Below are 57,671 nucleotides of genomic sequence, written 5' to 3' on the forward strand. Positions count from 1 at the left end.
CGGCACGATCACGGCGGGCACCTCGTCGCAGATCTCCGACGGCGCCGCCGCCGTCGTCGTCATGAGCAGGGCGAAGGCCGAGGAGCTGGGCCTGGAGTGGATCGCCGAGATCGGCGCCCACGGCAACGTGGCGGGCCCCGACAACTCGCTCCAGTCGCAGCCGTCCAACGCCATCCGGCACGCGCTGAAGAAGGAGGGCATCGGTGTCGGGGACCTCGACCTCATCGAGATCAACGAGGCCTTCGCGGCCGTCGCGGTCCAGTCGATGAAGGACCTCGGCGTCACCTCCGACAAGGTCAACGTGAACGGCGGCGCCATCGCCCTCGGCCACCCCATCGGCATGTCCGGCGCCCGTGTGGTGCTGCACCTGGCGCTGGAGCTGAAGCGGCGCGGCGGCGGCACCGGGGCGGCGGCGCTGTGCGGCGGCGGCGGCCAGGGCGACGCGTTGATCATCCGCGTACCGGGCAAGTAGTCACCGTACGAGCGAGCGAGGAGGCCGCGTGAAGGTGGACGTCCCCACCCTGGTCGAGCAGGCACGGGAGGGCAGGCCGCGTGCGGTGGCCCGGCTCATCTCCCTGGTGGAGGGTGCCTCGCCCCAGCTGCGGGAGGTGATGGCGGCCCTGGCGCCGCTCGCCGGCCACGCCTACGTCGTCGGCCTGACCGGATCGCCGGGTGTCGGCAAGTCCACCTCGACCTCGGCGCTGGTGACCGCCTACCGGAAGGCCGGCAGGCGCGTCGGGGTCCTGGCCGTCGACCCGTCGTCGCCGTTCTCCGGGGGCGCGCTCCTCGGCGACCGGGTCCGGATGTCGGATCACGCCTCCGACCCGGGCGTCTACATCCGCTCGATGGCCACCCGGGGCCACCTGGGCGGCCTCGCGTGGTCCGCGCCGCAGGCGATCCGGGTGCTGGACGCGGCCGGCTGCGACGTGATCCTGGTGGAGACGGTGGGGGTGGGCCAGTCGGAGGTGGAGATCGCCTCCCAGGCCGACACCTCCGTCGTCCTCCTCGCGCCGGGCATGGGCGACGGCATCCAGGCGGCGAAGGCCGGGATCCTGGAGATCGGCGACGTGTACGTGGTCAACAAGGCCGACCGGGACGGCGCGGACGCCACCGCCCGGGAGCTCAACCACATGCTGGGGCTCGGGGAGTCCCGGGGGCCCGGCGACTGGCGGCCGCCGATCGTGAAGACGGTCGCCGCCCGGGGCGAGGGCCTCGACGAGGTGGTCGAGGCGCTGGAGAAGCACCGGGCGTGGATGGAGGAGCACGGTGTCCTGGCCGAGCGGCGCAGGGCACGCGCGGCCCGCGAGGTCGAGACGATCGCCGTCACCGCGCTCCGCGAGCGGATCGCCGATCTGCACGGCGACCGCAGGCTGGACGCCCTCGCGGAGCGGATCGTGGCCGGAGGCCTCGACCCGTACGCCGCGGCGGACGAGCTCGTCGCGGGACTCACCGGCGGGAACTGACGGCTCCCGGGCGGCGTGCGGGCCGCCCGGGAACCGCCGGTCCCACGGGGCGTGACCCGCAGGGGCGGACGGACGGTCAGTCGTCGTCACCGTCGTCGTGTCCGTGGCCGTGTCCGTGGCCGTCGTCGTGGTGGCGGTCCTCGGTCACCTTGCCGCTCCCGGCGTCCACACGCAGTTCGTACCGCTTGCCGTCCTCACCCGTCACGTCCACCTCCCAGTGCGTGCGGCCGCCGCGGCCGTCGCCGTCGTCGTCCAGGTCCACCGAGGTCACCGTGCCGGCCCGCGCGCCGAGCGCCGCCCGTACGGCCGCGTCCAGGGAGACCGCCGCGGAACGGGGCGCGGGCCGGTCGCGGTCGTCGTTGTCGTCGTCCACGCGGTGGGAGAGCACCCTGCCGTCCGTCGCGTCCACCTTCACTTCGTGCCGGACCTGGTCGGAGCCGTGGACGTCGAGCTCCCAGACGCCGCCGGAACCGTGGTCGTCGTCGTCCCGCTCGGCCTCGGTGACGGTGCCGGGGACGGCCTTCAGCGCGGCGCCGACGGCCTGCTCGACGCCGACGCGGGCGGCCGTCCCGGTGCTCCCGGTGCCTCGGGAGCCGTCGGTGCCCTCCGCCGCGCGGTCCGCGGCGGCCGTGCGGTCGTCCTTCGCGCGGCCGTCGGAGTCGGCGAAGGCGGCGGTGGCGGCGAGGCCGCCGCCGAGGAGTACCGCCGCGGTGGCGGCGGCGATGGCGATGTTGCGCTTCATGGTGTGGTTCCTCCCCGATGGGATCTGCGGTGCGACGGGAACCACACTGGCCCGGCGATGCTGAACGCAGGCTGAAGCCACCTGAAGACGTCTTCAGGTTCGGTTTGGGAAGCTTCCCCCATGCGCCTGCTGATCGTGGAGGACGAGAAGCGCCTCGCGACGTCCCTCGCGCGGGGACTGACCGCCGAGGGCTTCGCCGTCGATGTCGTGCACGACGGGCTGGAGGGCCTGCACCTGGCCGGGCAGGGGGTCCACGACCTCCTGGTCCTGGACATCATGCTGCCCGGGATGAACGGCTACCGGATCTGCGCCGCCCTGCGCGCCGCCGGGCACGGGACGCCGATCCTGATGCTGACCGCGAAGGACGGGGAGTACGACGAGGCGGAGGGCCTCGACACGGGCGCCGACGACTACCTGACCAAGCCGTTCTCCTACGTCGTCCTCGTCGCCCGCGTCAGGGCGCTGCTGCGCCGGCGCGGCGGCTCCGCCTCACCGGTGCTGACCGCCGGTCCGCTGCGGATGGACACCGCGGCCCGGCGGGTCCACCGGGACGGGGACGAAGTCGCCCTCACCGCCAAGGAGTTCGCCGTCCTGGAGCAGCTCGTGCTGCGGGCGGGCGAAGTGGTCAGCAAGGCGGACATCCTGGAGCACGTCTGGGACTTCGCCTACGACGGCGACCCGAACATCGTCGAGGTCTACATCAGCACCCTGCGGCGCAAGCTCGGCGCCGCGTCGATCCGTACGGTCCGGGGCGCGGGCTACCGCCTGGAGGCGCTGTGAGGTCCGTGCGGGCCAGGGCCGCCCTGGGCGCCACCCTCGTGGTGGCCGTCGCCCTGGCCGCGGCGGGGCTGGCCGTCCTGCTGGTGCTGCGCGCCAACCTGACGGACCGGGCGGGCCTGGAGGCCGAGGTGGCGGCGCGTGAGGTGGCCGGGGAGCTGGCGCTGGGCGCGGCCTACGCGGAGCTGGACCTGGGCGACGAGGAGACCCGCCCCGTCCAGGTCACCGACGAGGACGGCCGGGTGGTGGCCGTCTCCAAGGACCTGGAGGCGATCTCGGGAACGGGCACGGCACAGGTCGTCCCGGTCCCGCCGGCGGCGTCGCCCGCCCCGGGGGACGACGACGGGGACGACGGGGACGACCGGGAACGCGACGACGACCACGGGAGCGGCCCGGCCCGCGGCGAGGTCTCCTCCGACGCGCCGGACTTCGCGAACGGCACCGCCACCGTCGACGGCGCGACGGCGGACTTCCGCTTCGCCTCCGTCGAGCTGACCACCGACGAGGACGTCACCCTCACCGTCCACGCGGGCGCACCGCTCGCGGCGGAGCAGGAGGCCGTGGACACCGTACGGACCTCCATGCTGACCGGGCTGCCGCTCATGCTGCTCGTCGTCGCCGGGGTGACCTGGCTGGTCACCCGGCGCGCGCTGCGCCCGGTGGAGGGCATCCGGCGGGAGCTGGCCGCGATCACGGCCTCCGAGGACCTGGGCCGCCGTGTGCCGGAGCCGGACTCGCGGGACGAGATCGCGCGGCTGGCCCGCACGACCAACGAGACCCTGGCCGTGCTGGAGGCGTCGGTCGGCAGGCAGCGGCGCTTCGTCGCCGACGCCTCGCACGAACTGCGCAGCCCGATCGCCTCGCTCCGCACCCAGCTGGAGGTGGGGGCGGCCCATCCGGGGCTGCTGGACGTGCCCGGCGCGGTCGCCGACACCGTACGGCTCCAGGTGCTGGCCGCCGATCTGCTGCTGCTGGCCCGGCTGGACGCGGGGGAGCGGCCGGGGCGGGCGGTGGTCGACCTGGGGGCGCTGGTCCGCGAGGAGGTCTCCCAGCGCACGGCGGACCGGATCCCGCCGGAGGTGTCCGTGGAGGACGGCGCGCCGCTCGAAGTCACCGGTTCACGGAGCCAGTTGGCCCGGGTGGCCGGCAATCTGCTGGACAACGCCGAGCGCCACGCGGACCGCGCGGTGGCGGTCTCGGTGCGGGCGGAGCGGGGTGATGTGCTCGTCGAGGTCACCGACGACGGCGCGGGCGTGCCCGAGGCCCAGCGGGAGCGGATCTTCGAGCGTTTCGTACGCCTGGACGAGGCCCGCGGCCGGGACGAGGGCGGGGCCGGGCTGGGCCTGGCCATCGCGCGTGACGTGGCCGCCCGGCACGGGGGCACCCTCACGGTGGACGCCGCGCCGGGCGGCGGCGCGCGGTTCACCCTGAGGCTCCCGGCGCCGTCCGGGGCCGGACCGCGACGGACGGCCGCCGACAGCTGAGAGCGGCCGGCCCGCGCCCGGCGGGAACGGCGAAGGACCCGCCCGCGCGGCCGGAACGCCGGGGCGTCCCGGCCGGAACGCTACGGCTTGCCGCGCCGGCCGCGCAGGTGTTCCGCGATCGGCGTCAGTGCCTCGTGCAGTGCGTTGAGCTCGTCGGGGGTGAGCAGGTCCATGAAGTGCCTGCGGACCGACTGGACATGGTGCGGCGCGACCTTCCGCATCGTCTCGTCGCCGAGCTCGGTGAGGACCGCGAACAGCCCGCGCCGGTCCGACTCGCAGTGCTCGCGGCGCACCAGGCCGGCGTTCTCCATGCGGGTGATCTGGTGCGACAGCCTGCTCTTGGACTGGAGGGTCGCCGCGGCGAGATCGCTCATCCGCATGCGCTGGTCCTCCGACTCCGAGAGGTTCACCAGGATCTCGTAGTCGTTCATGGTCAGGCCGAACGGCTGGAGGTCCTTCTCCAGCTGATGGGTCAGCAGCCTGCTGACGTCCAGGTGGGTGCGCCAGGCGCACTGCTCCGCGTCGGTCAGCCAGCGAGTGGCCGTCTCGGTCATCTCCATGTATGGATTCTACCTAAGATGTTGAAAGCCGGACGAATTCAGTGAGTGTGACCCCGCGCACCTGCCCCCCGGACATCACACTCCGCAGACTACCGCTCACAGCCCGAAGCGACGCTGGAGGTCCCCGAGCTGACCCGACGTGCGCGGCGTGGTGCCGTGTTGACCGCCGCCCGGCACGCCGGGCTCGGGCGGGACGGCCCCGGTCGCCTGCTCCGGCATCAGCACCTCGGTCGACTGGAGCAGCACCGTGCCCGCGCCGACGAACTCGAACTGGTGCTCCTCGCCCGAGGTGCCGCCGATCCCGGTCAGCGAACGCAGCCCGCCCAGGACGCCCGTCATGTAGCCGTGGTCGTAGTGGTGGCACGGCGAGGGGCAGTCCGCCCACCCCACCAGTGCCTGCGGGTCCACCCGCAGCGGCGGCTCCATGAAGACCACCGGGCCGTTGGAGGCGGCGACGAACTTCCCCGTCCCGATCAGGGTCAGGAAGCCGGGGACGATCGACTGCTTCAGGGCGAGGGTCGGCTGGTAGGCCAGCAGGTTGCCGGCCCGGATCGTCAGGTTGCCGTCCTCCAGGTCGAAGGAGTTCACGTCGAAGGCCCGGTCCGCCAGCAGCATCTTGCCGCTGCCCTCGGCCACCACCCAGTCGCTCGCGTGCAGCGGGGAGTGGAAGCTCGTACGGACCAGCCGCTCGAAGCGGCCGTGCCCGATCCCGTCGAACTCGATCTGCCCGTAGTAGGCGATCATCCGGCCCTTCTGCAGGAACCACCGGCTCCCCTTGAGCTCCACGCAGAAGGTGTAGGCGTTGACGTTGTCGTCCGACGGCAGCGTCATGGGGTCGAAGACCACGGGCGCGCTCACAGCTTCTCCTCCGACGCCTGGACGTACACCGCTCCGTCGCCGCTGAGCTCCAGCTGGAACGCCTCGCCGGAGCCGCGCCCCACCATGTCGCGCCAGCCGAGCGCCGTGGACAGCCTGTTGGTCACGTTCCCGTGGTGGGCGACGTAGGCCTGCGGGTCCACGTGCACCGGTCCGCCCGGCGTGATCAGCAGCTCGATCACCCCGCCGTGCGCCATCACGGCGACCGCGCCGTGGCCCTTGAGCGTCGTGGTGAACAGGCCCTGCCCGGTCACCTGGCCGCGCACCATGCCCATCACCCCGCCCTGCGAGCCCATGAACATGGTGCCCTGCTGGAGCGTCCCGTCGAAGGCGAGCAGCCGGTCGGCCTCCACGTGCAGGGTGTCGCCGGCCAGGTTGATCACCTGGATGTGGTGGCCCCCGTGGCCGAACATCACCGTGCCGCTGCCCTCGACCGTCATCAGCGGCGTCGACTCGTTGGCGACCCGCCGCCCGATCATCGACCCCAGGCCGCCCTGCCCGCCCTGGATGTTCGGGGTGAACGAGACGTCGCCCCGGTACGCGAGCATCGCGCCGCGCTGGCTGTACATCTTCTGGCCGGGCGCCACCACGGCCTCGACCATCTTCGAGTTGATCTCACGGAACGGCATCAGACATCGCCCCCGACGGTGTTGCGCTCGCTGGGCTGCACGTAGACCAGCCCGTCGCCCTCGAAGCGGATCTGGAAGGACTCGCCGGAGCCCTCACCCATGAGCGTCCGGAAGTTCACCCCGGACTGGAAGTGCTGCCGGAGCCTGCCCTGGTGGGCGATGTAGGCGCCCGGGTCGACGTTCAGCGGGTACTGGGCCGTCACCCGCAGCGCCACCGCCGAGCCGTCCGACATGATCGCCGCCTGCCCGGTTCCCTCGACGGTCGTGGTGAACAGGCCGTTGCCGCTCGCCCCGCCGCGCAGGCCCGTGAAGGACGTGCCGGTGCGCAGCCCCGCGTCGGCGGCCAGCAGGTTGCTGGACTCGACGTACAGGGTCTCGCCGTGCAGCGAGACGAGGTTGATCTCGCTCGCCCGGTCGGCGAAATAGCAGGTGCCCTGCCCCTTCACCTCCATCATCTCCATCTGCTCGCCGGTCAGCCGGCGGGTCACCATGCCGCGGAGGCCGTCACCGCCGCCCGTCATCTTCTTGAAGGTCATCCGGCCGTCGTACGCGACCATCGAGCCGTTCTTCGCCTTGACGGCATCGCCTGTCAGGTCGACGGCGAGCGTCTTGCTGCCTTGGAGTCGGAACATCGCCACGGTGCGACGTTAGCCCCAGGAGGAGTCCGGCGGACAGGGCCCGGCGGCTGACGCCGTCCCCGGCAAGGCCCTGATATGCGCCGATACGTGCCACGGGGGCCGGACGAGGACCCCCCGCCCGGGAGGGCCGGGCGCGATGCCACAATGGCTGTGCTTGTGCCTGCGTTCACAAGCCGACACGCCCCTCCCACCGAAGGTGCCCTCGTGGACATCAAGACCGCTTCCGCCCTGCACCGGCTGCGCCTCATCTCGCTTCCCGAGGCGCTCTCCTTCCCGGCGCTGATCCTCTTCGGCTCGGTGCTCAGCCGGGTCTCGGACATCGACTTCCTGATGATGCCGCTCGGCATGCTGCACGGCATCCTCTTCACGATCTACCTGGTGTTCCTGCTGGACGTGTGGTCCAAGGCGAAGTGGCCGTTCAAGCGGGTCGCCCTGTTCTTCCTCCTCGCGGTCCTGCCGTTCGGCGGGCTCTACGGCGAGAAGCTGCTCAAGAAGTACGAGGCCGACGGCGTCATCGCCGCCCGCGCCCGCGCCGAGGGGACGGTCAGCGCGTGATCGTCGCCTTCTCCGTCAGCCCGCTGGGAGTCGGCGAGGACGTCGGCGAGTACGTCGCCGACGCCGTCCGCGTCGTCCGGGAGTCCGGGCTGCCCAACCGCACGGACGCGATGTTCACCTCGGTCGAGGGCGAGTGGGACGAGGTCATGGACGTCGTCAAGCGCGCCGTCGCCGCCGTCGAGGCCCGCGCGGGCCGGGTCTCCCTCGTGCTGAAGGCCGACATCCGGCCCGGCGTCACCGACGGTCTGACCTCCAAGGTCGAGACCGTGGAGCGGCACCTCGCGGGCTGACGCCCCGCCCGCACCCCCGCCCACGCGAAGAACCGCGCACGAAGAGCCCCCGGAGCCGGGGGCTCTTCCCGTTCGGGCGAAGAATTCCCCTCTCCCGGACCTGTCGGGTCGACACGTCGTGGTATCTCCCCTTCTGTTGGGATACCGGCATGTTCGACCATGGGAGGCGTGATGCCGTCGGAGGGCCACGATCACGACAACCGCGGGCGTCCCGCGGGTCCGCTCGCCGAGCCGTCCACGGCGGGCTACCGGGTGCGCCGCCGCGGCCTCCCGCGCACCCGGAGGCACCGGATACGCGCCGTCCTGCTGACGGCGTCCGCCCCCGCGCTCGCCGGACTCCTCCTCCTGCACGTGCTGTGGCCCACGCACTGGACGGGGGGCGGGGACGGCCGGAGATGGATGGTGCTCGCCGACTCCGTGACCCTGGTCTCCGTCGGTCTGGCCGAGCTGTTCGCGCTGGCCTGCGCCGCCGCCGTCGCGTACGCGGCGCGGGTGGCCGGGGACCCGGTCCCCGTGACGCCCGGGCCCGGTACCCGGCTCGCCCTCCTCACCACGTACGCGCCGGGCCAGGAGCCCCTGGCCGCGGTGCGGGCCGCGCTGGAGGGTGCCGTGCGTGTGCGGCACCCCGGGCCGCTGGACGTCTGGCTGCTCGACGAGGGCGACGACCCCGAGGCCCGGATGCTCTGCGCCGAGCTGGGCGTGCACCACTTCACCCGCCTCGGGGTCCCCGAGTGGAACCGGGAGGCGGGGCCGCACCGGGCCGGGACGCGGCACGGCAACGTCAACGCCTGGCTCGCCAAGCACGGTGACGCCTACGACTTCGTGGCCACCGCGGCCCCCGGCCACCTCCCGCGCCCGGGTCCGACGGAGCGGATGACCGGCTACTTCCGTGACCCGGACGTCGCCTTCGTCGTCGGCCCGCGGGCGCGCGGACAGCAGGCGTCCGGGTCGCCGCGCGGCCTCCTCCACGCGCTGGTCCAGACGTCCGGCAACCGCTTCGGCGCGCCCCTGCTCGACGGCGCCGACATGGTCGTGCGCGTCGGGGCGCTGCGCCAGGCGGGCGGCCTCGGCGCCGACGCGGCGGCCACCGGTTTCGAGATCCACCGCCTGCGCAACCCGCTCACCGGGCGGTACTGGCGCTCCGTCCACACCGCCGACGTCCGGGCCGCAGCCGAGGCGCCCCGCTCCCCGGCGGACGCGTCCACCCGGCGTCCGGGCCGGTCCAGGGCGGAGTACGCGGCGCTGCTGCGGCTGTACGGGAAGGCGCTGTTCCGGGTGCCGCCCGGCCGGCTCCTCGGCTACACGCTGACGCTCGCCCGCCGCCCGGTGGAGGCCGTCACCTGCCTGTTCGCCGTGCTCAGCGGCGTACTGGTCCTCACCCACCCGCAGGCGCGGGCCTGGGCCGTGCTCGCCCTGGCGGCCTCGCTCGCACCCCTCGTGCCGTGGTCCCTCGCGCGGCTGCGCGGGCGCGGCGGCCGCCCGGCCCCCGGCCCGGCCGGTCCGCCGCTCCCCGCCCGGGAGACGGAGCCCGCACTGGCCGCCGCGAGCACCCCCGGCCCGGGGGACTGACGCGCGGGGCGGCCACCCGGTCCCGGTGGCCGCCCGGCCCTCACAGCTCCTGCGCCGCCAGGGTGATGCCCAGCGGGGTGCGCTCGTACAGCACCTGGTGCCCGTAGCGCCGTGAGGTGAGCAGGCCCGCCGCGCGCAGCACCGACAGGTGCGCGGACACGGAGGAGGGGGCGAGGGACAGGCGGTGCGCCAGCGCGCTCGTCCCGGCCGGTTCGGTGAGCGCGCAGAGCACGTCGGCGCGGGCCCTCCCCAGCAGCCGGGCCAGCGTGTCCGGCGTACGGTCGGCGGACTCCGTCCACAGCCCGCCGATGCCGCGCGCGGGGTAGATCACGGCGGGCTGCCAGGGCGGCTCGTACCCGCCGACGACATCCGGCCACACGAACACGCTGGGCATCAGGACCAGGCCCTGCCCGCCCAGGACCCGGCTGTGGTCCCCCCGGGTGCCGACGACCGTCAGGGTCGAGTCCGCCCAGCGCAGCTGCGGGCTGACCTCGCCCAGCAGTCCCTCGAAGCCGACCTCGGCCAGACGGCGCGAGTGGTAGGCCACGTCCGCCTCCAGCAGCGCGCGCAGCCGGGGCCAGTGCGGCTCGACCATCACCTGCCACGCCCGCTCCAGCAGGTCCGCCAGCTCCTGGACCGCCCGCGCGGGGTCGGCCAGCATCCGGCGCCCGGCGGGGGAGCCGAGGCCGCCGGCGGTGTCGGCCAGTGCGAGCGCCATGTCGTTCCTGGCCGTCTCGGGATCCGTCGCGCGCACGGCGGCCACCTCCTCGGCGAAGGTGGCGAGCGGCCCGAGCGGCGGCGGACAGATGAAGTCCGGGTTGTGCCCCCACTCCGGCATCAGCAGCCACAGCGGCGTGAGGTCCAGCTTCGCCGCGTCCTCCCTCACCCGGCGGAGCCACGGCAGGTGGTAGCCGTGCCGGGAGCGGCGGTGCAGGGTGCGCACGGCCTCCTGCGTCTCCCACAGGGGGGAGAGCGCGAAGCGGCAGCGGAGCAGGTCCCTCTCGTCGAAGTGCAGATGGAACGGCACGGCACCCACCCAACTTTCGGAGTCAGCCGAAAGTCTACGGAGCGCCCGGCCCGTTCCCCCAAGCTGCGTCCATGCCGAACGACACCACCACCCCGGCGGGCACACCCCGCGACGAGCCCGGCGGCGAGGCGCTGTCCCCGGCCCTGCCCCCGGAGCGGGCCTCCTCCCACGACCCGGGCCCCGCTCCGGAGGCAGACCCCGCGGGGGGCTACCGGTCCGTGTTCGCGGTGCGCGAGTTCCGGGCGGTCTTCGCCGCGCACCTGCTCTCCCTCCTCGGCGTGGTCGTCAGCGAGCTGGCGCTCACCGTGCTCGTCTACGACCTCACCGGCTCGCCCCTGCTGTCCGCCCTCACCTTCGCGCTGGGCTTCCTCCCGTACGTCGTCGGCGGCACCCTCTTCGCCGGGGTCGCCGACCGCTACCCCGCGCGCCGGGTCCTCGTCACCTGCGACCTGGTCTGCGCCGGCTGCGTCGCCCTGATGGTGCTTCCCGCCACCCCCGTCCTCGCGCTGCTGGCCCTGCGCTGCGCCGTCGCGGCGGTGGCCCCCGTCTTCACCGGGACGCGGACGGCGGCGCTCACCGACATCCTCGGCGAGGGCGACCTCTACGTCCTCGGCCGCTCCCTGCTGCGCCTGGTCTCCCAGAGCGCCATGCTCGTCGGCTTCGGCGCCGGCGGGGTGCTGCTCACCGTGCTCTCCCCGCGCGGGGCCATCTCGGTCACCGTGGTGACGTTCCTCTGCTCGGCGGCGCTGCTGCGGTTCGGCACCCGGGACCGCCCGGCCCGCGCGGGAGGCGACGCCGGCGGGGCGCTGCTCACCCAGTCGCTGGCCGGGGCCCGGGCCGTCCTCGGCGACCGGCGTATCCGGGGGCTCCTCCTCCTCTTCTGGGTCCCGGCCTTCTTCGTGGTCGCACCGGAGGCCCTCGCGGCCCCGTACGTGGACGCGCTCGGCGCCGGCCCGGCCGCCCTGGGGCTGCTGATGTGCGCGATGGCCGTCGGCCACATCGGTACCGAGCTGTACGTGGGGACCGCCCTCGGCCCCCGCGCCCGCTCCCGGATCGTGCTGCCCGCCGCCGCCCTCGGCCTGCTGCCGCTGGTGCTCTACGCGTTCCGCCCCGGGATGGTGCTGACCGTGGCCGCCCTCGTACTGGCCGGGGCCGGTGCGGCGTACATCATCGGCCTCGACCAGTGGTTCGTCGAGGCGGTCCCCGAGCATCTGCGGGGCCGGGCCATGACCCTTCTCACCGCCGGTCTGATGACGGTCCAGGGGCTCGGCATGGCCCTGGCGGGACTGGCCGCGGAGTTCTTCCCCGTGCACCAGGTGGTCGCGTGCTCGGGGGCGGTGGGCACGGTCTGCACGCTGCTGCTGATCGTGGAGGTGCGTAGAACGCGCGTCCGGTACCGAAGTGCGAGACAGGGCTGACCGCCAAGTGACCAGTGGGTAAGGTCGTGGCGTGCCGAAGCCGCTCAGCCTCCCGTTCGACCCCATCGCCCGCGCCGAGGAACTCTGGCACCGGCGCTGGGGCCCGGTGCCCTCCATGGGCGCGATCACCTCGATCATGCGCGCGCAGCAGATCCTGCTCGCCGAGGTGGACGCGGTGGTCAAACCGTACGGGCTGACCTTCGCCCGGTACGAGGCGCTCGTCCTGCTCACCTTCTCCCAGGCCGGCGAGCTGCCGATGTCCAAGATCGGCGAGCGGCTGATGGTGCACCCCACCTCGGTGACGAACACCGTGGACCGGCTGGTGCGCTCGGGGCTGGTCGCCAAGCGGCCCAACCCCAACGACGGGCGCGGAACCCTGGCCTCCATCACGGACAAGGGCCGCGAGGTCGTCGAGGCGGCCAGCCAGGACCTGATGGCGATGGACTTCGGGCTGGGCGCGTACGACGACGAGGAGTGCGCCGAGATCTTCGCGATGCTCCGGCCGCTGCGCGTGGCCGCCCAGGACTTCGACGACCAGCGCTGACGGGCGCCGCGCGGGGGCGGCGGCGAGGGCCGGGGCGCCGCAAGATCGCCCCGGACCGCCGGTTACGCTCGATGCCATGAAACGCAGTGTGCTGACCCGCTACCGGGTGATGGCCTACGTCACCGCCGTCATGCTGTTGATCCTGTGCGTCTGCATGATCTTCAAGTACGGCTTCGACACCGGTGAGGGTCTGACGCTCGTCGTCTCGCAGGTCCACGGTGTCCTCTACATCATCTACCTGGTCTTCGCCTTCGACCTCGGCTCCAAGGCGAAGTGGCCGATCGGCAAGCTGCTCTGGGTGCTGGTCTCCGGCACGATCCCGACCGCCGCGTTCTTCGTCGAGCGCAAGGTGGTCCAGGAGGTCGAGCCGCTGATCGCCGACGGATCCGCGCAGGCCGTCAAGGCCTGATCCGGGGGACCCGCGAGCCCGCAAACCGCCCCGCGCGAAAGCGTGGGGCGGTTTGCCGTCGACATTTACTAGGACGTCCTAGTAAATTTGATCCATGGACGCTCACGCGATCGAGGAGGGCCGCCGCCGCTGGCAGGCCCGTTACGACAAGGCCCGCAAGCGCGACGCGGACTTCACCACGCTCTCCGGCGACCCCGTGGAGCCCGTGTACGGGCCGCGCCCCGGCGACACCTACGAGGGGTTCGAACGGATCGGCTGGCCCGGTGAGTACCCCTTCACCCGGGGACTCCACCCGACCGGCTACCGGGGCCGCACCTGGACCATCCGCCAGTTCGCCGGCTTCGGCAACGCCGAGCAGACCAACGAGCGGTACAAGTCCATCCTGGCCAACGGCGGCGGCGGCCTCAGCGTCGCCTTCGACATGCCGACCCTGATGGGCCGCGACTCCGACGACGCCCGCGCGCTCGGCGAGGTCGGCCACTGCGGCGTCGCCATCGACTCCGCCGCCGACATGGAGGTCCTGTTCCAGGACATCCCGCTCGGCGACGTCACCACCTCGATGACGATCAGCGGGCCCGCCGTCCCCGTCTTCTGCATGTACCTGGTCGCGGCGGAGCGCCAGGGCGTCGACCCGGCCGTGCTCAACGGCACGCTCCAGACCGACATCTTCAAGGAGTACATCGCGCAGAAGGAGTGGCTCTTCCAGCCCGAGCCGCACCTGCGCCTCATCGGCGACCTGATGGAGCACTGCGCCCGCGACATCCCCGCCTACAAGCCGCTCTCGGTCTCCGGCTACCACATCCGCGAGGCCGGGGCGACGGCCGCGCAGGAGCTCGCGTACACCCTCGCCGACGGCTTCGGCTACGTGGAGCTCGGCCTCTCGCGCGGGCTGGACGTGGACGTCTTCGCCCCCGGGCTCTCCTTCTTCTTCGACGCGCACCTCGACTTCTTCGAGGAGATCGCCAAGTTCCGCGCCGCCCGCCGCATCTGGGCCCGCTGGATGAAGGAGACCTACGGCGCGCGGACCGACAAGGCGCAGTGGCTCCGCTTCCACACCCAGACGGCCGGTGTCTCGCTCACCGCCCAGCAGCCGTACAACAACGTCGTACGCACCGCGGTGGAGGCCCTGTCCGCCGTCCTCGGCGGCACGAACTCGCTGCACACCAACGCCCTGGACGAGACGCTCGCCCTGCCCTCCGCGCAGGCCGCCGAGATCGCCCTGCGCACCCAGCAGGTGCTGATGGAGGAGACCGGCGTCGCCAACGTCGCCGACCCGCTGGGCGGTTCGTGGTACGTCGAGCAGCTCACCGACCGCATCGAGGCCGACGCCGAGAAGATCTTCGAGCAGATCAGGGAACGCGGCACCCGGGCGCATCCGGACGGCAGGCACCCCATCGGACCGATGACCTCAGGCATCCTGCGGGGCATCGAGGACGGCTGGTTCACCGGCGAGACCGCCGAATCCGCCTTCCGCTACCAGCAGTCGCTGGAGAAGGGCGAGAAGCGCGTCGTCGGCGTCAACGTCCACCACGGGTCCGTCACCGGCGACCTGGAGATCCTGAGGGTCAGCCACGAGGTCGAGCGCGAGCAGGTGCGCGCGCTCGCCGCGCGCAAGGAGGCTCGTGAGGACGCGAAGGTCCGCGGCGCGCTGGACGCCATGCTGGCCGCGGCGCGCGACGGCTCGAACATGATCGGGCCGATGCTGGAGGCCGTACGGGCGGAGGCGACCCTCGGCGAGATCTGCGGGGTGCTGCGCGACGAGTGGGGCGTCTACACGGAGCCGCCGGGCTTCTGAGCGGCTGCCCCGGCCCCCCGGGGCCCGTGGCTCCGCTGCGGAGCGGCCGCGCCGAGCCCCGAGAGCAGCAGCACGGTGAAGCGCCGGGCCCAGTCGGTGTCGACGGGCTCGGCGCTCACCAGCGTCCGGTGCACCACGGCGCCGGCGATGACGTCGAAGATCAGGTCGGCGGTCCGGGCCGCCACCGCGGCGTCCGGCTCGGCGGGCAGTTCGCCGCGCCGCTGCGCACGCTCCCGTCCCAGCAGCACGAGGCGCTTCTGCCGGGTCACGATCGAATCGCGTATACGATCCCGCAGCGCCTCGTCCCGCGTGGACTCGGCGACCACCGCCATCAGCGCCGTCTTGGTCTCCGGCCGCTCCAGCAGGGCGGCGAACTGGAGCACGACGGCCTCCACGTCGGCCGGGAGGCTGCCGAGGTCGGGCAGTTCCAGCTCGTCGAAGAGGACGGCGACCGCGTCCACCACCAGTTCGTTCTTGCCGGCCCACCGGCGGTACAGGGTGGTCTTGGCGACCCCCGCCCGGGTCGCCACGTCGCCCATCGTCAGTTTCGACCAGCCGAGGTCCACCAGCGACGCACGGGTCGCCTCCAGGATCGCGGCATCGGCCTCGGGGCTGCGGGGACGTCCGGACCGGGTGGGTCCGGTGGGGCTGCGGCTCAGCATGCGGCGACCATACCGGCCGGTAAGTAGCGTTGACCGGCCCCGGAACCCGTGAGACAGATCACCGTGCGCTCTTGCCCCGCAGGGGGGACCGGCAGTTACGCTACGGGTCGTAGCGTAAGGAGCGGCGGTCCGTCCGTCGCAGCGCCACGAACGATCGACAGCCACAGGCGCCGGGTGGGGACCCGGCACCGAACACGGGGTTTTTCAGGGCCCCGGGACCGTTTCCGTCCGCGCGCCGCGTACACCGGCGTGGCCGTGGACGGGAGCGGTTCACGGATCGCTTTCCGGAACGGTGCGCACAGGGGGGAGGATGTACGTATGCAGCCTAGGAACATGTCCATGAGCGGCGTCGTCGACCTCGCCGCTGTGAAGGCGGCCAACGACGCCAAGGCGAAGGCCGAGCAGGCCCGCGCCGAGTCCGCCCGGCAGGGGGGCGGCGGTGCCGTGGCACCCGCCTCCCTGGTGATCGACGTCGACGAGGCGGGTTTCGAGACCGACGTCCTCCAGCGCTCCACCGAAGTACCCGTCGTCATCGACTTCTGGGCCGAGTGGTGCGAGCCGTGCAAGCAGCTCGGCCCGCTCCTCGAGCGTCTGGCCGCCGAGTACAACGGCCGGTTCGTGCTGGCCAAGGTCGACGTCGACGCCAACCAGATGCTGATGCAGCAGTTCGGGATCCAGGGCATCCCGGCGGTCTTCGCCGTGGTGGCCGGGCAGGCGCTCCCGCTCTTCCAGGGCGCCGCCCCCGAGAGCCAGATCCGGCAGACGCTCGACCAGCTGATCCAGGTCGGCGAGGAGCGTTTCGGTCTCACCGGGATCGTCGTCGACCCGGACGCCGGAGCGGGCGACGCCGAGAGCGCCCCGGCCGAGGTGCCCGCCGGACCGTACGACGCGCAACTGGAGGCCGCCGCCCAGGCGCTGGACGCCAACGACTTCGACGCCGCGGTCCAGGCGTACCGCGGTGTCCTGTCCGACGACCCGGTCAACACCGAGGCGAAGCTGGGCCTCGCCCAGGCCGAACTCCTGGGGCGTGTCGCCGGCATGGACCCGCAGGAGGTCCGCAAGGAGGCCGCGGAGAACCCGGCCGCCCCGGCGGCGCAGATGGCCGCCGCCGATCTGGACCTGGTGGGCGGTCACGTCGAGGACGCCTTCGGACGGCTCGTCGAGACGGTCCGCCGCAACTTCGGTGACGACCGCGACGCCGTACGGGTGCGGCTGCTGGAACTCTTCGAGGTGATCGGCCCCGACGACCCCCGGGTCACCGCCGCCCGGACCGCCCTGGCGCGCGTCTTGTTCTGATGTGACAACACGGCCGTGGAGCCCTCGGGGCGCCACGGCCGTTTTCGCCGTCGGACGACAAGTAACGCATTCGCTTTACCAAAACTTGATAAAAGTACGTGCTGTTACTCGCAGTAAATCGCCTCCACGGGTCTGTCCGGTTTGAGGCTGTAATCCCGTCATTCGTACGTCCCTTCGGTGCCACCCTGTGTGGCCGGACGGTACCCCGCTGTCGTGTCCTGGTTATCGGGTCGTTACTAGCCAGTAACGACCCCCCTTGTGTCAGCGCCGTGAATGCACCACGATCGGCCACGCTCGGTCCAATGCCCGCCGGCCCGGCCACCAGTCGGCGCGGGTGGGTCTGTTGGGTCCCCACCGGGTGGTCGGCGGCAGTGGCGCCGATCGCGGACAGGGGGGTTCCTGCCCTGGGCAGGGCCTGTCCGGACCGGTCGCGCAGACGCGTGGCCAGTGGTTGTCGCTCGGGGGTGATCGCCGGTGATTCGGATGCGGTACGCGCCTCCGGTCAGGGCGCTCTCCTTCCCGAGGACGTAGCACTTCTCCCATCCCAGGGCGGGCGCGATGCCCGTACCGGAGATGTACGTCCGAGAAGGAGGAAATATATGAGTTCGCAGGTTCGCGGTGGTACCAGATGGAAGCGTTTCGCTCTGGTCATGGTGCCGAGTGTCGTCGCGACCGCCGCGGTCGGCGTCGGCCTGGCGCAGGGCGCGCTCGCCGCGTCGTTCAGTGTCTCCGGCCAGGAGTTCAAGGTCAGCGCCGCTGAACTCGAGGGCTACGACTTCGTCCAGTACGGCAGCGTGGCGACGGGCAAGACCCTGAAGGGCAAGGACATGGCCGCCCCGGTGGCGGTGTCCGGCTTCAGCAAGGCCTACATCACCAACATGTGCCAGTCGGTCGTCACGCCTGACCTGCCGTTCGGTCTGGGCAACGTCACCCTCCAGCTCAAGGCGGGCGGCGCTGGGCACGACCGTGTCTACGCCAAGGACCTCTACCTCGATGTCTCGCAGCTCGACGCCGACGCGTCGTTCACGAACATCGACATCGGTGTCGCGGCCGGTTCCCTCAAGGACCCGAACAACCCGGATTCCATCGGCATCCAGCCCGGAACCCAGGCGAACCCGTACGGCTTCTCGCAGCGTGCCGAGAAGGCCGTGCTGAAGGGCGTCAAGCAGAAGGCGTGGGCCACGACGGCAGGCACCTTCAACCTCAGCGGTCTGCAGCTGAAGCTCCACAATGGCGTCAAGGAGTGCTACTAAGCACCCGCCGGGGTGGCCGGGGCCCGTGCAGCGGACCCCGGCCGCCCACCCTTCTTCTTCTCACAGCAGTACCGGTTCCAGGGAGCTGTTTTCCATGAGCCCCGAGTCCACAGGGCAGAACGAGCACTACCTCACCGTCTACCGGCGGGGATTCCGCGCCTGGCGGGGTAACCGGCCTTTCTGGGCGGGCCTGTTCACCATCCTGGGTGGCCTACCCATCGCGTACTTCCCCTACGCGAACATGCACCTCGGCAACATGACGATCGCGATGTCCACCACCGCCGGCGCCGGGTCCCTGATCATCGGGGTCCTCCTCGTCACGCTGGGTCTCACGATGTGGTTCCACCACATCGTGCGGGTGTTCGCCGGTGTCGCCGCGATCCTGCTCGCCCTGATATCCATACCGGTCGCCAACATCGGCGGTTTCGTCGTCGGCTTCCTGTTCGCCCTCATCGGTGGAGCTCTCTCCATCTCCTGGGCCCCGGGCGACCCGGAGGCAGCACAGGCCCCCGACGGTCCGGAGGCACGGACGGTCCGGGACGACGTCCGTGCGGCGCCGGAGTACGACCGGGCATCCCACGACACGGCCGAGGAGCCGCGGGGGCCGATGCTGTTCAAGGCGGTGGCCGAGGCCGACGGCGGGAGGCACCGTGCGGGGTGACGACAGCCGGACGGACGACCTCGGGCCGCAGGACCTTCCGGAGCGAAGAGGGCCCCGCCACGCGGCGCCCAGGAAGTCGCTCCTGACGAAGCTCCACATGCCGGCGGGCAAGAAGGCGTTCGCGCTCGCGGCGATGCCGACGGCGGTCTTCGTGGGCATGGGGCTCACCCCCAGGCTGGCGATGGCCGACGACAGCTCGGACATCCCCTTCGCACCCGGGCCGTGTGTGACCCGCTCCGACGAGCCGTCCGAGTCCCAGGAGCCGACCCCGAGCGCCACGCCGTCCGACGACGTGGGCAAGGACGACGCGGGCAAGGACGACGCCGGCAAGGACGACGCCGGCGAGGACGACGGGCCCGCGACACCGGAGCCCTCCGCGAGCTCGACCGCGGGCGCGTCCGACGAGGACAAGCCCGCGGAGACCTCCGGTGGCAAGGCCGCCACATCGGCCACCCCCGCACCCACCGAGTCGAAGAACCCCCTCGACCCGCTGGGCGTGGGTGACGCGCTCAAGGACCTCTTCGGCGGACAGGACAAGGAGACGGCCGCGCCGTCCCCCAGCGCCACCGCGACGACGACCCCCGGGCCGTCGAAGAGCGCCGCCGCCCCCGAGCCGGTGGAGAAGGCGAAGGACACGGCGAAGGAGACGGTCGACAAGACCACCGACGCCATCCGTGGAGCGGCCGAGAAGGCGGGCAAGGACGTCGAGGAGCTCGACGACGACGTCAAGGGCCTCGACCCCGTGAAGGACGAGGACATCCCGGACGGCGCCAAGGAGCGCTTCCCCTGCCCGACCGCCGACCCCGACGCGCTCGCCGCGGCCGAACTGGAGCCCGGCATCCCGCTGCTCCCCAACGACCCCTGGATCCTGGAGTCGTCGAAGCTCACGCTCACCGGGCTCGACTACGCGGGCATCGTCGAGGTGCGCAAGGGGGACGGCAGCACCAAGAAGGCGCTGAAGTTCACCGCGAGCTCCATCGACATCAAGGACCTGCACCAGCTGACCAAGGGTCCGGCCGGAACCACCGGTCACGTCAAGGCGAGTGAGGGCTCCACGTCCACCATCCGCAACGGCACGGTGACGATGTACACGGAGGAACTGAAGGGCAACCTCTTCGGCCTCATCCCGATCACCTTCAGCCCGGAGAGCCCGCCGCCGCTGAACGTCCCCTTCGCCTTCTTCACCGACGTGAAGGTGACCCAGGCCGGCCAGTTCGGCGGCACGCTCACCGTCCCCGGCCTGCAGAACTACTTCACCGGCGGCAACAGCTAGACCCCGCAGACCCGTTCGGGAGCCGCACAGGACTGCGGGCCGTACCCCTCACCGAGGGGTACGGCCCGCAGTCGTCTCCGGGTGCGCCGCCGTGGGCCGGCCTGCCGCAGCCGGGGCAGCGGCCCCCGCGTGTACGGGTCCGGGCGGGGCGGGCTCTGCTTCTCCCGACCCGCCCGGACGCGTTCAGCGCCGGTTGAGACCTTCCTCCACCAACAGGTCCGGGTAGCCGAGGCGTCTGCCGAGCGCCACGAACGCCTCGAGGGTGCTCGTGTCGACCGGGACGGAGTACGCCTTCATCGCCCGCAGGAACAGCCGAAAGCCGAGGTCGGCACAGACCTGGACCACCACCTGTTCCAGCGCCGGTACCAGACCCGTCCGCGGCAGGGAGTTGAACCGCTGTCCCACCTCGTCCGCCAGCGTCAGATCATGGGCGGCCCGGCCCATCACCCGCAGGACGGCGTCGCGCAGCGCGTCGTCCGTCACCGGATCGGCGGCCGGCGGAACGAAGCCGGGAGCACGGCGGACCTCGGCGGAGAGCCATGCGGACCCGATCCTCTCCAGCCAGGCCCGAGGAGCGACATCCTCCTTGCACGGGTCGAACACGTGGTCCGTGGAGCCGACCCACGCCGTCCGTACGGTCCCTTCGGGCAGCGCGGAATCCAGCAGGCGCCGCACGTCGCGTCCCAGTTGCAGCGCCGCCGAACCGTCCAGGTCGGACACCGACCGCTCCGCGATCAGGACCATGGCGGAGACCGGTCCCCGTTCGACCAGGCAGTCGAGTTCGGCGGGAAGCAAGTCGGTCAGCTCTCCGCACTGCTCCGAAAGCCAGGAGAGACCGGTCTCACGCGTCATGTTCACTCCGGATAGGCGGTGTAGACGACCCAGGTCCTGGGTTTGGCATGCCCCTTGGCGAACTTCAGCTCCAGGTGCACGACGTTGCCGACGGCGACACCCTGCGGACCGTCCTTCACCCACTTCCGGCCGAGGGAACTACCGAATCCCGAGACCGGCACACGGATGGTCAGCAAGTCCTTCCGCGGGTCGAAGCTGATGCCCTTGCCGACCCTCTGAGCCTGCTTGATCCTCCATGATTCCAGCTTCTTCGCGTTGCCGGGCACCTTGATCCAGTCGGTCATGGCCTGGTCGACCGCCCCGGTGGCGGTCGCCTGGTCCGTCCACTTCGTGGACGTGCCCTTCTCCACCGCCTTCTCGGCCATCCTGGCGTCGCTGGGGTTCACGTGCTCGCCGATGGTGTGGGCGCCCTCGATGCCCTCGTCGCCGACGATGCTGGTGCAGTTGTGGACGAGCACGTCCTGCGGGCGGTCGCCGCCGGTGCCGACGTAGAACGTGCGGAAACCGTCGACCGTGAGGTCGTACACCTCGCTGGGCGCCAGCCCCGTCCGGTCCTCGATGCCGTGCACCCGGTGGAGGGTGCCCTCGGGGGTGCGCAGGCGGTCGCCCACCCGCAGATCCGAGACGAGCGTCCAGCCCCGTCCCTCGACGTGGAACCGGTGCCCGGCCGTGCTGGTCAGGAGCCCGTCGCCGACGGTGATGTCCACGAGGCGCGTGGTGTCGTGGCGGAACGTGTCGCTCACCGGCTGAGCCGCCGACCGGCCGGTCGCCGGATCGGTGGCCAGTACCGTCTCACCCACGCGTACGTCGCTGATGGCCTTGCGTGAACCGTCCGCCATGAGGACACGTGTGCCGGCGGGGAAACTGTTGGTCCTGCAGAGCGTGACCAGGTCCTCGTAGCTGTTGACCGTGTTCTCGATCCGCGCGAGCGTCGCGGGATTCACGTCCAGGGCCTTCAGCGCGACGAACGCCTCCCGTACGCCGATCCCGGTCTTCATCGCAGCGTCAAGGGCTCTGATCCCCTCGACGACCTTCCCGAGCGCCTTGCCGGGGACGAAGTTGGAAGCGGCCCAGGCGCAGCCGCTGACACTGCCGTGCCAGCAGTCCACGAAGTCCTGGACCAGGATCGCCTTTCCGATCTGGAGGTAGGTCTGGAGAAGCCCCTTGAGGATGTCGGCCTGGGTGAAGGTCTGGGTGATCTTCCTGGTCAGGCCCTTGAACGGCTCGGCTCCCAGGTGCACGGTGTCCGATGACGGGCACCCTGACACGGTGGCCGGGACATCGGCGTTGGTGCACAGGTAGAAGTCGACCATCACGTCGAACGTGTACGTGAAGGTGACGGTGCAGCTCGTACCGAAGCCGGGCGGCAGCTCGCACGGCTTGTCCTGCTTGGTGTCCGTGACCTTGACGCTGTCCTCGTCGACGACGAAGAACGTGCCACCGATCCCTGTGCCGGCGCCGCTGCTCACCTGCTGGTTCGCCGACTTGCGCTCGGCGGACGCCGCCGCCTCCTGCGCGGATTCGGCGTACTTCTGGGCGTCCTTGGCTGCTTCTTCAGCCGCGGTCGCGGCCACGTCGGCCCGAGTGGCGGCGGCTCGGGCGTCCGCTGCTGCCTCCTCCGCCTCCGCCGCGGCCGCGCGGGCGGCACCGGCGTCGAGGGCGGCCTGGTCGGCGGAGTCACGGGCCTGGACGGCATAGCTCTCGGCGCGGCCGGCCGCCGCGTCGGCCGCTGCCGCGTCGGCCGTGGCCTGGCGGTCGTACTCGATGGTGCGGGCCAGTGACGTCTGCGCCTTGGCGGCGGCGGTGGCCGCGTCCGCGGCGTAGCCGAGAGCCTCCTTGGAGTACCCACGGGCGTCCGCCGCGTGCCGGGCCGCGTTCGCCGCGTGCTGGTAGGCGGCCTTGGCGTCGCCCTGTGCCTTGTCGGCGATGACCTGAGCGCTCGCCGCCTCCTCCGCGGCGTTCTTGGCGTGCGTGTCCGCGACGGCCTTCTGCTGCTCGGCGATCGTCTTCGACGCCTGGCCCGAGAGGACCACCAGCCCCGCGGCGGAGTCCTTGGAGACGTACGGAGAGCCGAGCTGGATGGCGTCGTTCGCGGGTTCGGCGACCTGGGAGGCGGCGTTACCGGCGTCGACAGCGGCCTGGGCGGTGATGTAGGCGTAGCCCGCGGCCTTGACCGAGGCCACCACGGCCTTGTCGGCTTCCTTCTGCGACGCGTCGGCGTGCGACTTGGCGGCCTTGGCCTGCGCCTCCGCCTCGTCTGCCAGCTCGACCGCCGTCTTCGCCTCGGAAGCGGCGTGCCGGGCGGCGTCGATGGCGTCGGCGGCCGTACTCGTCGCGGTCCTCACCGCGGCGTCAGCCTTCAGCTTCGCCGCCTGCGCGCCGTCCGACGCGGCGCGCGACCGCTTCGCGGCCGCCTCGGCCCGCGTTGCCGCCGCGTCGGCGTCGGCTGCCGCCTGGGTCGCGGCATCAGCCTCGGAACGCGCCCGGCCGGCAGCGGCCTCGGCGTTGTCGGCGTATCCGGACGCCGCGTCCGCGGCCGCTCTGGACGCTGTGGCGTTGTCGTCGGCCTCGTGCGCCTCGGCGAAGGCCTCCTTCGCATCCGCCTTGGCGCGGGCCGCGTCGGCCTTCTGCTCGGCGTCCCAGGCGTCGTCGCGCAGGTCGCGCGCCTTGTCCCGGGCCGTCTCCGCGTCATCCTTGCGGGCGACCGCGGTGGCCTCCGCGGCCTCCGCCTTGTCCTTGGCGTCCTTCGCCTTCGACGCCTCGCCCTCGGCGTTCTGCTTGTGCTGGGCTGCCTCGGCCTGCTTGGCGGCGGCTGTTGCCTTCTCCTTCTTCGCCGTCGCCTCCTCGGCCTCGGCGGCGAGCCGCTTGGCGTGGGCGTCGGCGGCCGCGGCCTTGGCGTCGCCCTCGGCCTTCAGGGTCTCGGCGAGCTTGGCCTCCGCGGTCTCCTTGTCCTTCTTGGCGTTGTCGCGGTGGATCTTGGCCGCGTCCGCCGCCGCCTTGGCCTGCAACTCGGCGGCGTACGCCGCCTGCTTGCGGAACTCGGCCTTCGACTGCGCCGCCTGGGCGAGTGCCCGCTGGGTGATCGTCGCGCTGTCACCGGCGGCTGCCCGGGTGGCTGCCTCGGCGGTCTCGCCCGCCTTCACCATGGCGGTGAGCGCGGCGGCCGCGCCCTGGGTGACCTGTGCCTTCTGCTGGCCGACCAGCAGGCCGCGGCCACGCGGCGCGCCGTTGGCGTCCGCGACGGCGTAGGCGGCCTGCTCGGCGGTGGCACTGGCCGTGGCTGCCTTCGCCGCCGCCGCTGCCTGCGCCTTGAGGACGGCGAGCTGCGCCTTCGCGGAGGCCTGGGCCGCGACGATCCCCTTCTTCGCCTTGTCGAACTGGGCCGTCGGCGGAAGGGTGCCGTTGTGCGCGGACACCTTGACGGTGAATTTCTGCGCGCTGGTGGTGTTGCAGGTGTACGTCAGCGCGTCCTGGCCGTTGGTGAACGACGGCAGGTTCAGGCACTTGCCGGTGCCGACGTTCTTCAGGGCCGTGGTGGCCCGGACGTTGTACTCCCAGGTCTGAGCCGGGGAGCTGTTGCACGTCCAGAGCTGGATCTTCGTGCCGTTCGCCGAGTTGTTCGACGACACGTCGACGCACTTCTGCGCGTTCACGTTGCGCAGGTGCAGCCCGGCGTCGTCACCGGAGACCTCCCACTGCTGCCCCGCGGTGCTGTTGCACGTGTACATCTGGACCACGGTGCCGTTGGTCTTACCGCCGCCGGCGGCCTCCAGGCACTTGCCCGCCGCTCCGGGGACCTGGATCACCGTCGGTGAGCTGCCGATCCAGCCGATGCCGCCGGAGGCCCAGTAGTCCTGCCATCGGGTGAGGTGGTCGGTGACCCAGGAGTGGCCCAGCATCTGGCCCAGGGCCTGGGAACCGGCCACGAGGGCCTTCGTGGCGTCCTTGTTGGCGTTCAGGAGCTGGTCGCGCTGCGTGGCCTGGGAGGCGATCTCCTGCTGCCACTCGGTGGCCGCGGTCGCGGAGACACCGCCCAGCACCTTGCTCGGGTCGATCGGATCACGCCAGGCGCACGAGGCGAACCGGGACTTCAGGTCCTCGACCGCGATGCGGTGCTCGGGGGTGCCCGGGGCGGGCGCGGTACGCGCGAGTCCTCCGGAGGCGAGGAAGAGGCGGGCGTTGTCCGCGCCGGTGGGCTCCAGGGACCAGTCCGTCAGGTGCTCGAACGCGGCCTGTTCGGCGAGCGCACGGTTCCACTCGTCCCTGGGGAGGCCCGGGTCGGGGTCCTGCCCGTACAGCGGGGTGCCCAGGTCCTTGACCGCCTTGAGCGTCGCGGCGTCCGCCGGCGGCGTGGGGTCCTCGTAGAAGTCGCTCTCGTCCTTCCAGAAGCGGTCGGCGATCCAGGTGGTCAGGCCGGTCTGCTCGTGGAAGTCCTTCCGGCCGTCGTTGCTCGTGCCCGGCGGCCAGTGGAAGGACGTGTTGGTGAAGCCGGCCGGGGTGTCGAGCCCGTAGACCGGAGCCTTCCAGCCTTCGTTGAGCGCGTTGACGGCGTCCAGTTCGGCTTCCGCGGCGTCCCGGTCCCTGGTGTAGGCCGTCGCGAGCGGGGTGTCCTCCCAGTGGTCCCGGTTAGCCAGCACATGGAGCTGTTCGGGCGTCTTGCCGAGAGCGTCCTGCGCCGTCCGGGCCATGGACGACCCGCCGAGCCGCAGGACGTCGCTCATCAGGCACTGGTCCTGGCGCAACTGTTCGGCGGCGGTGTCCTCGTACCAGTCGTAGGAGTCGCCGGCCGGTTCCATGGCCGGTCCGGCGAACCGGTCGGACAGGTCCGCGCGGACTCCGAGACCGGCCAGGAGTGCTACGGCGAGCAGGGGCGGGACGAGGCGGGCGGACCGCGTGACCCGTCGGGGCACGGGTCTCGGCGACCCTGGAGATGTGGAACGCAACTGCGCATCCTCTGCATGAAGGAACGGACACGACCGGGAGGTGGCTGACGGCCGGCTCAGGGGCGCTGTGCGCGGGCCTTCCGGCCCGGCCGCACAGGGTCAGGAGCGGCGGTTGCGTCCGTCCGGTATGAGAGGCGCTGACTGCGGATGGTGCTGCATGGCGACATGACTTCCCCCCGGTGTCACGGTGTCCCCCCGGTCGCTCGAATGACGTTGCACGATCGCGGAGATGAGACGGATCCGGTCAGGGTGCGGCATCACTTTAGATAGAAGTCGACTCTTCAGGGTGCGAGAAATGAGCATCCCGGCTCGCAGGTTGGCGCGAATCGGGTTGTTTCTGCACCACCGGGTGAGGGGCCCGTCCTGCGCGGGGACCTTCGGGAGCACGTGGCGGCCTGTGAGGGAGATGTGAAGGAGTGGTGACGGAGTCCGGAGGAAACTGGCTGAATGTCGCCTGTGCGTCGAGGCTCGACGGAGTCCGGCGGTCCGCTCCGGCGCGGGCGGCCCCCGGATCGTTCACGCCGGGCGCGGCGCCGGAACCGCCCTCTTCCGGCCGCCCGGCCGCCGGGGCGTGGCCTCCCCGCCTTTGTCACGGCGCGCTCTGCCCCGCCGGACTGGGCGGCGGGCCCGGGTTGAGTACCGGGGCACGGGCCACAGTCGTGCGGGCGGGGCCGGTCAGGCGCGCTCGCCGCTCAGGTGGTGCACCCGGACCATGTTGGTGGTGCCGGGGACACCGGGGGGCGAACCGGCGGTGATGACCATCGTGTCGCCGTCGCTGTAGCGGTTCAGCTTCAGCAGCTCGGCGTCCACGAGGTCGACCATGGCGTCCGTGTTGTCCACGTGCGGCACGACGTAGGACTCGACGCCCCAGCTCAGCGCGAGCTGGCTGCGGGTGGACTCCTCCGTGGTGAAGGCCAGGATCGGCTGCGCGACGCGGTAGCGGGAGAGGCGGCGGGCGGTGTCACCGGACTTGGTGAAGGCCACCAGCGCCTTGCCGTCCAGGAAGTCCGCGATCTCGCAGGCCGCCCGGGCCACCGAACCGCCCTGCGTACGCGGCTTCTTGCCCGGCACCAGCGGCTGGAGGCCCTTGGACAGGAGCTCCTCCTCGGCGGCGACGACGATCTTCGACATCGTCTTGACCGTCTCGACCGGGTACGCGCCCACGGAGGACTCCGCCGACAGCATGACCGCGTCCGCGCCGTCCAGGATCGCGTTGGCGACGTCGGACGCCTCGGCGCGGGTCGGCCGCGAGTTGGTGATCATCGACTCCATCATCTGGGTCGCCACGATCACCGGCTTGGCGTTGCGGCGGCACAGCTCGATGAGGCGCTTCTGCACCATCGGGACCTTCTCGAGCGGATACTCGACGGCGAGGTCGCCGCGGGCGACCATCACACCGTCGAAGGCGGCGACGACGCCCTCCATGTGCTCGACGGCCTGCGGCTTCTCCACCTTGGCGATGACGGGGACCCGGCGGCCCTCCTCGTCCATCACCTTGTGCACGTCCTTGACGTCCTCGGCGTCCCGCACGAAGGACAGCGCGACCAGGTCGCAGCCCATCCGCAGGGCGAACCGCAGGTCCTCGACGTCCTTCTCGGAGAGCGCGGGCACGTTGACCGCCGCACCCGGGAGGTTGATCCCCTTGTGGTCGGAGATGACACCGCCCTCGATGACGATCGTGGTGACCCGGGGGCCGTCGACCGAGACGACCTTGAGCTCGACGTTGCCGTCGTTGATCAGGATCGGGTCACCCTTGGTGACGTCCCCGGGCAGCCCCTTGTACGTGGTGCCGCAGACCGACCTGTCGCCGGCGACGTCCTCGGAGGTGATCACGAACTCGTCCCCGCGGACCAGCTCGACCGGCCCCTCGGCGAACTTGCCGAGACGGATCTTGGGGCCCTGGAGGTCGGCGAGGACGCCGACCGCGCGGCCGGTCTCGGCCGCGGCCTTGCGGACGCGGTCGTAACGGCCTTGGTGTTCCTCGTGGGAACCGTGACTGAAGTTGAAACGGGCCACGCTCATGCCGGCCTCGATCAGAGCGACGAGCTGCTCATGGGAGTCGACGGCGGGACCGAGGGTGCAGACGATTTTGGAACGGCGCATGAGGCGGATCCTATCGGTTTGTTTCACTGCGGAATATTCCGTCTGGTGGAAGATACAAAGGGGCGCGGGCCCGCTCAGTTGTGGACCAGGGCGAAGGTCTGGCCGGCGATCTCCAGCTCCTCGTCCGTAGGTACGACGGCGACCGCGACCCGCGCGCCGTCGGGGGAGATCAGCCGCGGTTCGCCGGACCGTACGGCGTTGCGGTCCGCGTCCACGGCCAGGCCGAACCCCTCCAGTCCCGCGAGCGCAGCCTCTCGCACGGGAGCCGAGTTCTCCCCGACCCCCGCCGTGAACACCACGGCGTCCACCCGGCCGAGGACCGCCGAATAGGCGCCGATGTACTTCTTCAGCCGGTGGACGTAGATGTCGAACGCGAGCGCGGCGCGCTCGTCGCCCTCGTCCACCCGGCGCCGGATCTCCCGCATGTCGTTGTCGCCGCAGAGGCCGACCAGGCCGCTCCTCTTGTTCAGCAGGACGTCGATCTCGTCCGCCGACATCCCCGCCACCCGCTTCAGGTGGAAGGTGACGGCCGGGTCGATGTCCCCCGAACGCGTACCCATGACCAGCCCCTCCAGGGGGGTCAGCCCCATCGACGTCTCCACGCAGCGCCCGCCCGCCACCGCGGAGGCCGAGGCGCCGTTGCCCAGGTGCAGCACGATCACGTTCACCTCGGCCACGGGGCGGCCCAGCAGCTCGGCCGTCCTGCGTGACACGTACGCGTGCGAGGTGCCGTGGAAGCCGTAGCGGCGGATGCGGTGCGCGTCGGCGGTCTCGACGTCGATCGCGTACCGCGCCGCGTACTCCGGCATCGTCGTGTGGAACGCGGTGTCGAAGACCGCCACCTGGGGAAGGTCCGGGCGCAGCGCCCGCGCCGTGCGGATCCCGGTGATGTTCGCCGGGTTGTGCAGCGGGGCGACCGGCACCAGCCGTTCGATCTCCGTCAGCACCTCGTCGGTGACGACGGTGGGCTCGCTGAACCTCAGCCCGCCGTGCACCACCCGGTGGCCGATGGCCGCCAGCTCGGGGGAGTCCAGGCCGAGCCCGTCGGCCGCCAGCTCCTCGGCGGCGGCCTTCAGCGCCTCCTCGTGGCCCGCGATCCGGCCGGTGCGCTCGCGGGTCCCCCCGCCCCCGGCCGGGGTGTGCACCAGCCGGGAGGACGACTCGCCGATCCGCTCGACCAGACCGGTGGCCAGCCGCGAGCGGTCGCGCATGTCCAGCAGCTGGTACTTCACCGACGAGGAACCGGAATTGAGCACGAGAACGCGGTGGGCGTCAGTCATGGAGCGGGAACCTCCGCTGGTCGGGTCGGTGGACATGGCGGTCATTCCTCGCTCTGCGCCTGGATCGCCGTGATGGCCACCGTGTTGACGATGTCCTGGACCAGCGCGCCGCGGGACAGGTCGTTGACCGGCTTGCGCAGTCCCTGAAGGACCGGGCCGACCGCGACCGCGCCGGCGGAGCGCTGGACCGCCTTGTAGGTGTTGTTGCCGGTGTTGAGGTCGGGGAAGACCAGTACGGTCGCCCGGCCCGCCACCTCCGACGCCGGCAGCTTGGTCGCGGCGACGGACGGCTCGACCGCCGCGTCGTACTGGATCGGGCCCTCGATCCTCAGGTCCGGCCGTGAGGCGCGTACCCGCTCCGTGGCCTCCCGCACCTTGTCGACGTCGGCGCCCGTGCCCGAGGTGCCCGTCGAGTACGAGAGCATCGCGATCCTGGGCTCCACGCCGAAGCGGGACGCGGTGACCGCCGACTGCACCGCGATGTCCGCGAGCTGCTCGGCGTCCGGGTCGGGGTTGACGGCGCAGTCGCCGTAGACCAGCACCTTGTCGGCGAGGCACATGAAGAAGACGGAGGAGACGATCGAGGCCTCGGCCTTCGTCTTGATGATCTCGAACGCCGGCCGGATCGTGGCCGCCGTGGAGTGCACCGAGCCGGAGACCATGCCGTCGGCCAGGCCCTCCTGGACCATCAGGGTGCCGAAGTAGTTGACGTCCGAGACGACGTCGTAGGCCAGCTCCACCGTCACCCCGCGGTGTGCGCGCAGCACGGCGTACCGCTCGGCGAAGCCCTGGCGCAGCTCCGAGGTCTGCGGGTCGACGATCCGGGTCCCGGCGAGGTCGATGCCCAGATCGGCCGCCTTCTTGCGGATGACGTCGGTGTCGCCGAGGAGGGTCAGGTCGCAGACGTCGCGGCGCAGCAGCACGTCGGCGGCGCGCAGGACGCGCTCCTCGGTGCCCTCCGGCAGGACGACCCGGCGCCGGTCGGAGCGGGCCTGCTCCAGCAGTTCGTGCTCGAACATCATCGGGGTGACCCGGCCGCTGCGGGCCACGGAGATCCGCTCCAGCAGCGCGCCGGTGTCCACGTGGCGCTCGAAGAGACCGAGGGCGGTCTCCGCCTTGCGTGGCGTCGCCGCGTTCAACTTGCCTTCCAGTGCGAAGAGTTCGCCCGCCGTGGGGAAGGACCCCCCGGTCACCGCGATGACCGGGGTGCCGGGGGCGAGGCGGGCCGCCAGCCGGAGTATCTCCTCGCCGGGGCGCTCGTTCAGGGTCAGCAGGACACCGGCGATGGGCGGGGTGCCCGCGCTGTGCGCGGCGAGCGAACCGATGACCAGGTCGGCGCGGTCGCCGGGGGTGACGACCATGCAGCCCGGGGTCAGGGCCTTCAGGAGGTTCGGCAGCATGGCGCCGCCGAACACGAAGTCCAGCGCGTCCCGGGCCAGCCCCGAGTCGTCGCCGAGCAGAACCGTTCCGCCCAGCGCGGTGGTGATCTGGGCGACGGTGGGCGCGGAGAGCGCGGGATCGTCCGGAAGGACCGAGCAGGGGACCGGGAGCTGCTCCCTCAGCCGTTCGGCGATGTCCGAGCGGTCCTCGGAGGCCACCCGGTTCACGACCATGGACAGGACGTCGCAGCCGAGACCGGCGTAGGCCCGGTAGGCGTTGCGCGTCTCGGCGCGGACGGACCCGGCGTCCTGGTCCTTGCCGCCGACCACCGCGATCACCGAGGCGCCGAACTCGTTGGCGAGGCGGGCGTTGAGGGCCAGTTCGTCGGGGAGCTGGGTGGCGGCGAAGTCGCTGCCGAGGACGAGCACGACCTCGTAGTCGCGGGCCACCCGGTGGAAGCGCTCGACGAGCAGGGAGACCAGCTCGTCGGTGCCCTTCTCCGCCTGGACCGCGGAGGCCTCCTGGTAGTCCAGGCCGAAGACGGTCTCCGCGCTCTGCGACAGCCGGTAGCGCGCCCGCAGCAGCTCGAACAGGCGATCGGGCCCGTCGTGGACCAGCGGGCGGAACACACCGACCCGGTCCACCTGACGCGTCAGCAGCTCCATGACGCCCAGATCGACGACCTGGCGGCCGTCTCCCCGGTCGATCCCGGTCACGTACACACTGCGCGTCACGCGTGGTCTCCCGTCCTGAATGGCTGGCATTGCCCTCTTGACGATACCTATCCGGGCAGGTATGTCGCCCGCCGGGCAGCGGCCCCCGGAGGCCCCGCACCGGTGCGGCCGTGAGCGCGAGCGCCCGGCCGGGCGTGGGACAATCGTCATGGCTCACGGTACGGGGGTTTCTCGACGGGTCCCCGGAATGCATGGCACTAGCGAGCAGGAGACAGAGCGGGATGCGCATCGGAATTCTCACCGCAGGCGGCGACTGCCCAGGCCTGAACGCTGTGATCCGGTCGGTCGTGCACCGTGCCGTGGTGGGGCACGGCGACGAGGTCATCGGCTTCGAGGACGGCTTCAAGGGACTGCTCGACGGCCACTTCCGGCCCCTCGACCTGAACGCGGTCAGCGGCATCCTGGCCCGCGGCGGCACGATCCTCGGCTCGGCCAGGCTGGAGCGCGACCGGCTGCGCGAGGCCGCCGAGAACTGCGCCGAACTGTCCATGCGTTACGGCATCGACGCGCTGATCCCGATCGGCGGCGAGGGCACGCTCACCGCGGCCCGCATGCTGTCCGACGCCGGGATGCCCGTCGTCGGCGTCCCGAAGACCATCGACAACGACATCTCCGCCACCGACCGGACCTTCGGCTTCGACACCGCCGTGGGCGTCGCGACCGAGGCCATAGACCGTCTCAAGACCACCGCCGAGTCCCACCAGCGGGTGATGGTCGTCGAGGTCATGGGCCGCCACGCGGGCTGGATCGCCCTGGAGTCCGGCATGGCGGGCGGCGCCCACGGCATCTGCCTGCCCGAGCGCCCCTTCCAGGTCGACGACCTGGTCAAGATGGTCGAGGAACGCTTCGCGCGCGGCAAGAAGTTCGCCGTCGTCTGCGTCGCCGAGGGCGCGCACCCGGCCGAGGGCTCCATGCCGTACGCCAAGGGGGAGATCGACCAGTTCGGCCACGAACGCTTCAAGGGCATCGGCAACCGCCTGGCCGCCGAGCTGGAGCTGCGCCTCGGCAAGGAGGCCCGGCCGGTCATCCTCGGGCACGTGCAGCGCGGTGGCACACCGACCGCGTACGACCGGGTGCTGGCGACCCGCTTCGGGTGGAACGCCGTGGAGGCGGTGCACCGCGGCGACTTCGGCCGGATGACGGCCCTGCGCGGCACCGAGATCGTGATGGCCCCGCTGGCGGACGCGGTGACCCGCCTCAAGACGGTGCCCAGCGACCGGATGTACGAGGCCGAGTCGGTCTTCTGAGGCCCGGCCCCACCGGCCCGGCGGCGTACCCGGCCCCGGCCGTCCCCCGTGGACGTCCGGGGCCTCCGCGCCTCCGGAGCGCCGTCGGGCCCCGGCCGTGCGGGCCGGCCTCCCCGCACGGGCGGCCGGAGGCCCGTCACCCGGCCGCGACGCTCCACCGGGCGGGGAAGCGGTCTCCCCGGGCGGCACCGGCCGGCCTCAGATGCCCGCCGTCCGCCAGAACTCCTCGACCACCCGGTCCAGGAACTCCCGCCCCGCCTCGCCCGCCGCCCCGTTCCGGTCCCCGCCCGCGGTGTTCCAGCTGAGCGTCGAGACCATCAGGGACTGGTAGTCGGCGTGCAGTTGCTCCAGCACGTCCTGGACCAGGATCCGGTCCAGCGGTACGAGCTTGTCCACCGGCTTCACGTACGCCTGCCAGCGGGTCGTCACCGCCCTGGTCAGCAGATCCGCGAGCTCCCCGTTGCGGCCGGTCGCCGTCAGGAACTGCGCCGCCGACATGTCCAGCGCGTCGCAGAGGGCCACCGCCTGGCGCTCGTTGCCGCGCCAGCGGCCCGACTCCTCGATCCGCTGGTAGGTGGAGGACGTCATCCCGAGGGTGCGCGCGAGGTCCTCCACCGCGATGTCCCGGGCCACCCGGTGCTCACGCAAGGTGCTGGCGGCGGCCAGCAGTTCGCCCGGCGCGCACCACAGCACCCCGGACAGCGCCATCAGTTCGCGTTCACCGGGCAAGGCCGTGCCGCGCTCCCAGGCCATCACGGTCTCGGCCGTGATCTGCAGGCCGTACTGGGCGCCGAGCCCGTACGCAACGTGTCCGGGAGCCATTCCCAGCGCCTCGCGGAGGCGGCGCGCGGCGGGGGCGTTGAAGGGCGGGGTGGGGTGCACGGCCCCACCGTAGAAGGCTGGGAACGACCTGGCTACAGGCTGTTCCTCCCAGTTCACCCTTCGTACGATCCTCCTAGGTTTGAACCCCGCAGGAGCGCCGGCCGTCAGCGGGTTTCGGCCACCCAGTGATAGTGCAGCTCGGGGCGGCCCACCTGACCGTAGCTGGGGCGCCGCACGGCCCGTCCGGCGCTCACCAGATGCTCCAGGTAGCGGCGGGCGGTGATCCGGGAGATGCCCAGCTCCTCCCCGGCGGCCGCCGCGGTCACCCCGTCCCGCGCCTCCCGCAGGGCGCGCGTCACGGCCTCCAGCGTCGGGCCGCTCAGCCCCTTGGGCAGGCTGGCCGGGTCGGCGACCCGCAGCGCGCCCAGCGCGCGGTCCACCTCCTCCTGGCCGCTCGCCTCACCGGCCGCCGCCCGGAACTCGGCGTACCGCACCAGCCGGTCCCGGAGGGTGGGATACGTGAACGGCTTCAGGACGTACTGCACGACGCCCAGCGACACACCCTCCCGCACCACCGCGAGATCGCGCGCCGACGTCACCGCGATGACGTCCGCGCCGTGCCCCGCCGCCCGAAGGGACCGCAGCAGTTGCAGGCCGTGTCCGTCGGGCAGGTAGAGATCGAGCAGCAGCAGGTCCACCTCCGTCCGCTCCAACGCCCGTACGGCCTCCGCCCGGGAGTGCGCGACGGCGGCGACCTCGAAGCCCGGCACACGGCCCACGTACAGCTGGTGGGCGTCCGCGGCCACCGGGTCGTCCTCCACGACCAGCACCCGGATCACGGTGCGGCCACCTCCGTCGCCGCCGTACGGCCGGCGTGCGGCAGCCGCACCGTGAACTCCGCGCCGCCGTCCGCCGTGCGGCCCAGCGTGACCGTCCCGCCGTTGCGGTGGACGGCCTGCCGCACGAGCGCCAGGCCCAGGCCGCGGCCCGTGCCGTGGGTGGTCCAGCCGCGCCGGAACACCTCGTCCGCGTCGCCCGGGCCGATGCCCGAGCCGGTGTCCCCCACCCGCAGCAGCAGCTCGCCCGCCTCCGTGCGCGCGGTCACGGTGACCAGGGCCCGCGTCGCCGCGCGCTGCGCGGGGACCGGACCGCCGTCGTCGCCCGTCGCCGTCTCCGACGCGGCGTCCACCGCGTTGTCGATCAGATTGCCGAGGACCGTCACCAGGTCGCGCGGCGCCAGCGTGCGGGGCAGCGCCCCGTCGTCGATCAGGCTGTCCTCGGTGAGCACCAGTTCCACGCCGCGCTCGTTGGCCTGCGCCGCCTTGCCGAGCAGCAGCGCGGCCAGCACCGGTTCGGCGACGGCCCCCACGACCCGGTCGGTGAGGACCTGCGCCAGTTCCAGCTCGGCCGTGGCGAAGTCCACCGCCTCCTCGACGCGGCCCAGCTCGATCAGCGACACCACGGTGTGCAGCCGGTTCGCCGCCTCGTGCGCCTGCGAGCGCAGCGCCTGGGTGAAGCCCCGCTCCGAGTCGAGCTCGCCCGACAGCGCCTGCAGCTCCGTGTGGTCGCGCAGGGTCACGACCGTGCCGCGCCGTTCGCCGCCGACCACCGGGCTGGTGTTGACGACGATCACCCGGTCCGCCGTCAGGTGGACCTCGTCCACCCGTGGCCCGGAGGCCAGCAGCGCCCCGGTCAGCGGCGCCGGAAGCGCGAGGTCCTCCACCCCGCGGCCGACCGCCCCCGGCTCCAGCCCCAGCAGCTCCCGGCCCGCGTCGTTGATCAGGGCGACCCGGCGCTGCCCGTCCAGCATGAGCAGGCCCTCGCGCACCGCGTGCAGCGTGGCCTCGTGGTAGGTGTGCATCCGGCTCAGCTCCCGGGCGTTCATCCCGTGGGTGTGCCGCCGCAGCCTGGCGTTGATCACGTACGTCCCCAGCGCGCCGAGCGCCAGGGCCGCGCCCGCCGCCGTCGCCAGCGCTCCGAGCTGCTCACGCACCTGGGTGGACACCCGCTCGACGGTGATGCCCGCGCTGACCAGGCCGACGATCCTGTCCCCGTCGCGGACCGGGGTGACCACGCGTATCGAGGGGCCGAGCGTGCCGGTGTAGGTCTCCTCGAACGTCTCGCCCAGCAGCGCGCGCTCCGTGTGCCCGATGAAGCTCCGGCCGATCTGGGAGGGGTCGGGGTGGGTCCAGCGGACCCCGTCCGGATTCATGATCGTGACGAACGCGATCCCGGTGTCCTCGCGGACCCGCTCCGCGTACGGCTGGAGTACGGCGGACGGGTCCGGGGTACGGATCGCCTCCCGCACCGACGGGGATCCGGCCATGGCGAGGGCGGCGGCCCGCACCTGGCGGGCCGCGGTGTCCTCCGCCTGGGAGCGGCCGGAGACGTAGGCGAAGACGGCGCACCCGGCCACGACCGCGGCCACGAGCAGGGCCTGCATCGCGAAGAGCTGGCCGGCCAGGCTGCGGGGGCGGGTGAGGGGCAGGCGCATGCACCCCAGTCTGCCTCGCGGGGGCCGTCCGCCCAAGGTGGCTCGAAAGCGTCCGTGAACGATATGAACGCAAGGGTGACGGCCGTCACAGGGAAGTGAATAGTCACCGGAGCCCCCAGGGACGGGGAGCCGCCGCATACCCGAGGAGACCCCCGTGGCAGAGACAGCCGCACGACGGGACCGCACCCATTATCTCTACCTGGCCGTGATCGCCGCCGTGGTGCTCGGCATCACGGTGGGCCTGGTGGTTCCGGACTTCGCCGTGGAGCTCAAGCCGATCGGCACAGGCTTCGTCAACCTCATCAAGATGATGATCTCGCCGATCATCTTCTGCACGATCGTGCTCGGGGTCGGCTCCGTACGGAAGGCCGCCAAGGTCGGCGCCGTCGGCGGACTGGCCCTCGGCTACTTCCTGGTGATGTCCACCGTCGCCCTGGCCATCGGCCTGGTCGTCGGCAACCTCCTGGAGCCCGGCTCCACCCTGCACCTCACCGAGGCGGCCCGTGCCGCGGGTGAGAAGCAGGCCTCGGGCGCCAGCGAGTCCACCGTGGACTTCCTGCTCGGCATCATCCCCACCACGATGGTGTCGTCCTTCACCGAGGGCGAGGTCCTCCAGACCCTCCTCATCGCGCTGCTCGCGGGCTTCGCGCTGCAGGCCATGGGCTCGGCCGGTGAACCGGTCCTGCGCGGCATCGGGCACATCCAGCGCCTGGTCTTCCGCATCCTCGCCATGATCATGTGGGCCGCCCCGGTCGGCGCGTTCGGTGCGATGGCCGCGGTGGTCGGCGAGACCGGTGTGGACGCCCTGAAGTCCCTCGCGATCATCATGATCGGCTTCTACGTCACCTGTGCGCTCTTCGTGTTCCTGATCCTGGGCGCGATCCTGCGCCTGGTGGCCGGGGTCAACATCCTCTCCCTGCTGAAGTACCTGGGCCGCGAGTTCCTGCTGATCCTCTCCACGTCCTCCTCCGAGTCGGCCCTGCCGCGGCTGATCGCGAAGATGGAGCACATGGGCGTCAGCAAGCCCGTCGTCGGCATCACCGTGCCGACCGGCTACTCCTTCAACCTCGACGGCACCGCGATCTACCTCACGATGGCCTCCCTCTTCATCGCCAACGCGACGGGCGACCCGCTGAGCATCGGCGAGCAGATCTCGCTGCTGGTCTTCATGGTCATCGCCTCGAAGGGCGCGGCGGGCGTCACCGGCGCCGGTCTGGCCACCCTCGCGGGCGGCCTCCAGTCGCACCGGCCCGAGCTGGTCGACGGTGTCGGCCTGATCGTCGGCATCGACCGCTTCATGAGCGAGGCCCGCGCCCTGACCAACTTCGCGGGCAACGCGGTGGCCACGGTGCTCGTCGGCACGTGGACCAAGGAGATCGACCGCGAGCGGGTGGACCAGGTGCTCTCCGGCGCCCTCCCGTTCGACGAGAAGACGATGACCGACGACGGCCACGGGGGCGGCGAGCCGCAGGTCCCGGACGCCAGGGACGGCGGCGAGGAGCAGCCCTCGCTCGTCAAGGCGTAGCACGCGGGTGCGCGGGCGCGGCCGGTACGGTTCTCCGTACCGGCCGCGCCGCGTTCCCGGGGTGCCCCGGCTTTCCTCCCGCGTGGGCCCGGGGCCCCGCCGCTCAGCCGAACGGGATGCGGACCACCGACTGGTTGCCGACGCCCACCGTGCTCGGACCGTTGCCGATGGCGTTCCAGATCTCGACCCGCACCGTGCCGCCCACCAGGTTGCCGTGGCTTCCGGTGGACGACTTGAGGCCCTTGGCCTGGGTGTAGTGCTCGTAGCCGTTGACGGGGTCGGTCGCGAAGTAGTCGTACGTCTCCGTGCGGTCCCAGGTCCCGTCACCCGTGCGGTCGTAACTGATCCTCACCTGCTGCCCGTTGGCGATGGTGGTGCCCGAGTCGGCGAACACGTCGAACTGGGTCGCGCCGCCGTCGTACGTCCGGGTGATGCCCGTCGCGGTGAAGGTCTGCGGGCTGTGCGGGGTGCCGTCGTAGGTGCCGCCGCCGGCGGAGGCGACCGTCACCGAGGAGGCCGCGGACTGGGCGGCGCCGAGGCCGCCGGCACTGCGCAGGGTGAGGGTGGAGGAGCCGGACGGCGGGTCGGTGGGCGGCTGGGTCGTTCCGCCCCCCTTGCTCCAGACGCCCACGTAGTCGACGAGCATCGGGCGGCCCGGCACCGTCTCGGCCGTGGGGGTGGAGCCGCCGAGCGCGTTGGGGAAGGCGCCGCCGATCGCGAGGTTGAGCAGCAGGAAGTACCCGGCGTGGTCCGTCATGTTCGCCCATGTCGCGGCGTCCAGCTGGTTCTGGGTGACGCTGTGGAAGAGCTGGTCGTCGACGTACCAGCGCAGGGCGTTGGGGGTGACGGCGCGGTCCCACTCGAAGCGGTAGGTGTGGAAGGTGGACTGGCAGCTCGCGCCGGGGCAGGCGCGGCTGTTGCCGAGGCCGGTGGTCTCGTTGCAGGGGCCGCCCGGGTTGACCCCGCAGTGGAGCACGCCCCAGACGGAGTTGATGCCGTTGACGTTCTCCATGATGTCGAACTCGCCGATGCCCGGCCAGTTCCAGTAGTTGCCGCGGTAGGGGGAGCCCAGCGCCCAGAACGCGGGCCAGTAGCCCAGGGCCGCGTTGCCGGTCACGTTCGGCATCTGCACGCGGGCCTCGATGCGCAGGGTGCCTCCCGCCGGCGCCTTGAAGTCGGCGCGTCTGGTCTCGATCCGGCCGGAGGTCCAGTTGCCCGCGCTGTCGCGGAGCGGGGTGATGCGGAGGTTGCCGCTGCCGTCGAGGCTGACGTTGTCGGGGCTCGCGGTGTAGTTCTGGATCTCCCCGGTGCCCCAGTTGCCGGGGCCTCCCGGGTAGCCGTGACCGGTGTCGATCTGCCAGTTCGCGGAGGACGGCAGGGTGCGGTTCGCCCCGTTGAAGTCGTCGCTCCACTGCAGGGTCCAGCCGGGGGTGGCCGGCACGTCACCGCGGGCGGACCCGGAACCGGCGACGGTGACCACTCCGGCGAGGGCGAGGGCCAGGGCGGTCAGGGCGGCGAGGACGGTCGTACGTCTGTGGGGGGCGGTGCGGCTCGTGCGCAAGAGGAACCTCCGGTGGGGACGGTGCCGGGGACGGTGCGGATGAGAGCGCTCTCAGAGGTATGTAGAGGCACCCGGGGCGGCCGTCAATGGCCCTGACCGCTCCACTTCCCGGACCCGGCCCGCGCTCGCCTTGCGTTGACGCCGACGTCAAGGACTACCGTCGCCGTATGCGAATCGGGGAACTGGCCGAACGCGCCGGAACGACGACGCGGGCCCTGCGGTACTACGAGTCTCGGGGCCTGCTGCGCGCACGCCGCGCGGAGAACGGCTACCGCGCGTACGACGAGGGCGACCTGCGGATGGTCCGGCAGATCCGGACCCTTCAGGACTTCGGGTTCGACCTGGAGGAGACCCGCCCCTTCGTCGAGTGCCTGCGCGCCGGCCACCCGGCGGGCGACGCCTGCCCGGCCTCGCTGGCCGTCTACCGGCGCAAGATCGCCGAACTGGACTCGCTCATAGGCCAGTTGCGGGGCGTCCGGGCCGAGGTGGGCGCGCAACTGGCCCGCGCCGAACTGGAGGCGTCCGCCGAGCTGCCGGGCGGCCCCGAACCACGATGCGAACTCGATCCGGAGGATGGCAGATGATCCACGCAGAAGGTGTTGCGGAGGTCACCGACACGACGTTCGGCACGGAGGTCCTGGGCGCCGGCCGCCTCCCGGTCCTCGTCGAGTTCACCGCCGACTGGTGCGGCCCCTGCCGCCAGCTCGCCCCGGTGCTCGGCGCCATCGCCAGGGAGGAGGCGGGCCGGGTCAAGGTCGTGCAGATCGACGTGGACCACAACCCGGAGACCGCCGCGCGTTACGCGGTGCTCTCGATGCCGACCCTGATGGTCTTCCAGGACGGCGAGCCGGTGAAGTCGATGGTGGGCGCCCGCCCGAAGCGGCGCCTGCTCCAGGAACTGGAGGACGTGCTCCCGGCGGCGGTCTGAGGCCGGGGCGGCCCGCCGCCCACGGCACGGGCGCCGAGGAGACGGAACGCCGCGCGGGACCGGGGGAGGGGACGCCGGACGGCCGCGAAACGCGCAGGCCCCCCGCACCGTGCGGGGGGCCCGCGCGCCTCGCGGCCGTCGTGCCGTCCGGTCAGGCGGGCCGCAGCCACACCGTCGCCAGCGGCGGCAGGGTCAGCGTGATGCTGGTGCCCCTGCCGTGCGCCGGCACCGCCTCCGGCTTCAGCGGCTCCCCGTTGCGCACGTCGCCGCCGCCGTACCGTGCCGCGTCCGTGTTCAGTACCTCGACCCAGGCCTCCGGGCCGTCCGGGACGCCGACGCGGTAGTCGTCGCGCACCGCCGGGGAGAAGTGCGAGACGGCGATCAGCGGCGAGCCGTCCGCGTCGAGGCGCACGAACGCGAACACGTTGTCCTCCGCGGCGCCGCCGTCGATCCAGCTGAAGCCCTCCGGCACCGTGTCCCGCTGCCAGAGCGCCGGCAGCGCGTTGTAGACCGCGTTGAGGTCCGTGACCAGGGTGCGTACGCCCCGGTGGTCGGCGGACGCGTCGTACGTCTCGTCGAGCAGCCACCAGTCCGGGCCGTGGCCCTCGGACCACTCGGCTCCCTGGGCGAACTCCTGTCCCATGAAGAGGAGTTGCTTGCCCGGGTGGGCCCACATGAAGCCCAGGTAGGCGCGGTGGTTCGCGCGTCGCTGCCACCAGTCGCCCGGCATCTTGCTGACCAGGGCCCGCTTGCCGTGCACCACCTCGTCGTGCGAGATCGGCAGCACGTAGTTCTCGCTGTACGCGTACACCATCGAGAAGGTCATCTCGTCGTGGTGGTACTTGCGGTGGACCGGCTCCTTGGACATGTAGACCAGGGAGTCGTGCATCCAGCCCATGTTCCACTTCAGGCCGAAGCCCAGACCGCCGTGGTCGGTCGCGCGGGTGACGCCGTCCCAGGCGGTGGACTCCTCCGCCATCGTGACGACGCCCGGATTGCGCCGGTAGACCGTCGCGTTCATCTCCTGGAGGAAGGCGACCGCGTCGAGGTTCTCCCGGCCCCCGAACTCGTTCGGCGACCACTGGCCGTCCTCGCGGGAGTAGTCGAGGTAGAGCATCGAGGCCACCGCGTCGACCCGCAGCCCGTCGATGTGGAACTCCTCGCACCAGTAGGTGGCGTTGGAGACCAGGAAGTTGCGGACCTCCTTGCGCCCGTAGTCGAACTCCAGGGTGCCCCAGTCCGGGTGCGCGGCCCGCCTCGGGTCGGAGTGCTCGTACAGCGGGCGGCCGTCGAACTCGGCGAGCGCCCAGTCGTCGCGCGGGAAGTGGGCGGGCACCCAGTCCATGAGGACGCCGATGCCCGCCGCGTGCAGCGCGTCGACCAGGAAGCGGAAGTCGTCGGGGGTGCCCATGCGGGAGGTGGGGGCGAAGAAACCGGTGACCTGGTAGCCCCAGGACCCCCCGAAGGGGTGCTCCGACACCGGCATCAGCTCCACGTGCGTGAAGCCGAGCTCCCGCACGTACGAGGGGAGCTGGGCGGCCAGCTGCCGGTAGCTGAGGCCCGGGCGCCAGGAGGCGAGGTGGATCTCGTAGACGGAGAACGGGGCCTCGTGGACCGGCCGGTCGCCCCGGTGCGCCATCCAGTCCGCGTCCTGCCACGCGTGGTGCGAGGCCGTGACCACCGACGCGGTGGCGGGCGGCACCTCCGTGTGACGGGCCATCGGGTCGGCCCGCTGGGTGTGCGAGCCGTCCGGCCGGCAGATGTCGTACTTGTAGACGGCGCCCTCGCCCACGCCGGGCAGGAACAGCTCCCACACACCGGTGGATCCCAGCGAACGCATCGGGTGGGCCGTGCCGTCCCAGTAGCTGAAGTCGCCCGTGACGCGGACCCCGCGGGCGTTCGGCGCCCACACCGCGAAGCGGGTCCCGGCCACACCCTGGTGCTCCATGGGCTGCGACCCGAGCGCCTTCCAGAGCTCCTCGTGGCGGCCCTCACCGATCAGGTGCAGATCGAGCTCGCCGACGGCGGGCAGGAAGCGGTACGGGTCCTCCACCTCGATGGTGTCGTCGTCGTACGCGATCCGCAGGCGGTACGTCTCCGGCACGGCCGGCAGGGGCAGGACGCCGGAGAAGAAGCCGTCGCCGTCGCTCTGGAGTTCGGCGGGCCTGCCGCCGGCCAGCACGGCCACCGAGCGGGCGTACGGCCGCAGTGTCCGGAACAGCACTCCGCCCGGAGCCGGGTGCGCGCCCAGGACGCCGTGCGGGTCGTGGTGCTCACCCGCGAGCAGCCGCCCCCGGTCCGCGTCGTCCAGGGCCGTGGCGGGCAGCGCGTTCTTGCTGCCCCCGCCCCGGCGCGGTCGGGGAGGGGCCCCCGTGGCGGCCGTCGCCCGCTTGGCCCGGGTGCGCTTCGCCGGGGGAGCCGGGGGCGCGGCCCCGGCGGGTGCGTCCGCACCACCGGGAGCGGTGGCCGGATCGGCGGCGGGCGCGGCGACGGGTGCGGGTGCGGCGGCGGGCGTCGCGGCGGCTGCGGTGACCTCGGTGGTCACCGGCTTCGCCGTGGGCGGGACCTCGATGGGGTCGGACGGCTTGCGGGACGGCTTGCGGGCGGTCACGGGGGACTGCCTCCTCGGAAGGCTCGGGGGCTCGGGTGGCCCGGGGCTCGAAGACTCGACGGGTCGGGGGTGGGAGGCGGGGGTCACGCCGGCATGGCGGCCAGGCGCTGGATGGCGGCCATCGGGACCGGCAGCCAGTCGGGGCGGTGCCGGGCCTCGTAGAGCACCTCGTACACCGCCTTGTCGGTCTCGTGGGCGCGCAGCAGCTCCGGCTCGTCGCGCGGATCGGAACCCGAGGCGTGGGCGTAGCCCTCGCAGTACGCGGCACGGCAGCGGGCCGCCCACTCCGGCTTCCACGGGTGGTGCGAGCGGGCCGCGTAGTCGAAGGACCGCAGCATCCCCGCGATGTCACGCACCGTCGGCTGCGGACTCCTGCGCTCCGGGAGCGGCCTGGCCGGCTCGCCCTCGAAGTCGATCAGCGACCAGAAGCCGTCGTCCCCCCGCAGGGTCTGCCCGAGGTGCAGATCGCCGTGGACCCGCTGCGCCGCCCAGCCCCGCCGTGAGTCCCCGAGCGCCGCGACGGCGTCGAAGGCGGCGCTCAGCCCCGGCACGTACGGGACCAGGGCCGGGACCGCCTGGGCGGCGGCCTCCAGCCGCTCCGCCATCCCGGCCACCAGGTCCCTGGTGCGGTCGTGGGCCAGCGGCGGGGTCGGCAGCGCGGCGGCGAGCGCCGTGTGCACCTCGGCGGTGGCCCGGCCGAGCGCGTGCGCCTCGGGTACGAAGTCCCGTCCGGCGGCCAGGGCGGCGAGCGCGAGCTGCCAGCCGTCCCGCGCACCCCGCAGGAACGGCTGGAGCACCCCGAGCGTGAGCGGCTCCGGGCTCGTCGCCGCCTCGAACCAGGCCACCGGGGCCGGCACCCGCCGGCACCCCTCACGGGTGAGCGCGAGCGGCAGTTCGAGATCGGGGTTGGTGCCCGGGAAGACCCGGCGGAAGATCTTCAGGATGAAGGCGTCCCCGTAGACGAGCGAGGAGTTGGACTGCTCGGTGTCCAGGACGCGCGGGGTGAGCCCGGCGGGGATGGGATCCGCCCGGTCGAAGCGCAGGGGGCCCAGGGATCCGGGGTTACGGAATCGTTCCAGCAGGAGGTCCGCGACGCGCGGGTCGTGCAGTCCCTCGTACAGGGTGCGGCCGGACAGCGGGCCCTCGGCGACCCGCCCGATGCGTGCCCCGGCCAGGTGCCGGGGCAGGGCCGTGCGCACGCCGAGCAGGAGCTGGTAGCAGTCCCCCTGGGAGTGCGCGGCCCGGCTGCTCGGCTGGTGGACCCGTACGAGCAGGTGCAGCAGCCCGGGGCCCGTGTTCGTGGCGTCCAGCGGCAGTATCTCCGTCGCGGCCACGAGCGAGAAGCCGGTGACGGGCTGTCCCTTGCCGGCGAACCAGCGCTGCCGGGGCACCCACTCGTGGAGCAGCGGGGCGAGCGACGGCAGCAGCGCCGAGGTGCCCGTGGCGCCCGCCGGATATCGTCTTGTCGTCTTTCTCGGTGTTGTGTTCTTCGCCAGGGCGACTCGAGTGGATGCAGCCTCCGACATGGCATCGCGTCCTTTCCCCGGGCACACCACAGGATGCGAAGAGTGTCCCGGATTGCGGCAATGGCTGTCCGGCTGTGCGGGACGTGTCGGGTGAGGAAAGTCCGTACGGACTCGATCGACGGGCCACGAGGAGCCCGGAGGAGCCAGAAGAGCTCGATATGGGGGAGGGTGCCCCGTGCGGGGCGGTGGAAACCGCCCCGCGGGTGGCGCCCCGGGGGTGGGGCGCCGTCGGCCGGCCGCTGCCGGAGGTCAGCCGACCGGGGCGTCCTTCCGCAGCCGGAACCAGTAGAAACCGTGGCCCGCGAGGGTCAGCAGATAGGGCCACCGGCCGACGGCGGGGAAGCGCACCCCGCCGATCAGCTCCACCGGGTGGCGCCCGTCGAAGGCCCGCAGGTCGAGTTCCGTGGGCTGCGCGAACCGCGAGAAGTTGTGGACGCACAGCACGAGGTCGTCCTTGTACTCGCGGGTGAACGCCAGCACCGCCGGGTTCGACGACGGCAGCTCGTTGTACGAGCCGAGGCCGAACGCCGGGTTCTGCTTGCGGATCTCGATCATCCGCCGCGTCCAGTGCAGCAGCGACGACGGCGAGGCCATCGACGCCTCGACGTTGGTGACCTGGTAGCCGTAGACCGGGTCCATGATCGTGGGGAGGTAGAGCCGCCCCGGATCGCTGGAGGAGAAGCCGGCGTTGCGGTCGGGTGTCCACTGCATCGGGGTGCGCACCGCGTCGCGGTCGCCCAGCCAGATGTTGTCGCCCATCCCGATCTCGTCCCCGTAGTAGAGGATCGGCGAGCCGGGCAGGGAGAGCAGCAGCGCGGTGAACAGCTCGATCTGGTTGCGGTCGTTGTCCAGGAGCGGTGCGAGGCGGCGGCGGATGCCGATGTTGGCGCGCATCCGCGGGTCCTTGGCGTACTCCGCGTACATGTAGTCGCGCTCTTCGTCCGTCACCATCTCGAGGGTGAGCTCGTCGTGGTTGCGCAGGAAGATGCCCCACTGGCAGCCCGACGGGATCTCCGGGGTCTTCGCCAGGATCTCCGAGACCGGGTAGCGGCTCTCCCGCCGTACGGCCATGAAGATCCGGGGCATCACCGGGAAGTGGAACGCCATGTGGCACTCGTCGCCGCCGGCCGTGTAGTCGCCGAAGTAGTCGACGACGTCCTCCGGCCACTGGTTGGCCTCGGCCAGCAGCACCGTGTCCGGGTAGTTGGCGTCGATCTCCTTGCGGACCCGCTTGAGGAAGTCGTGGGTCTCGGGGAGGTTCTCGCAGTTCGTGCCCTCGCGCTGGTAGAGGTAGGGCACCGCGTCGACGCGGAAGCCGTCGATGCCGAGGTCCAGCCAGAAGCGCAGGGCCGAGATGATCTCCTCCTGCACCGCCGGGTTCTCGTAGTTGAGATCCGGCTGGTGCGAGAAGAACCGGTGCCAGTAGTACTGCTTGCGGACCGGGTCGAACGTCCAGTTGGACGTCTCCGTGTCGACGAAGATGATCCGCGCGTCCGGGAACTGCTTGTCGTCGTCGGCCCAGACGTAGTAGTCGCCGTACGGCCCGTCGGGGTCGGTGCGGGACTGCTGGAACCAGTCGTGCTGGTCGCTCGTGTGGTTCATGACGAAGTCGATGATCACGCGCATGCCGCGCTGGTGCGAGGCGTCGACGAACTCCACGAAGTCGGCGAGGTCGCCGAATTCGGGCAGCACGGCGGTGTAGTCGGAGACGTCGTAACCACCGTCGCGCAGGGGCGACTTGAAGAACGGCGGCAGCCAGAGGCAGTCGACGCCCAGCCACTGCAGGTAGTCCAGCTTGGCGGTGAGGCCCTTGAGGTCACCGACGCCGTCCCCGTTGGAGTCCTGGAAGGAGCGGACGAGTACCTCGTAGAAGACGGCGCGCTTGAACCAGTCGGGATCGCGGTCCTTGGCGGGAGTGTCCTCGAACAGGTCGTGGACGGGCTCATTGACGATCATGGTGTGGGTGACCCTCCGGTCGGCGGGGACGGTCGCAGGACGGCGATGTGCGCGGGTGTCACACCCGGCTCTAGACGCACATAGAAGGCCCTGCCCCAGTGATAGGTGTCGCCGGTGAGCTCGTCGCGCACCGGCACGCTCTCGTGCCAGTCGAGGCCGAGACGCGGCATGTCCAACGAGACCGTGGCCTCCTGGGTGTGGTGGGGGTCGAGGTTGACCACCACCAGCACGACGTCCTGGCCCGAGCGCTTGCTGTAGACGAGCAGCGCCTCGTTGTCGGCCGAGTGGAAGTGGACGTCGCGCAGTTGCTGGAGTGCCGGATGGCGGCGCCGGATCCGGTTGAGGGCGGTGATCAGGGGGGCGAGCGAGCGGCCTTCACGTTCCGCGGACTCCCAGTCCCTGGGCCTGAGTTGGTATTTCTCGGAGTTCCGGTACTCCTCGCTCCCGGGACGCACCGGGGTGTTCTCGCACAGCTCGAAGCCCGCGTACACGCCCCAGGAGGGGGACAGCGTCGCGGCCAGCACGGCCCGGGACTCGAAGGCGGGACGGCCGCCCTCCTGGAGATGACCGGGAAGGATGTCGGGCGTGTTCACGAAGAAGTTGGGCCGCATGTACGAGGAGCTCTCGCCCGAAAGCTCCGTGACGTACTCGGTGAGTTCCCGCTTCGTGTTACGCCAGGTGAAGTAGGTGTAGGACTGCTGGAAGCCGACCGCGGCCAGCGTGCGCATCATCGCGGGGCGGGTGAAGGCCTCCGCCAGGAAGATCACGTCCGGGTCGGTGCGGTTGATGTCGGCGATCACCTTCTCCCAGAAGACCACCGGCTTGGTGTGCGGGTTGTCGACGCGGAAGATCCGTACGCCGTGCTCCATCCAGAACCGCAGGACGCGGACGCTCTCGCGCACGATCCCGGGCATGTCCTCGTCGAAGGCGACGGGGTAGATGTCCTGGTACTTCTTCGGCGGGTTCTCGGCGTAGGCGATCGTCCCGTCGGCCCGGTGGTGGAACCACTCCGGATGCTCCGTCACCCAGGGGTGGTCCGGGGAGCACTGGAGGGCGAAGTCCAGCGCGATCTCCATCCGCAGGGTGCGGGCCGTCGCCACGAAGTGGTCGAAGTCCTCCAGCGTGCCGAGGCCGGGGTGCACCGCGTCGTGGCCGCCCTCGGCCGAACCGATCGCCCAGGGCACCCCCGGGTCGTCGGGCCCGGCGGTGAGGCTGTTGTCCGGGCCCTTGCGGTGCGTCGTGCCGATCGGGTGCACGGGCGGGAGGTAGACCACGTCGAAGCCCATCGCGGCGACGGCCGGGAGCCGCTCGGCCGCGGTCCTGAAGGTGCCGCCGGCCATCCTGGTGGCCGGTGCGGGGATCTCCGCCGTGACCGCGGGGCTCTTCTTCCGGGCGGCGGCGGTCCTCGCGGTCCCTGCGGCCCTCGGCTTCCGGGCCGGCTTCGCGGGCGCGGCCGGCACCGGCCGCGCGCCCTCGGAGCGCGGGAACAGCTCGTACCAGGAGCCGTACAGGGCGCGCCGGCGTTCGACGGTCAGCGGCAGCGGACGGGAGGCGGTGACCAGTTCGCGCAGGGGGTGGCGGCCCAGGGCCTCGTCCACCTCGGCGGTCAGGGCGGCCGCGAGCCGGGAGGCGGCCGGCAGGTCCGTGTCGCGCAGCGCGTCGACGGCGGCGAGCACGGCCTCGCGCCCGTCCTTCTTGGGCACGCCCTCGGCGGCGCGCTCGTAGAGCCCGGCCCCCTCCTCGAGGACGAGCGCGGTGTCGATGCCCGCAGGGATCTTGATCCGCGCGTGGGTGCGCCAGGTGGTGACCGGGTCGCTCCACGCCTCGACGGTATACGTCCAGGCCCCCTGGGAGGCGGGGGTGACATCGGCGCCCCAGCGGTCCGTGCCGGGGGCGAGCTCACGCATCGGCGTCCAGGGGCCGGGCCGTCCGTTCGCGTCGCACAGGACGACGTTGGCGGCCACGGCGTCGTGGCCCTCACGGAACACGGTGGCGCTGACCTCGAAGGTCTCGCCCTCGACGGCTTTGGCGGGCCGTCTGCCGCAGTCGACGAGCGGACGGACGTCCAGGACGGGAATGCGACCGATCATGGAATCACCTGGGGGTCGGAGCTCGGCATGCACGGCGCGCGACGTGGGCGTGAGGGGCTGACCGCGCGCGCCGCGATGGTGGGGTTGCGTCCTTTGTAACCGCTCGGTCGACGGCTGGCGGGCTGTGGGCATGGCCGCTCCTGTCCGCGTTCACTCGAATGGCACTCGAATGGCAGGTGCGCGGGCGGTTCGGGCTCGGACCGGGGCACCTGGGATGTGCAGCGCGGGGTGTTACCGGGGGAGCCTTCCCACCGGTCCCGGGCGGCCAACCCGGCGGTGTGTTAACTCCTGGGTGCACCCGGTGCACGCGCTGTGGGCCGCGCACCGGTCCCCCGGCCACCACGCGGGCACCTCCGCAGCCTTCCCTGTGGTGCGGGGTGCCACAAGTGCGCGTGAGGAGGGGAAATCAGCCATATCGCCCGTGACAGAAGGGTACGTAACTGGCGCATCTGGCTCAGGGGGAGGCCGGTGCCCGTGCGGCCGGCGTGCCCCAGGTGGCGGGTGTGGCCCCGGAGGCGGCAGGGGGAGGACGCGCCCCGTGCGGTGCCGGGGACGGGGGCGGGCGGACCGCGCCGCGCCGGACCCACTGAGCCGGTCGCGCGCCGTGGCCGCGTACGGCGGCGCCCCGCTACCGTCGAGGGTGACGGAGAGGGCGCCCACCGTCGTGCGTCCCCTCGGATCCGTACGTCCCCTGTAAAGGTGGGATACGTGAAGGCCATTCGTCGGTTCACCGTGCGCCCCGTCCTCCCCGAACCCCTGCGACCGCTCAGCGACCTCGCCCGCAACCTGCGCTGGTCCTGGCACACCGAGACCCGAGAGCTCTTCCGGGCGGCCGACCCGGAGGGCTGGCGGCCCGCGGACGCCGACCCCGTGCGCCTGCTCGGCGCCGTCCCCGCCGCGCGCCTCGCCGAGCTGGCCGGGGACCAGCACTTCATGCGCCGGCTCACCGAGGCGTCCGAGGACCTCCGGGAGTACCTCGGCGGCCCGAGGTGGTATCAGGACCAGCTCTCCCAGGGCGCGGAGCTCCCCGCCGCCATCGCCTACTTCTCCCCCGAATTCGGGGTCACCGCCGCCCTGCCGCAGTACTCGGGCGGGCTCGGCATCCTGGCCGGGGACCACCTGAAGGCCGCCAGCGACCTGGGCGTGCCGCTCATCGGGGTCGGCCTGCTCTACCGGCACGGCTACTTCCGCCAGAGCCTGTCCCGGGACGGCTGGCAGCAGGAGCACTACCCGGTCCTCGACCCGAACGAGCTGCCGCTCACCCTCCTGCGGGAGCCCGACGGCACCCCCAGCAGGGTGATGCTCGCCCTGCCCGGCGGCCGCTCGCTGTACGCCTCCGTCTGGCAGGCACAGGTGGGGCGCGTGCCCCTGCTGCTCCTCGACTCCGACGTCGAGGAGAACGCTCCGGGCGAACGCGACGTCACCGACCGGCTCTACGGCGGCGGCAGCGACCACCGGCTGCTCCAGGAGATGCTGCTCGGCATCGGCGGCGTACGCGCCGTGCGCACCTACTGCCGGCTCACCGGGCACGCCGCGCCCGAGGTGTTCCACACCAACGAGGGGCACGCCGGGTTCCTCGGGCTGGAGCGGATCCGGGAACTCTGCGACACGGGGCTGGACTTCGACGCCGCCCTCGAGGCCGTACGGGCCGGCGCGGTCTTCACCACGCACACGCCGGTCCCCGCCGGGATAGACCGGTTCGACCGCCAGCTCGTGGCCCGTCACTTCGGTGACGACGGCGAGCTGCCGGGGGTCGGTGCCGAGAAGATCCTGCCCCTGGGGACGGAGACCTACGAGGGCGGTGAGCCCGGCCTCTTCAACATGGCGGTGATGGGGCTCCGGCTCGCCCAGCGCGCCAACGGGGTCTCCACCCTGCACGGCGCCGTCAGCCGGGAGATGTTCTCCGGTCTGTGGCCGGGATTCGACCCCTCCGAGGTGCCGATCACCTCGGTGACCAACGGGGTGCACGCCCCGACCTGGGTCGCGCCCGAGGTCCAGCGGCTGGGCGCCGGCCTCTTCGGCTCCGGGTGCGCGGCGAACGCCCTCGCCGGGGCCGGGGCCGGGGCCGAGGGCGGGGCCGCGGGCACCGCCGGGCGCCTGGACACCTTCGCCGACGTCTCCGACCGGGAGGTCTGGGACCTGCGCAGGGGGCTGCGCGAGCAGCTCGTCACCGAGGTGCGCAAGCGCCTCCACGCCTCCTGGCGCCACCGGGGCGCGGGCAGCGCCGAGCTCGGCTGGATCGACGGGGTGCTCGACCCGGACGTGCTGACCATCGGCTTCGCCCGCCGGGTGCCCTCGTACAAGCGGCTGACGCTCATGCTGCACGACCGGGACCGGCTGCGGGAGCTGCTGCTCCATCCGACGCGCCCGATCCAGATCGTCGTGGCGGGCAAGGCCCACCCGGCCGACGACGGCGGCAAGCGGCTGGTCCAGGAACTGGTGCGGTTCGCGGACGACCCCCGGGTGCGCCACCGCATCGTCTTCCTGCCGGACTACGGCATGGGGATGGCGCAGAAGCTCTACCCCGGCTGCGACGTCTGGCTGAACAATCCGCTGCGCCCGCTGGAGGCCTGCGGCACCAGCGGCATGAAGGCGGCGCTCAACGGCTGCCTCAACCTGTCCGTGCGCGACGGCTGGTGGGACGAGTGGTTCGATCCCGACTTCGGCTGGGCGATCCCCACCGCCGACGGGTCGGGCACCGACGAGGCACGGCGGGACGAGCTGGAGGCCAACGCCCTCTACGCGCTGATCGAGGACCGGGTCGCGCCCCGCTTCTACGACCGGGGCTCCGGGGACCTGCCGGAGCGGTGGATCGAGATGGTCCGCAACACCCTGGCCGCCCTCGGCCCCAAGGTCCTCGCGGGCCGCATGGTGCGGGAGTACGTCGAGAGGCTCTACGCCCCCGCGGCGCTGTCCCGCCGGGCGCTGGAACCGGCCGCCGCCCGTGAGCTCGCCGCGTGGAAGACCAGGGTGCGCGCCGCCTGGCCGCAGGTGGCCGTCGATCATGTGGAGGCGTCCGCCGACACCGTCGTCGGCGGTTCCGCGGAGCTGGGGGCCACGCTGGCCCTCCGGGTCCGGGTCGCCCTGGGCGGCCTCGACCCGGAGGACGTGGAGGTGCAGGTGGTGGCCGGGCGGGTCGATTCCGGCGACGCCATCGCGGAGGCGCGGACGTTCCCGCTGAAGCCGGCCGGCGGTCACGACCTGGAGGACCGCCGGCTGTACGAGGGCCCCCTCGCCCTCGACCGTACGGGCCCCTACGGCTACACCGTGCGCGTCCTCCCCTCGCACCGGCTCCTCGCCTCCGGCGCGGAACTCGGGCTGGTCGCGGTGCCCGACGCGGCCACGGGTGACGGCGGCGGGGTGCTCCTGCGCTGACACCGCCGTCCCGGCCGGGCCCCGCGCACCGCCGCGCGGGGCCCCGCCCTGTGCCGCCGGGAAACCGGCAGGGGTGATTTCGGCGTGATCTCGCTAACATGACAGCCCTGCCGGTGTGGCCCCCGCGGCCACCGACGTGACAGCGAGGCGTCCCGACGGACGCGAGTGGAGGTCAGCACGGTGAACGGCGGCGGAGGCCGAGCGAGACGCCTGACCCGTCGGCTGGCCGCGCGCAACGGCACCTCACGGCATGTGAACGTCCGCCGCTCGCAGCCCGCCGTGCCACCGCGCGGCGACCGCTTCACCACCGCCGCCCGGATGCGCTGGCTCAACGAGGCGAGCACCCGGATCGGCACGACGCTCGACCTGGAGCGCACGGCCGAGGAACTGGCCGGATTCAGCGTCCCGCGACTCGCCGACGGCGCCGCCGTCGACCTGCTGGAGTCGGTGCTGCGCGGCGAGGAGGGCGAACGCGTCACCGGAGCGGCGGTGCCCGTCACCCGCGCCATGGCGGTACGGGCCATCGACGCCCTGAACGGACTCGAACCCGCCCCCGTGGGCGAGGTGGTCGACCGCAGGGAGCGCCGCGAGACGCTGCTGACCACCGAGTGCCTGCGCAACGGGCGCCCCGTGCTGGTCAGCAGGATGACCGCGCAGGACTACGCGCGCGTGGCGCCGACGCCGAGCGCGGAGGTGGCCATGCGGCGGCAGGGCGTCCACAGCTACATGGCGGTGCCGCTGGTCGCCCGTGGCGTCCTGCTGGGCTCCGCGGACTTCGTACGCGCCGGCGACAGCCCGCCCTTCAACCGCGCGGACCTGGGGCTGGCAGGTCAACTTGCTTCCATGGCAGCCGTGTTCATGGACAACGCCCGGCTCTACGGCCGCGAGCGCGAGCACGTCGTCTCGCTCCAGCGCACCCTGCTCCCGCGCGCCACGCCGCACACCCCGGGCCTGCGGGTGCACGCCCACTACGCGCCCGCCGTCGACGCGCACGGGGTGGGCGGGGACTGGTACGACGTGGTGGCCCTGCCCAGCGGGCGTACCGCCCTGGTCGTCGGCGACGTCACCGGCCACGGCCTGCCGGCCGCCGCCACGATGGGCCGGCTGCGGACCGTCGCCCGTACGCTGATGATGCTGGACATCGCGCCCGACCGGCTGCTCGCCCGGCTCGACCTGGCGACCCGCGATCTGGAGGACGACCAGGTCGCCACCTGTCTGTGCGCCGTCTACGACCCGGCCGACTCCAGCTACACGATCGCGAGCGCCGGCCACCCGCCGCCGCTCCTGGTGGACGCGGGAGGGACCGCCCGCTACGTCGACGTGCCGGTCGGAGCGCCGCTGGGCGCCGGGGTCATCCCCTACGACCCGCTGCGGCTGCGGGGGCCGGTGGGCGGCAGGCTCGTGTTCTACACCGACGGGCTGATCAAGACGCGCACCGACGACGTGGACGTACAACTGGAGGGGCTGCGCGCCTCCGTGGCCTCGATGTCGCCCGAACAGCTCGACGCCGGGGGGCCGCTCACCTCGCCCCGGCAGGACGACGGACGGTTCGACGAGGCGGTGCTGCTCGTCGCCGGGGGCCATGAACTGCCCCCCGGTACACGGCTGCGGGAGTGGGACCTGCCCACGGACGGCAACCCCGCCTCCACCGCCCGCAGACTGGTCACCGAGCAGCTCGCGCGGTGGGAGCTGTCCGAGCTCGCCGACGTGACGGAGCTGGTGGTCAGCGAGCTGGTCGGCAACGCCCTGCGTTACGGCGGCGGTCCCGGCCGGCTCCGGCTGCTGTGCGACGAGCGGCTCCAGGTGGAGCTGGCCGACACCGGGCCGGACCTGCCGCAGATCCAGCACGCCGACGTCAGTGACGAGGGGGGCCGGGGCCTCCAGCTGATCAACCTGCTGTGCCGCCGGTGGGGTTCGTGCCGCACGGCGACCGGCAAGATCGTCTGGGCCGAGCAGAACATGCCGGGCCGGGACGCGGAACCCGCCTCCTGACCACGGGGAACGGCCCCGGGGAGCATGCTCCCCGGGGCCGTTCCGCCCTGCCTTGGGTGGTACCGGGCCGACGGCCCGTTCAGCGTCCCCGGAGGGTGCTCAGAAGGTGAGCTTGACGCTGTTGAAGGTGCCGGTGTCGCCCGAGTAGGCGTCCTGGACCCTCAGGTTCCACGTGCCGTTGGCCACCACGGACGAGGCGTTGACCGTGTAGGTCTCCACCACGTTGTCCGCCGAGTCGCTCGACGAGGAGTTCTTCAGCCGGAACGCCGTCCCGTTCGGGGCGACCAGGTCGAGGACCAGGTCACCTCGGTAGGTGTGGGTGATGTCCACCGCCACCGACAGGGCGCTGGGGGCGTTGCCGGTGATGCCGCTGACGACGATCGGGAAGTTGGTGGTGCTGACGTCGGCGATGGCCTTGCCGGTCGTGTTCTGGAAGACCGTGCCGCCCGGGGTGGAGCCGCCGCCGGGGCGGGAGCCCACGGCGATGCCGGCCCAGGCGTTGGCGACCCCGGCGTACTCGGCGCTCGTGGTGCCGTACAGCTCACCGGCCACGGCGAGCGTGCCCGTGCGGGCCGCCGCGTAGTTCGTGGTGGAGGTGAACTTCGTGGTGAGCGCCTTGAACCAGATCTGAAGCGCCTTGTCCCGGCCGATGCCGGTCACCGGAAGGCCGTCGGCCGTCGGGGAGTTGTAGGACACCCCGTTGACGGTCTTGGCGCCGCTGCCCTCGGAGAGCAGGTAGAAGAAGTGGTTGGCCGGGCCCGAGGAGTAGTGGACGTCGATCGAGCCGAGGCCCGAGTACCAGGAGTCCTTCGACGCGCCGTCCTTGCTCGGCTTGTCCATGTAACGCAGCGGCGTGCCGTCGCCGTTGATGTTGATCTTCTCGCCGACCAGGTAGTCGCCCGGGTCGGTGGCGGTGTTGGAGTAGAACTCCACGCCCGCCGCGAAGATGTCCGAGGTGGCCTCGTTGAGGCCGCCGGACTCGCCGCTGTAGTTGAGGCCGGCGGTGTTGGAGGTGACGCCGTGCGTCATCTCGTGGGCCGCGACGTCCAGCGAGGTCAGGGGCGCGAGGTTGCCGCTGCCGTCACCGTAGGTCATGCAGAAGCAGCTGTCGGACCAGAAGGCGTTGACGTAGCTGTTGCCGTAGTGGACACGGGAGTACGCGCCCACGCCGTTGCCCTTGATGCCGGTGCGGCCCATGACGTTCTTGTAGAAGTCCCAGGTCTCGGCGGCACCGTAGTGCGCGTCGGCGGCGGCCGTCTCGGTGTTCGACGCCAGGCCGTTGCCCCAGATGTCGTCGGTGCCGGAGAACAGGGTCCCGGTGCCGGACGTACCGCGGTTCAGGTTGTACGTCTTGTGGCTGCCGCGCGCGGTGTCGGTCAGGTTGTACGAGGTGCCGGAGCCCGAGGTCCCCAGCGTCACCTGGCCGCTGTACTGCGTGTTGCCGGTGCCGGTCTCGATGGCCTGCCACTCGAAGAGCTTGGCGCCCGAGGAGGCGTCCGTGATGACGTGCAGCTCGTTCGGGGTGCCGTCGTGCTGGAAGCCGCCGACGACGGTCTCGTAGGCGAGCTGCGGGGTGCCGCTCGCCGCCCAGACGACCTTGCGCGGGGCCTTGCTCGCCTCGGTGCTCTTCGAGCCGTCGGCCGCGGCGGCGGTCAGCGCCTGCTTCTCGGCCGTGGCCGGCGCGATGTCCGCCGTGGTGCCGACGGCCTTCAGCTGGGCGCCGGTCGCCCTGGACGCCTTGGTGACGCCCTCGGTCGCGCCGGACTTCGACTCCGCCACGACCAGGTCGCCGCCGAGGACGGGGAGACCGCCGAGCGTGCGCTCGTAGCGGGTGTGGGTGGTGCCGTCGACGTCCTTGACGACGTCGCGGACCACGAGCTCCTCCGTGGCGCCGAGCCCGAGCTTCTCCGCGGTGGCCGCCTTGGTGGCGTTGGCCTCGCTGAGCAGTTCGGCGCGCTGTGAGGGGGAGAGCTTCGCGGGGAGCGCGCCGGGGTCGGCGCCCTTCACCGCCGCGGCGGGGGCCGCGGAGGCGCTTTCGGGGGCGGCCGTTGCGGCACCGCCCTGCATTCCTACGGCGAGCAGGGCGGCTGCGGCTATCAGAGCGCCGGTCGCGGTGGCACGACGGCTGGGCGTGGGTCTCACGCGGACTCCTTCTGCGAGGGGGGCGACGGCCGACCGATGAGTGGGCCGGGCAGAGCAGGCGGTGCGTGGAACGGGGGAAGAGTGCCAGCAGGAGCATGTGTATGTCAGGACCGCGTCAACACATTGGCCGGAAGTCGTCCGTTGCCGGAAGTGCTGTGTTCGTTAACCGGACGTTTCGCCGTGTGTCATCCGGGTGCCGTGCGCGGCGTGCCCGGAGCGCGTGAAGCCTTGCGCCGCAGGGTGAGTTGAGATTCCGCGCGGGTGTGCGGTGTTCGAACCGGAGAGCACGGAAAGGGGGATGACCACGGGCTGAGACGGCGTGGAACTGTGGCCAGTTCCACGCCGTCCCGCAGGGCCGTGATCCGCCGGTCCCGCCGCGCCTCCCACCGGACGGCCGGGCCGAGGTGCCGGGCCGCTTCGGGATCCGTTCCGGGACGGGCCGCCGGGGAGCCGGGAGCGTCGGGGGCCCGGGCCCTCAGGCCAGGCTCTCCCGCCACGCCCGGTGCAGGCCCGCGAACCGCCCGGTGCCACCGATGAGTTCGGCCGGTGAGCCGTCCTCCACGATCCGGCCGTGCTCCATCACCAGGACCCGGTCCGCGATCTCCACCGTCGACAGCCGGTGCGCGATCACCACCGCGGTGCGTCCGCGCAGCACGGTGTCCATCGCCCGCTGCACCGCCCGCTCACCCGGGACGTCCAGCGAGCTCGTCGCCTCGTCGAGGATCAGCACCGCGGGGTCCGCCAGCAGCGCCCGGGCGAACGCCACGAGCTGGCGCTGGCCCGCGGAGATCCGGCCGCCCCGCTTGCGGACGTCCGTGTCGTACCCGTCGGGCAGGGAGCTGATGAAGTCGTGCGCCCCGATGGCCTTGGCCGCGTGCTCGATCTCCTCGGGCGTCGCCTCCGGGCGGCCGATCGCGATGTTCTCGGCGATCGTCCCGGAGAACAGGAACGCCTCCTGGGTCACCATCACCACCCCCCGCCGCAGCTCGGCCGTCGCCAGGTCACGCAGATCGGTGCCGTCCAGCAGCACCCGTCCCCGCGTCGGGTCGTAGAAGCGGGCCAGCAGCTTGGCCAGCGTCGACTTGCCCGCGCCCGTCGAGCCGACCACGGCCACGGTCTGGCCCGCCGGGATCGTCAGGCCGAAGGTGGGCAGGACCTCGCCGCCCGTGCGGTACGCGAACCGCACCCCGTCGAAGGTGACCTCACGGCCCGGGATCCCACCGGCACGGGCGGGCAGCGCCTTCGGCGCCACCGGCTCGGGGACCGCGGGCGTCTGCGCCAGCAGCCCCGCGATCTTCTCCAGCGAAGCGGCCGCCGACTGGTAGGAGTTGAGGAACATCGCGAGCCGGTCGATCGGGTCGTACAGCCGCCGCAGGTACAGCACCGCCGCGGCGAGCACGCCGAGCGCCAGCGTGTCCGACGCCACCCGGTAGGCGCCCCACAGCACCATCGCGGCCACCGCCGTGTTGGCGACCAGCCGGGAGCCGACGACGTAGCGGGCCATCTCCAGCAGCGCGTCGCCGTTCCTGCGCTCGTGGGCGCGGTTGAACACCGCGAAGGCCTCGTCGTTGGCCCGCTCCCTGCGGAAGGCCTGCACGGGACGGATCCCGTTCATCGTCTCGGCGAACTTCACGATGACGGAGGCGATCGCCGTGGAGCGCGCCGTGTACGCCGTGGCCGCCCGCCGCCGGTAGCCGCGCACCAGCAGGTACAGGGGGACGAAGGACGCCACGGCGATGGCACCGATCCCCAGGTCGAGCCAGAGCAGCATCAGCGAGATCGACACGAACGACAGGATCACCCCCACCAGTTCCTGGAGTCCCTCGCTCAGCAGCTCGCGCAGGGACTCCACGTCCGTGGTCGAGCGGGAGATCAGCCGGCCCGAGGTGTAGCGCTCGTGGAAGTCCACGCTCAGCGCCTGCGCGTGGCGGAAGATCCGGCCGCGCAGATCGAGCAGCACGTCCTGGTTGATCCGGGCGGCCGCCCGGATGAAGGCGTACTGGAGGATCCCCGCACCGGCCGCGCACACCGCGTACCCGATGCCCACGGCGGCCAGCGGGCCGTAGTCGTGGTCCCGGAAGGCGGGCACACCGCTGTCGATGGCGTAGGCGACCAGCAGCGGCCCCGCCTGTACGGCGGCCTGCTGGAGGACCAGCAGCAGGGTGGTCACGGCCACCCTGGCCCGCATG

At 72.2% G+C, this 57,671-nt stretch carries 43 protein-coding genes (2 of these 43 cut by a window edge); 21 read left to right on the forward strand and 22 right to left on the reverse strand.

The annotated features are described in order from the left end of the window. Together ACFVS9_RS03870 and meaB are read left to right on the forward strand one after the other, a co-directional pair. A protein-coding gene (locus ACFVS9_RS03870; protein WP_383115047.1) for an acetyl-CoA C-acetyltransferase crosses the window boundary here: on the forward strand, positions 1-472 show its end. The gene continues 731 nt to the left of window position 1, outside the view; only the last 472 of its 1,203 coding nucleotides appear in the window; its start codon lies beyond the left edge, outside the window; it ends in the stop codon at positions 470-472. A gap of 28 nt (positions 473-500) precedes the next feature. Then, positions 501-1,463, forward strand: coding sequence for a methylmalonyl Co-A mutase-associated GTPase MeaB (gene meaB, locus ACFVS9_RS03875; RefSeq protein ID WP_383115046.1), 963 nt, complete (start codon positions 501-503; stop codon positions 1,461-1,463). Between the two features lie 76 nt (positions 1,464-1,539). Here meaB and ACFVS9_RS03880 read toward each other — a convergent pair whose 3' ends face one another. After that, positions 1,540-2,205: a PepSY domain-containing protein gene (locus ACFVS9_RS03880; protein ID WP_389929854.1), complete on the reverse strand. Its 666-nt coding sequence runs from the start codon at positions 2,203-2,205 to the stop codon at positions 1,540-1,542. 120 nt (positions 2,206-2,325) lie between these two features. On the opposite strand from ACFVS9_RS03880, the gene ACFVS9_RS03885 reads away from it, so the two are divergent. After that, positions 2,326-2,985, forward strand: coding sequence for a response regulator transcription factor (locus ACFVS9_RS03885; RefSeq protein ID WP_389929856.1), 660 nt, complete (start codon positions 2,326-2,328; stop codon positions 2,983-2,985). Continuing rightward, complete coding sequence (locus tag ACFVS9_RS03890) at positions 2,982-4,466, forward strand: sensor histidine kinase (protein ID WP_389929858.1); 1,485 nt, start codon at positions 2,982-2,984, stop codon at positions 4,464-4,466. The genes ACFVS9_RS03885 and ACFVS9_RS03890 overlap by 4 nt, the downstream gene beginning before the upstream one ends. Before the next feature lie 80 nt (positions 4,467-4,546). On the opposite strand, the gene ACFVS9_RS03895 is transcribed toward ACFVS9_RS03890, so the two are convergent. The 4 genes from ACFVS9_RS03895 to ACFVS9_RS03910 form a co-directional block, all read right to left on the reverse strand. Further along, entirely contained in the window at positions 4,547-5,026 is a 480-nt protein-coding gene (locus ACFVS9_RS03895) for a MarR family winged helix-turn-helix transcriptional regulator (RefSeq protein ID WP_383115042.1), read from the reverse strand. 96 nt (positions 5,027-5,122) lie between these two features. After that, a complete protein-coding gene (locus ACFVS9_RS03900; protein ID WP_383115041.1) occupies positions 5,123-5,884 on the reverse strand; it encodes an AIM24 family protein in 762 nt (253 codons plus the stop codon). Then, positions 5,881-6,531 carry an AIM24 family protein gene (locus ACFVS9_RS03905; RefSeq protein ID WP_383115040.1) on the reverse strand — a complete coding sequence of 217 codons (651 nt, stop codon included), beginning with the start codon at positions 6,529-6,531 and terminating at the stop codon, positions 5,881-5,883. Before ACFVS9_RS03905 ends, ACFVS9_RS03900 begins: the two co-directional genes overlap by 4 nt. After that, positions 6,531-7,163 (reverse strand): AIM24 family protein, encoded by a 633-nt coding sequence (locus ACFVS9_RS03910; protein ID WP_383115079.1) that lies wholly within the window; start codon positions 7,161-7,163, stop codon positions 6,531-6,533. Before ACFVS9_RS03910 ends, ACFVS9_RS03905 begins: the two co-directional genes overlap by 1 nt. A 210-nt stretch (positions 7,164-7,373) precedes the next feature. Here ACFVS9_RS03910 and ACFVS9_RS03915 point away from each other — a divergent pair, with 210 nt between their 5' ends. From ACFVS9_RS03915 to ACFVS9_RS03925, 3 genes are all read left to right on the forward strand, one after another. Next, a complete protein-coding gene (locus ACFVS9_RS03915) occupies positions 7,374-7,724 on the forward strand; it encodes a DUF3817 domain-containing protein (RefSeq protein WP_383115039.1) in 351 nt (116 codons plus the stop codon). Continuing rightward, positions 7,721-8,014, forward strand: a complete 294-nt coding sequence (locus ACFVS9_RS03920) for an MTH1187 family thiamine-binding protein (RefSeq protein WP_031091528.1) — start codon at positions 7,721-7,723, stop codon at positions 8,012-8,014. The genes ACFVS9_RS03915 and ACFVS9_RS03920 overlap by 4 nt, the downstream gene beginning before the upstream one ends. A 171-nt stretch (positions 8,015-8,185) precedes the next feature. Next, positions 8,186-9,583: a glycosyl transferase gene (locus ACFVS9_RS03925; RefSeq protein ID WP_389930075.1), complete on the forward strand. Its 1,398-nt coding sequence runs from the start codon at positions 8,186-8,188 to the stop codon at positions 9,581-9,583. Between the two features lie 40 nt (positions 9,584-9,623). On the opposite strand, the gene ACFVS9_RS03930 is transcribed toward ACFVS9_RS03925, so the two are convergent. After that, positions 9,624-10,610: a DUF5937 family protein gene (locus tag ACFVS9_RS03930; protein ID WP_383115038.1), complete on the reverse strand. Its 987-nt coding sequence runs from the start codon at positions 10,608-10,610 to the stop codon at positions 9,624-9,626. Between the two features lie 71 nt (positions 10,611-10,681). Between ACFVS9_RS03930 and ACFVS9_RS03935 the strand changes: the two genes are divergently transcribed. The 4 genes from ACFVS9_RS03935 (at position 10,682) to ACFVS9_RS03950 (ending at position 14,776) form a co-directional block, all read left to right on the forward strand. Then, the gene (locus tag ACFVS9_RS03935; RefSeq protein ID WP_383115037.1) at positions 10,682-12,028 is read left to right on the forward strand and encodes an MFS transporter; all 1,347 of its coding nucleotides are present in this window, start codon (positions 10,682-10,684) and stop codon (positions 12,026-12,028) included. A 31-nt stretch (positions 12,029-12,059) separates the two neighbouring features. After that, positions 12,060-12,572 carry a MarR family winged helix-turn-helix transcriptional regulator gene (locus ACFVS9_RS03940; protein ID WP_383115036.1) on the forward strand — a complete coding sequence of 171 codons (513 nt, stop codon included), beginning with the start codon at positions 12,060-12,062 and terminating at the stop codon, positions 12,570-12,572. A gap of 76 nt (positions 12,573-12,648) precedes the next feature. Beyond that, the gene (locus ACFVS9_RS03945) at positions 12,649-12,981 is read left to right on the forward strand and encodes a DUF3817 domain-containing protein (protein WP_383115035.1); all 333 of its coding nucleotides are present in this window, start codon (positions 12,649-12,651) and stop codon (positions 12,979-12,981) included. Between the two features lie 94 nt (positions 12,982-13,075). Further along, complete coding sequence (locus tag ACFVS9_RS03950; RefSeq protein WP_383115034.1) at positions 13,076-14,776, forward strand: methylmalonyl-CoA mutase; 1,701 nt, start codon at positions 13,076-13,078, stop codon at positions 14,774-14,776. On the opposite strand, the gene ACFVS9_RS03955 is transcribed toward ACFVS9_RS03950, so the two are convergent. Next, on the reverse strand, positions 14,752-15,438 hold the full coding sequence (locus tag ACFVS9_RS03955; RefSeq protein WP_389929864.1) for a TetR/AcrR family transcriptional regulator: 687 nt from the start codon (positions 15,436-15,438) through the stop codon (positions 14,752-14,754). The genes ACFVS9_RS03950 and ACFVS9_RS03955 overlap by 25 nt on opposite strands. A 318-nt stretch (positions 15,439-15,756) precedes the next feature. Here ACFVS9_RS03955 and ACFVS9_RS03960 point away from each other — a divergent pair, with 318 nt between their 5' ends. From ACFVS9_RS03960 to ACFVS9_RS03975, 4 genes are all read left to right on the forward strand, one after another. Beyond that, positions 15,757-16,734, forward strand: a complete 978-nt coding sequence (locus ACFVS9_RS03960) for a tetratricopeptide repeat protein (RefSeq protein ID WP_383115032.1) — start codon at positions 15,757-15,759, stop codon at positions 16,732-16,734. A gap of 599 nt (positions 16,735-17,333) precedes the next feature. Next, positions 17,334-17,987: a DUF6230 family protein gene (locus ACFVS9_RS03965; RefSeq protein WP_383115031.1), complete on the forward strand. Its 654-nt coding sequence runs from the start codon at positions 17,334-17,336 to the stop codon at positions 17,985-17,987. 94 nt (positions 17,988-18,081) lie between these two features. Continuing rightward, on the forward strand, positions 18,082-18,648 hold the full coding sequence (locus ACFVS9_RS03970; protein WP_389929867.1) for a DUF6114 domain-containing protein: 567 nt from the start codon (positions 18,082-18,084) through the stop codon (positions 18,646-18,648). Next, positions 18,638-19,921 carry a hypothetical protein gene (locus tag ACFVS9_RS03975; protein WP_389929870.1) on the forward strand — a complete coding sequence of 428 codons (1,284 nt, stop codon included), beginning with the start codon at positions 18,638-18,640 and terminating at the stop codon, positions 19,919-19,921. Before ACFVS9_RS03970 ends, ACFVS9_RS03975 begins: the two co-directional genes overlap by 11 nt. 183 nt (positions 19,922-20,104) lie before the next feature. On the opposite strand, the gene ACFVS9_RS03980 is transcribed toward ACFVS9_RS03975, so the two are convergent. The 5 genes from ACFVS9_RS03980 to pta form a co-directional block, all read right to left on the reverse strand. Then, on the reverse strand, positions 20,105-20,773 hold the full coding sequence (locus ACFVS9_RS03980; RefSeq protein ID WP_389929872.1) for a hypothetical protein: 669 nt from the start codon (positions 20,771-20,773) through the stop codon (positions 20,105-20,107). A gap of 2 nt (positions 20,774-20,775) precedes the next feature. Beyond that, positions 20,776-25,494 (reverse strand): RICIN domain-containing protein, encoded by a 4,719-nt coding sequence (locus ACFVS9_RS03985; protein WP_389930078.1) that lies wholly within the window; start codon positions 25,492-25,494, stop codon positions 20,776-20,778. An 897-nt stretch (positions 25,495-26,391) separates the two neighbouring features. Further along, positions 26,392-27,819, reverse strand: coding sequence for a pyruvate kinase (gene pyk / locus ACFVS9_RS03990; RefSeq protein ID WP_383118639.1), 1,428 nt, complete (start codon positions 27,817-27,819; stop codon positions 26,392-26,394). A gap of 74 nt (positions 27,820-27,893) precedes the next feature. Continuing rightward, positions 27,894-29,099 carry an acetate kinase gene (locus ACFVS9_RS03995; RefSeq protein ID WP_389929874.1) on the reverse strand — a complete coding sequence of 402 codons (1,206 nt, stop codon included), beginning with the start codon at positions 29,097-29,099 and terminating at the stop codon, positions 27,894-27,896. A gap of 41 nt (positions 29,100-29,140) precedes the next feature. After that, on the reverse strand, positions 29,141-31,213 hold the full coding sequence (gene pta, locus ACFVS9_RS04000) for a phosphate acetyltransferase (protein WP_389929876.1): 2,073 nt from the start codon (positions 31,211-31,213) through the stop codon (positions 29,141-29,143). A gap of 221 nt (positions 31,214-31,434) precedes the next feature. On the opposite strand from pta, the gene ACFVS9_RS04005 reads away from it, so the two are divergent. Continuing rightward, positions 31,435-32,460, forward strand: coding sequence for an ATP-dependent 6-phosphofructokinase (locus ACFVS9_RS04005; RefSeq protein WP_383118642.1), 1,026 nt, complete (start codon positions 31,435-31,437; stop codon positions 32,458-32,460). Between the two features lie 198 nt (positions 32,461-32,658). Here ACFVS9_RS04005 and ACFVS9_RS04010 read toward each other — a convergent pair whose 3' ends face one another. From ACFVS9_RS04010 to ACFVS9_RS04020, 3 genes are all read right to left on the reverse strand, one after another. After that, positions 32,659-33,282: a helix-turn-helix domain-containing protein gene (locus ACFVS9_RS04010; protein ID WP_383118649.1), complete on the reverse strand. Its 624-nt coding sequence runs from the start codon at positions 33,280-33,282 to the stop codon at positions 32,659-32,661. Positions 33,283-33,446: 164 nt separating this feature from the next. Next, positions 33,447-34,121 carry a response regulator gene (locus ACFVS9_RS04015; RefSeq protein ID WP_383118643.1) on the reverse strand — a complete coding sequence of 225 codons (675 nt, stop codon included), beginning with the start codon at positions 34,119-34,121 and terminating at the stop codon, positions 33,447-33,449. Further along, the gene (locus ACFVS9_RS04020) at positions 34,118-35,776 is read right to left on the reverse strand and encodes an ATP-binding protein (RefSeq protein ID WP_389929879.1); all 1,659 of its coding nucleotides are present in this window, start codon (positions 35,774-35,776) and stop codon (positions 34,118-34,120) included. The genes ACFVS9_RS04015 and ACFVS9_RS04020 overlap by 4 nt, the downstream gene beginning before the upstream one ends. A gap of 154 nt (positions 35,777-35,930) precedes the next feature. Between ACFVS9_RS04020 and ACFVS9_RS04025 the strand changes: the two genes are divergently transcribed. Beyond that, complete coding sequence (locus ACFVS9_RS04025; RefSeq protein WP_383118645.1) at positions 35,931-37,301, forward strand: cation:dicarboxylate symporter family transporter; 1,371 nt, start codon at positions 35,931-35,933, stop codon at positions 37,299-37,301. A 103-nt stretch (positions 37,302-37,404) separates the two neighbouring features. On the opposite strand, the gene ACFVS9_RS04030 is transcribed toward ACFVS9_RS04025, so the two are convergent. Next, on the reverse strand, positions 37,405-38,862 hold the full coding sequence (locus tag ACFVS9_RS04030; RefSeq protein WP_389929881.1) for a glycoside hydrolase family 16 protein: 1,458 nt from the start codon (positions 38,860-38,862) through the stop codon (positions 37,405-37,407). A gap of 167 nt (positions 38,863-39,029) precedes the next feature. Between ACFVS9_RS04030 and ACFVS9_RS04035 the strand changes: the two genes are divergently transcribed. Together ACFVS9_RS04035 and trxA are read left to right on the forward strand one after the other, a co-directional pair. Continuing rightward, the gene (locus tag ACFVS9_RS04035; RefSeq protein WP_383118647.1) at positions 39,030-39,446 is read left to right on the forward strand and encodes a MerR family transcriptional regulator; all 417 of its coding nucleotides are present in this window, start codon (positions 39,030-39,032) and stop codon (positions 39,444-39,446) included. Next, positions 39,443-39,790: a thioredoxin gene (trxA, locus tag ACFVS9_RS04040; RefSeq protein ID WP_389929883.1), complete on the forward strand. Its 348-nt coding sequence runs from the start codon at positions 39,443-39,445 to the stop codon at positions 39,788-39,790. The genes ACFVS9_RS04035 and trxA overlap by 4 nt, the downstream gene beginning before the upstream one ends. A 151-nt stretch (positions 39,791-39,941) precedes the next feature. On the opposite strand, the gene glgB is transcribed toward trxA, so the two are convergent. The 4 genes from glgB to ACFVS9_RS04060 form a co-directional block, all read right to left on the reverse strand. Next, positions 39,942-42,401, reverse strand: coding sequence for a 1,4-alpha-glucan branching enzyme (glgB, locus tag ACFVS9_RS04045; RefSeq protein WP_389929885.1), 2,460 nt, complete (start codon positions 42,399-42,401; stop codon positions 39,942-39,944). Positions 42,402-42,484: 83 nt separating this feature from the next. Further along, the gene (locus ACFVS9_RS04050) at positions 42,485-43,927 is read right to left on the reverse strand and encodes a maltokinase (RefSeq protein WP_383118651.1); all 1,443 of its coding nucleotides are present in this window, start codon (positions 43,925-43,927) and stop codon (positions 42,485-42,487) included. Between the two features lie 249 nt (positions 43,928-44,176). Next, on the reverse strand, positions 44,177-45,883 hold the full coding sequence (gene treS / locus ACFVS9_RS04055) for a maltose alpha-D-glucosyltransferase (RefSeq protein ID WP_383118652.1): 1,707 nt from the start codon (positions 45,881-45,883) through the stop codon (positions 44,177-44,179). Beyond that, entirely contained in the window at positions 45,880-47,973 is a 2,094-nt protein-coding gene (locus tag ACFVS9_RS04060) for an alpha-1,4-glucan--maltose-1-phosphate maltosyltransferase (protein ID WP_383118653.1), read from the reverse strand. Before ACFVS9_RS04060 ends, treS begins: the two co-directional genes overlap by 4 nt. Positions 47,974-48,681: 708 nt before the next feature. On the opposite strand from ACFVS9_RS04060, the gene glgP reads away from it, so the two are divergent. Both glgP and ACFVS9_RS04070 read left to right on the forward strand, forming a co-directional pair. Further along, entirely contained in the window at positions 48,682-51,348 is a 2,667-nt protein-coding gene (glgP, locus tag ACFVS9_RS04065; RefSeq protein ID WP_389929888.1) for an alpha-glucan family phosphorylase, read from the forward strand. A gap of 180 nt (positions 51,349-51,528) precedes the next feature. Continuing rightward, positions 51,529-53,340: a SpoIIE family protein phosphatase gene (locus tag ACFVS9_RS04070; protein WP_389930081.1), complete on the forward strand. Its 1,812-nt coding sequence runs from the start codon at positions 51,529-51,531 to the stop codon at positions 53,338-53,340. A gap of 99 nt (positions 53,341-53,439) precedes the next feature. On the opposite strand, the gene ACFVS9_RS04075 is transcribed toward ACFVS9_RS04070, so the two are convergent. Beyond that, a complete protein-coding gene (locus ACFVS9_RS04075; protein ID WP_383117679.1) occupies positions 53,440-55,482 on the reverse strand; it encodes a M4 family metallopeptidase in 2,043 nt (680 codons plus the stop codon). A 475-nt stretch (positions 55,483-55,957) separates the two neighbouring features. Next, positions 55,958-57,671: the 3' portion of an ABC transporter ATP-binding protein gene (locus ACFVS9_RS04080; protein WP_389929890.1), read on the reverse strand. The gene runs 158 nt beyond the window's last position; only the last 1,714 of its 1,872 coding nucleotides appear in the window; its start codon lies beyond the right edge, outside the window — the gene reads right to left on this strand; it ends in the stop codon at positions 55,958-55,960.

It is taken from the genome of Streptomyces sp. NPDC058008, from assembly GCF_042886395.1.
Classification (GTDB): Bacteria; Actinomycetota; Actinomycetes; order Streptomycetales; family Streptomycetaceae; genus Streptomyces.

Bases quoted from the DNA above. Each gene is read 5' to 3' on its own strand.
- ACFVS9_RS04050 (WP_383118651.1), bottom strand. From the start codon at position 43,927: ATGTCGGAGGCTGCATCCACTCGAGTCGCCCTGGCGAAGAACACAACA.
- treS (WP_383118652.1), bottom strand. From the start codon at position 45,883: ATGATCGTCAATGAGCCCGTCCACGACCTGTTCGAGGACACTCCCGCC.
- ACFVS9_RS03895 (WP_383115042.1), bottom strand. From the start codon at position 5,026: ATGGAGATGACCGAGACGGCCACTCGCTGGCTGACCGACGCGGAGCAG.
- ACFVS9_RS03880 (WP_389929854.1), bottom strand. From the start codon at position 2,205: ATGAAGCGCAACATCGCCATCGCCGCCGCCACCGCGGCGGTACTCCTC.
- ACFVS9_RS03885 (WP_389929856.1), top strand. From the start codon at position 2,326: ATGCGCCTGCTGATCGTGGAGGACGAGAAGCGCCTCGCGACGTCCCTC.
- ACFVS9_RS03905 (WP_383115040.1), bottom strand. From the start codon at position 6,531: ATGCCGTTCCGTGAGATCAACTCGAAGATGGTCGAGGCCGTGGTGGCG.
- ACFVS9_RS04005 (WP_383118642.1), top strand. From the start codon at position 31,435: ATGCGCATCGGAATTCTCACCGCAGGCGGCGACTGCCCAGGCCTGAAC.
- ACFVS9_RS03910 (WP_383115079.1), bottom strand. From the start codon at position 7,163: ATGTTCCGACTCCAAGGCAGCAAGACGCTCGCCGTCGACCTGACAGGC.
- ACFVS9_RS03970 (WP_389929867.1), top strand. From the start codon at position 18,082: ATGAGCCCCGAGTCCACAGGGCAGAACGAGCACTACCTCACCGTCTAC.
- ACFVS9_RS04010 (WP_383118649.1), bottom strand. From the start codon at position 33,282: ATGGCTCCCGGACACGTTGCGTACGGGCTCGGCGCCCAGTACGGCCTG.
- ACFVS9_RS04020 (WP_389929879.1), bottom strand. From the start codon at position 35,776: ATGCGCCTGCCCCTCACCCGCCCCCGCAGCCTGGCCGGCCAGCTCTTC.
- ACFVS9_RS03960 (WP_383115032.1), top strand. From the start codon at position 15,757: ATGCAGCCTAGGAACATGTCCATGAGCGGCGTCGTCGACCTCGCCGCT.
- ACFVS9_RS04035 (WP_383118647.1), top strand. From the start codon at position 39,030: ATGCGAATCGGGGAACTGGCCGAACGCGCCGGAACGACGACGCGGGCC.
- ACFVS9_RS03980 (WP_389929872.1), bottom strand. From the start codon at position 20,773: ATGACGCGTGAGACCGGTCTCTCCTGGCTTTCGGAGCAGTGCGGAGAG.
- ACFVS9_RS03925 (WP_389930075.1), top strand. From the start codon at position 8,186: ATGCCGTCGGAGGGCCACGATCACGACAACCGCGGGCGTCCCGCGGGT.
- trxA (WP_389929883.1), top strand. From the start codon at position 39,443: ATGATCCACGCAGAAGGTGTTGCGGAGGTCACCGACACGACGTTCGGC.
- ACFVS9_RS03955 (WP_389929864.1), bottom strand. From the start codon at position 15,438: ATGCTGAGCCGCAGCCCCACCGGACCCACCCGGTCCGGACGTCCCCGC.
- ACFVS9_RS04060 (WP_383118653.1), bottom strand. From the start codon at position 47,973: ATGATCGGTCGCATTCCCGTCCTGGACGTCCGTCCGCTCGTCGACTGC.
- ACFVS9_RS03950 (WP_383115034.1), top strand. From the start codon at position 13,076: ATGGACGCTCACGCGATCGAGGAGGGCCGCCGCCGCTGGCAGGCCCGT.
- ACFVS9_RS03995 (WP_389929874.1), bottom strand. From the start codon at position 29,099: ATGACTGACGCCCACCGCGTTCTCGTGCTCAATTCCGGTTCCTCGTCG.
- pyk (WP_383118639.1), bottom strand. From the start codon at position 27,819: ATGCGCCGTTCCAAAATCGTCTGCACCCTCGGTCCCGCCGTCGACTCC.
- ACFVS9_RS03935 (WP_383115037.1), top strand. From the start codon at position 10,682: ATGCCGAACGACACCACCACCCCGGCGGGCACACCCCGCGACGAGCCC.
- ACFVS9_RS03985 (WP_389930078.1), bottom strand. From the start codon at position 25,494: ATGAGCGACGTCCTGCGGCTCGGCGGGTCGTCCATGGCCCGGACGGCG.
- ACFVS9_RS03945 (WP_383115035.1), top strand. From the start codon at position 12,649: ATGAAACGCAGTGTGCTGACCCGCTACCGGGTGATGGCCTACGTCACC.
- ACFVS9_RS03965 (WP_383115031.1), top strand. From the start codon at position 17,334: ATGAGTTCGCAGGTTCGCGGTGGTACCAGATGGAAGCGTTTCGCTCTG.